The organism is Chromatocurvus halotolerans (genome assembly GCF_004340525.1).
Lineage (GTDB): Bacteria > Pseudomonadota > Gammaproteobacteria > Pseudomonadales > Halieaceae > Chromatocurvus > Chromatocurvus halotolerans.
Genome location: NZ_SLWX01000009.1, coordinates 1 through 55,512, shown reverse-complemented (window position 1 = coordinate 55,512; position 55,512 = coordinate 1). Strand labels below are relative to the sequence as shown.

The 55,512-nt window shown below is 63.1% G+C and carries 59 protein-coding genes and 1 pseudogene (1 of these 60 only partly in view); 31 read left to right on the top strand and 29 right to left on the bottom strand.

Annotation, left to right across the window (positions count from 1 at the left end):
- On the bottom strand, nt 1-137 hold the 5' portion of the coding sequence (locus EV688_RS17425) for a hypothetical protein (protein ID WP_162883924.1). Its footprint begins 7 nt before the window's first position; only the first 137 of its 144 coding nucleotides appear in the window; its start codon is at nt 135-137; its stop codon lies off the left edge, out of view.
- A 290-nt stretch (nt 138-427) separates the two neighbouring features.
- The gene (rpiA, locus tag EV688_RS11160; RefSeq protein WP_117318300.1) at nt 428-1,102 is read right to left on the bottom strand and encodes a ribose-5-phosphate isomerase RpiA; all 675 of its coding nucleotides are present in this window, start codon (nt 1,100-1,102) and stop codon (nt 428-430) included.
- Between the two features lie 162 nt (nt 1,103-1,264).
- Between rpiA and ilvA the strand changes: the two genes are divergently transcribed.
- The 3 genes from ilvA (at nt 1,265) to EV688_RS11145 (ending at nt 3,655) form a co-directional block, all read left to right on the top strand.
- A complete protein-coding gene (gene ilvA, locus EV688_RS11155) occupies nt 1,265-2,794 on the top strand; it encodes a threonine ammonia-lyase, biosynthetic (protein ID WP_117318302.1) in 1,530 nt (509 codons plus the stop codon).
- A gap of 277 nt (nt 2,795-3,071) precedes the next feature.
- Nucleotides 3,072-3,275 carry an AbrB/MazE/SpoVT family DNA-binding domain-containing protein gene (locus EV688_RS11150; RefSeq protein WP_117318304.1) on the top strand — a complete coding sequence of 68 codons (204 nt, stop codon included), beginning with the start codon at nt 3,072-3,074 and terminating at the stop codon, nt 3,273-3,275.
- Nucleotides 3,272-3,655 (top strand): type II toxin-antitoxin system VapC family toxin, encoded by a 384-nt coding sequence (locus EV688_RS11145; protein WP_117318305.1) that lies wholly within the window; start codon nt 3,272-3,274, stop codon nt 3,653-3,655. Before EV688_RS11150 ends, EV688_RS11145 begins: the two co-directional genes overlap by 4 nt.
- Before the next feature lie 204 nt (nt 3,656-3,859).
- Here EV688_RS11145 and EV688_RS11140 read toward each other — a convergent pair whose 3' ends face one another.
- Nucleotides 3,860-5,260, bottom strand: a complete 1,401-nt coding sequence (locus tag EV688_RS11140; RefSeq protein WP_207895406.1) for an FAD-binding oxidoreductase — start codon at nt 5,258-5,260, stop codon at nt 3,860-3,862.
- 106 nt (nt 5,261-5,366) lie between these two features.
- Between EV688_RS11140 and serA the strand changes: the two genes are divergently transcribed.
- Entirely contained in the window at nt 5,367-6,596 is a 1,230-nt protein-coding gene (gene serA, locus EV688_RS11135) for a phosphoglycerate dehydrogenase (protein ID WP_117318319.1), read from the top strand.
- 141 nt (nt 6,597-6,737) lie between these two features.
- Here serA and EV688_RS11130 read toward each other — a convergent pair whose 3' ends face one another.
- The 4 genes from EV688_RS11130 to EV688_RS11120 all read right to left on the bottom strand — a co-directional run bounded on the left by EV688_RS11130 (nt 6,738) and on the right by EV688_RS11120 (nt 11,682).
- On the bottom strand, nt 6,738-8,834 hold the full coding sequence (locus tag EV688_RS11130; protein WP_205686654.1) for a TonB-dependent receptor domain-containing protein: 2,097 nt from the start codon (nt 8,832-8,834) through the stop codon (nt 6,738-6,740).
- Nucleotides 8,835-8,954: 120 nt separating this feature from the next.
- Nucleotides 8,955-9,638 (bottom strand): TonB-dependent receptor plug domain-containing protein, encoded by a 684-nt coding sequence (locus tag EV688_RS17580; protein ID WP_205686655.1) that lies wholly within the window; start codon nt 9,636-9,638, stop codon nt 8,955-8,957.
- 350 nt (nt 9,639-9,988) lie between these two features.
- On the bottom strand, nt 9,989-10,492 hold the full coding sequence (locus EV688_RS11125) for a hypothetical protein (protein ID WP_117318321.1): 504 nt from the start codon (nt 10,490-10,492) through the stop codon (nt 9,989-9,991).
- A 44-nt stretch (nt 10,493-10,536) separates the two neighbouring features.
- Nucleotides 10,537-11,682: a transglutaminase domain-containing protein gene (locus tag EV688_RS11120; RefSeq protein ID WP_162883926.1), complete on the bottom strand. Its 1,146-nt coding sequence runs from the start codon at nt 11,680-11,682 to the stop codon at nt 10,537-10,539.
- A gap of 141 nt (nt 11,683-11,823) precedes the next feature.
- On the opposite strand from EV688_RS11120, the gene EV688_RS11115 reads away from it, so the two are divergent.
- On the top strand, nt 11,824-12,426 hold the full coding sequence (locus EV688_RS11115) for a YhgN family NAAT transporter (RefSeq protein WP_117318325.1): 603 nt from the start codon (nt 11,824-11,826) through the stop codon (nt 12,424-12,426).
- A 30-nt stretch (nt 12,427-12,456) separates the two neighbouring features.
- Here the strand turns inward: EV688_RS11115 and fba are convergent, their stop codons facing one another.
- Genes fba through tkt form a run of 4 tightly spaced genes read right to left on the bottom strand, consistent with a single transcriptional unit; the run spans nt 12,457 to nt 17,762 of the window.
- Nucleotides 12,457-13,521 carry a class II fructose-bisphosphate aldolase gene (fba, locus tag EV688_RS11110; RefSeq protein ID WP_117318327.1) on the bottom strand — a complete coding sequence of 355 codons (1,065 nt, stop codon included), beginning with the start codon at nt 13,519-13,521 and terminating at the stop codon, nt 12,457-12,459.
- Nucleotides 13,522-13,542: 21 nt separating this feature from the next.
- Nucleotides 13,543-14,733, bottom strand: coding sequence for a phosphoglycerate kinase (locus EV688_RS11105; RefSeq protein WP_117318329.1), 1,191 nt, complete (start codon nt 14,731-14,733; stop codon nt 13,543-13,545).
- On the bottom strand, nt 14,730-15,755 hold the full coding sequence (locus tag EV688_RS11100; protein ID WP_117318331.1) for a type I glyceraldehyde-3-phosphate dehydrogenase: 1,026 nt from the start codon (nt 15,753-15,755) through the stop codon (nt 14,730-14,732). Before EV688_RS11100 ends, EV688_RS11105 begins: the two co-directional genes overlap by 4 nt.
- Before the next feature lie 3 nt (nt 15,756-15,758).
- A complete protein-coding gene (gene tkt, locus EV688_RS11095; protein ID WP_117318333.1) occupies nt 15,759-17,762 on the bottom strand; it encodes a transketolase in 2,004 nt (667 codons plus the stop codon).
- Between the two features lie 142 nt (nt 17,763-17,904).
- On the opposite strand from tkt, the gene EV688_RS11090 reads away from it, so the two are divergent.
- From EV688_RS11090 to ruvX, 9 genes are all read left to right on the top strand, one after another.
- Nucleotides 17,905-18,912, top strand: coding sequence for an ArsR/SmtB family transcription factor (locus tag EV688_RS11090; RefSeq protein ID WP_117318335.1), 1,008 nt, complete (start codon nt 17,905-17,907; stop codon nt 18,910-18,912).
- 10 nt (nt 18,913-18,922) lie between these two features.
- Nucleotides 18,923-20,074 carry a methionine adenosyltransferase gene (metK, locus tag EV688_RS11085; RefSeq protein WP_117318337.1) on the top strand — a complete coding sequence of 384 codons (1,152 nt, stop codon included), beginning with the start codon at nt 18,923-18,925 and terminating at the stop codon, nt 20,072-20,074.
- A 523-nt stretch (nt 20,075-20,597) separates the two neighbouring features.
- Nucleotides 20,598-21,989 (top strand): adenosylhomocysteinase, encoded by a 1,392-nt coding sequence (gene ahcY, locus EV688_RS11080; RefSeq protein ID WP_117318339.1) that lies wholly within the window; start codon nt 20,598-20,600, stop codon nt 21,987-21,989.
- 9 nt (nt 21,990-21,998) lie between these two features.
- On the top strand, nt 21,999-22,832 hold the full coding sequence (metF, locus tag EV688_RS11075; protein WP_117318341.1) for a methylenetetrahydrofolate reductase [NAD(P)H]: 834 nt from the start codon (nt 21,999-22,001) through the stop codon (nt 22,830-22,832).
- Nucleotides 22,833-22,852: 20 nt separating this feature from the next.
- A complete protein-coding gene (locus tag EV688_RS11070; protein ID WP_117318343.1) occupies nt 22,853-23,578 on the top strand; it encodes a 16S rRNA (uracil(1498)-N(3))-methyltransferase in 726 nt (241 codons plus the stop codon).
- Nucleotides 23,579-23,651: 73 nt separating this feature from the next.
- Nucleotides 23,652-24,614, top strand: coding sequence for a glutathione synthase (gshB, locus tag EV688_RS11065; RefSeq protein WP_117318345.1), 963 nt, complete (start codon nt 23,652-23,654; stop codon nt 24,612-24,614).
- A 2-nt stretch (nt 24,615-24,616) separates the two neighbouring features.
- Complete coding sequence (locus tag EV688_RS11060; protein ID WP_117318347.1) at nt 24,617-25,477, top strand: energy transducer TonB; 861 nt, start codon at nt 24,617-24,619, stop codon at nt 25,475-25,477.
- Between the two features lie 37 nt (nt 25,478-25,514).
- On the top strand, nt 25,515-26,081 hold the full coding sequence (locus tag EV688_RS11055; protein ID WP_117318349.1) for a YqgE/AlgH family protein: 567 nt from the start codon (nt 25,515-25,517) through the stop codon (nt 26,079-26,081).
- 35 nt (nt 26,082-26,116) lie between these two features.
- Complete coding sequence (ruvX, locus tag EV688_RS11050; RefSeq protein WP_205686656.1) at nt 26,117-26,524, top strand: Holliday junction resolvase RuvX; 408 nt, start codon at nt 26,117-26,119, stop codon at nt 26,522-26,524.
- 34 nt (nt 26,525-26,558) lie between these two features.
- Here ruvX and EV688_RS11045 read toward each other — a convergent pair whose 3' ends face one another.
- Both EV688_RS11045 and EV688_RS11040 read right to left on the bottom strand, forming a co-directional pair.
- Nucleotides 26,559-27,677, bottom strand: coding sequence for a PilT/PilU family type 4a pilus ATPase (locus EV688_RS11045; protein WP_117318351.1), 1,119 nt, complete (start codon nt 27,675-27,677; stop codon nt 26,559-26,561).
- Between the two features lie 35 nt (nt 27,678-27,712).
- Entirely contained in the window at nt 27,713-28,747 is a 1,035-nt protein-coding gene (locus EV688_RS11040) for a type IV pilus twitching motility protein PilT (protein WP_117318353.1), read from the bottom strand.
- Between the two features lie 124 nt (nt 28,748-28,871).
- On the opposite strand from EV688_RS11040, the gene EV688_RS11035 reads away from it, so the two are divergent.
- Genes EV688_RS11035 through hemW form a run of 8 tightly spaced genes read left to right on the top strand, consistent with a single transcriptional unit; the run spans nt 28,872 to nt 35,016 of the window.
- The gene (locus tag EV688_RS11035; protein ID WP_117318355.1) at nt 28,872-29,564 is read left to right on the top strand and encodes a YggS family pyridoxal phosphate-dependent enzyme; all 693 of its coding nucleotides are present in this window, start codon (nt 28,872-28,874) and stop codon (nt 29,562-29,564) included.
- A gap of 57 nt (nt 29,565-29,621) precedes the next feature.
- Complete coding sequence (gene proC / locus EV688_RS11030; RefSeq protein ID WP_117318357.1) at nt 29,622-30,443, top strand: pyrroline-5-carboxylate reductase; 822 nt, start codon at nt 29,622-29,624, stop codon at nt 30,441-30,443.
- Nucleotides 30,444-30,473: 30 nt separating this feature from the next.
- The gene (locus EV688_RS11025) at nt 30,474-31,061 is read left to right on the top strand and encodes a YggT family protein (protein WP_117318359.1); all 588 of its coding nucleotides are present in this window, start codon (nt 30,474-30,476) and stop codon (nt 31,059-31,061) included.
- 10 nt (nt 31,062-31,071) lie between these two features.
- A complete protein-coding gene (metX, locus tag EV688_RS11020) occupies nt 31,072-32,220 on the top strand; it encodes a homoserine O-succinyltransferase MetX (protein WP_117318361.1) in 1,149 nt (382 codons plus the stop codon).
- Complete coding sequence (gene metW, locus EV688_RS11015) at nt 32,220-32,810, top strand: methionine biosynthesis protein MetW (protein ID WP_117318363.1); 591 nt, start codon at nt 32,220-32,222, stop codon at nt 32,808-32,810. Before metX ends, metW begins: the two co-directional genes overlap by 1 nt.
- A 1-nt stretch (nt 32,811) precedes the next feature.
- Complete coding sequence (locus tag EV688_RS11010) at nt 32,812-33,270, top strand: DUF4426 domain-containing protein (protein ID WP_117318365.1); 459 nt, start codon at nt 32,812-32,814, stop codon at nt 33,268-33,270.
- A 1-nt stretch (nt 33,271) separates the two neighbouring features.
- Entirely contained in the window at nt 33,272-33,877 is a 606-nt protein-coding gene (gene rdgB, locus EV688_RS11005) for an RdgB/HAM1 family non-canonical purine NTP pyrophosphatase (RefSeq protein ID WP_117318367.1), read from the top strand.
- Nucleotides 33,874-35,016 (top strand): radical SAM family heme chaperone HemW, encoded by a 1,143-nt coding sequence (gene hemW / locus EV688_RS11000; protein ID WP_117318369.1) that lies wholly within the window; start codon nt 33,874-33,876, stop codon nt 35,014-35,016. The genes rdgB and hemW overlap by 4 nt, the downstream gene beginning before the upstream one ends.
- Before the next feature lie 32 nt (nt 35,017-35,048).
- Here the strand turns inward: hemW and trmB are convergent, their stop codons facing one another.
- The 6 genes from trmB to ftsY all read right to left on the bottom strand — a co-directional run bounded on the left by trmB (nt 35,049) and on the right by ftsY (nt 39,855).
- On the bottom strand, nt 35,049-35,693 hold the full coding sequence (gene trmB, locus EV688_RS10995) for a tRNA (guanosine(46)-N7)-methyltransferase TrmB (RefSeq protein WP_243650299.1): 645 nt from the start codon (nt 35,691-35,693) through the stop codon (nt 35,049-35,051).
- A gap of 79 nt (nt 35,694-35,772) precedes the next feature.
- Nucleotides 35,773-36,150 carry a DUF423 domain-containing protein gene (locus EV688_RS10990; protein ID WP_117318373.1) on the bottom strand — a complete coding sequence of 126 codons (378 nt, stop codon included), beginning with the start codon at nt 36,148-36,150 and terminating at the stop codon, nt 35,773-35,775.
- 17 nt (nt 36,151-36,167) lie between these two features.
- Nucleotides 36,168-37,022, bottom strand: a complete 855-nt coding sequence (rpoH, locus tag EV688_RS10985) for an RNA polymerase sigma factor RpoH (protein WP_117318375.1) — start codon at nt 37,020-37,022, stop codon at nt 36,168-36,170.
- A 124-nt stretch (nt 37,023-37,146) separates the two neighbouring features.
- Nucleotides 37,147-38,124, bottom strand: coding sequence for a permease-like cell division protein FtsX (gene ftsX, locus EV688_RS10980; RefSeq protein WP_207895405.1), 978 nt, complete (start codon nt 38,122-38,124; stop codon nt 37,147-37,149).
- Nucleotide 38,125: 1 nt separating this feature from the next.
- Nucleotides 38,126-38,785: a cell division ATP-binding protein FtsE gene (gene ftsE, locus EV688_RS10975; RefSeq protein WP_117318377.1), complete on the bottom strand. Its 660-nt coding sequence runs from the start codon at nt 38,783-38,785 to the stop codon at nt 38,126-38,128.
- A 5-nt stretch (nt 38,786-38,790) separates the two neighbouring features.
- On the bottom strand, nt 38,791-39,855 hold the full coding sequence (ftsY, locus tag EV688_RS10970; RefSeq protein WP_117318379.1) for a signal recognition particle-docking protein FtsY: 1,065 nt from the start codon (nt 39,853-39,855) through the stop codon (nt 38,791-38,793).
- Between the two features lie 72 nt (nt 39,856-39,927).
- On the opposite strand from ftsY, the gene rsmD reads away from it, so the two are divergent.
- Nucleotides 39,928-40,530: a 16S rRNA (guanine(966)-N(2))-methyltransferase RsmD gene (gene rsmD, locus EV688_RS10965; RefSeq protein WP_117318381.1), complete on the top strand. Its 603-nt coding sequence runs from the start codon at nt 39,928-39,930 to the stop codon at nt 40,528-40,530.
- A gap of 76 nt (nt 40,531-40,606) precedes the next feature.
- Nucleotides 40,607-41,092, top strand: a complete 486-nt coding sequence (coaD, locus tag EV688_RS10960; protein WP_117318383.1) for a pantetheine-phosphate adenylyltransferase — start codon at nt 40,607-40,609, stop codon at nt 41,090-41,092.
- Nucleotides 41,093-41,095: 3 nt separating this feature from the next.
- Here the strand turns inward: coaD and EV688_RS10955 are convergent, their stop codons facing one another.
- The 6 genes from EV688_RS10955 to radC all read right to left on the bottom strand — a co-directional run bounded on the left by EV688_RS10955 (nt 41,096) and on the right by radC (nt 44,998).
- Complete coding sequence (locus EV688_RS10955; RefSeq protein WP_117318385.1) at nt 41,096-41,455, bottom strand: hypothetical protein; 360 nt, start codon at nt 41,453-41,455, stop codon at nt 41,096-41,098.
- A gap of 57 nt (nt 41,456-41,512) precedes the next feature.
- Entirely contained in the window at nt 41,513-42,328 is an 816-nt protein-coding gene (gene mutM / locus EV688_RS10950) for a bifunctional DNA-formamidopyrimidine glycosylase/DNA-(apurinic or apyrimidinic site) lyase (protein ID WP_117318387.1), read from the bottom strand.
- Between the two features lie 103 nt (nt 42,329-42,431).
- On the bottom strand, nt 42,432-42,587 hold the full coding sequence (gene rpmG / locus EV688_RS10945) for a 50S ribosomal protein L33 (protein ID WP_117318389.1): 156 nt from the start codon (nt 42,585-42,587) through the stop codon (nt 42,432-42,434).
- 26 nt (nt 42,588-42,613) lie between these two features.
- Nucleotides 42,614-42,850, bottom strand: coding sequence for a 50S ribosomal protein L28 (gene rpmB / locus EV688_RS10940; RefSeq protein WP_117318390.1), 237 nt, complete (start codon nt 42,848-42,850; stop codon nt 42,614-42,616).
- Between the two features lie 240 nt (nt 42,851-43,090).
- Nucleotides 43,091-44,194: a DUF2817 domain-containing protein gene (locus tag EV688_RS10935; RefSeq protein WP_205686657.1), complete on the bottom strand. Its 1,104-nt coding sequence runs from the start codon at nt 44,192-44,194 to the stop codon at nt 43,091-43,093.
- A gap of 129 nt (nt 44,195-44,323) precedes the next feature.
- Entirely contained in the window at nt 44,324-44,998 is a 675-nt protein-coding gene (gene radC, locus EV688_RS10930; protein ID WP_117318392.1) for a RadC family protein, read from the bottom strand.
- 104 nt (nt 44,999-45,102) lie between these two features.
- Here radC and coaBC point away from each other — a divergent pair, with 104 nt between their 5' ends.
- The 4 genes from coaBC (at nt 45,103) to slmA (ending at nt 50,545) form a co-directional block, all read left to right on the top strand.
- Nucleotides 45,103-46,341, top strand: a complete 1,239-nt coding sequence (gene coaBC / locus EV688_RS10925) for a bifunctional phosphopantothenoylcysteine decarboxylase/phosphopantothenate--cysteine ligase CoaBC (protein ID WP_117318394.1) — start codon at nt 45,103-45,105, stop codon at nt 46,339-46,341.
- Nucleotides 46,342-46,384: 43 nt separating this feature from the next.
- Complete coding sequence (locus EV688_RS10920) at nt 46,385-48,880, top strand: phosphomannomutase/phosphoglucomutase (protein ID WP_117318396.1); 2,496 nt, start codon at nt 46,385-46,387, stop codon at nt 48,878-48,880.
- A 33-nt stretch (nt 48,881-48,913) separates the two neighbouring features.
- A complete protein-coding gene (gene argB / locus EV688_RS10915) occupies nt 48,914-49,816 on the top strand; it encodes an acetylglutamate kinase (protein WP_117318398.1) in 903 nt (300 codons plus the stop codon).
- Between the two features lie 81 nt (nt 49,817-49,897).
- Entirely contained in the window at nt 49,898-50,545 is a 648-nt protein-coding gene (slmA, locus tag EV688_RS10910) for a nucleoid occlusion factor SlmA (RefSeq protein WP_117318400.1), read from the top strand.
- A gap of 81 nt (nt 50,546-50,626) precedes the next feature.
- Here slmA and EV688_RS10905 read toward each other — a convergent pair whose 3' ends face one another.
- Both EV688_RS10905 and pyrE read right to left on the bottom strand, forming a co-directional pair.
- Nucleotides 50,627-51,271 (bottom strand): HlyD family secretion protein, encoded by a 645-nt coding sequence (locus tag EV688_RS10905; RefSeq protein ID WP_240624377.1) that lies wholly within the window; start codon nt 51,269-51,271, stop codon nt 50,627-50,629.
- 50 nt (nt 51,272-51,321) lie between these two features.
- A complete protein-coding gene (gene pyrE, locus EV688_RS10900) occupies nt 51,322-51,981 on the bottom strand; it encodes an orotate phosphoribosyltransferase (RefSeq protein ID WP_117318402.1) in 660 nt (219 codons plus the stop codon).
- A 137-nt stretch (nt 51,982-52,118) separates the two neighbouring features.
- On the opposite strand from pyrE, the gene EV688_RS10895 reads away from it, so the two are divergent.
- A complete protein-coding gene (locus EV688_RS10895) occupies nt 52,119-52,886 on the top strand; it encodes an exodeoxyribonuclease III (protein WP_117318404.1) in 768 nt (255 codons plus the stop codon).
- Between the two features lie 27 nt (nt 52,887-52,913).
- Here the strand turns inward: EV688_RS10895 and rph are convergent, their stop codons facing one another.
- The gene (gene rph / locus EV688_RS10890; RefSeq protein ID WP_117318406.1) at nt 52,914-53,636 is read right to left on the bottom strand and encodes a ribonuclease PH; all 723 of its coding nucleotides are present in this window, start codon (nt 53,634-53,636) and stop codon (nt 52,914-52,916) included.
- Nucleotides 53,637-53,771: 135 nt separating this feature from the next.
- Here rph and EV688_RS10885 point away from each other — a divergent pair, with 135 nt between their 5' ends.
- The gene (locus EV688_RS10885) at nt 53,772-54,644 is read left to right on the top strand and encodes a YicC/YloC family endoribonuclease (RefSeq protein ID WP_240624378.1); all 873 of its coding nucleotides are present in this window, start codon (nt 53,772-53,774) and stop codon (nt 54,642-54,644) included.
- 179 nt (nt 54,645-54,823) lie between these two features.
- Nucleotides 54,824-55,351 carry an Arm DNA-binding domain-containing protein gene (locus EV688_RS10880; RefSeq protein ID WP_131917631.1) on the top strand — a complete coding sequence of 176 codons (528 nt, stop codon included), beginning with the start codon at nt 54,824-54,826 and terminating at the stop codon, nt 55,349-55,351.
- Nucleotides 55,352-55,445: 94 nt separating this feature from the next.
- On the opposite strand, the pseudogene EV688_RS17955 reads toward EV688_RS10880, so the two are convergent.
- Nucleotides 55,446-55,512: pseudogene (locus EV688_RS17955) on the bottom strand (ATP-binding protein); the annotation flags it as partial.

Genomic DNA, 55,512 nt, shown 5'->3' with positions numbered 1-55,512 from the left:
AGAATAATGCCTGCCTGCAAAGGCGACGCCGGAGCGGCGTTGGTCTGACTCGAGGTCATGGGCAGCAACAGCGTCGCAATCATCCCCACAGCGAATACGGCAATCAGCACAAACATGGTATCGGGTCGTCTATTCACGCAACACTCTCGTCATCAATGTGCAACTAAAAAAGATCTGCCAGGGCATCGTGACTTACCGGCAATGACACCTGGCCCTATCACAACATGCGCCCTACACAGAAGCCCGTCATTTTGAGTGAATCATGAGAGCCGGTTTTCTTGACAACTTTTCTTGTCCAGCTCTTGGCCCTGTCTTTTTTTGTCAATTTGTCACAGAGCTTACACGGAATATTCTGCCATGCAACCCGTCCATACCGGATATTTTGCCCGATATACCCCTCAAGGGGCACGGCCCCACACCGCGAATCTCAGCTCGCCCGCAGTTCCCTGACGCCGGCATCACCTGCCAGCAGCAGAACATCCGCCGGGCGATGTGCAAACAGGCCGTGGCACACGACGCCCGTGATATTGTTGATGGCTTCCTCAAGAGCGAGAGGCTGGGCGATGCTCAAGCGGTGTACGTCGAGAATGATGTTGCCGTTGTCGGTAACGAAGCCGTCCCGGTATACCGGCTCACCGCCCAGGCTGACCAGACATCGGGCCACATGACTACGCGCCATGGGAATCACCTCTACCGGCAAGGGAAATTCACCCAGGGTGTGTACCAGCTTGCTGTCATCCGCGATGCAGATAAACTCCCGAGCGACAGCGGCAACAATCTTTTCCCGGGTCAGGGCGCCGCCACCGCCCTTGATCAGCTGCAGCGCACTGTTGGCCTGGTCGGCACCATCCACGTAGAAATCGACACGATCGACGCTGGTCAGCGACTGCACGGGAATGCCGTGCGACTTCAGGCGCTCCGCCGACGCCTCTGAACTGGCCACGGTAACCGCAAAACGGCCCCGCACCGGCGCCAGCGCGTCGATAAAACAGTTGGCCGTCGACCCGGTGCCGATGCCGATAACGGTATCGTTCTCGAGATGTGGCTTGAGATAGTCCAGCGCGGCTGCGGCGACCGCCTGTTTCTTTGCATCACTGTTCATGTTGAATCCTGCGCGACTGGCGATTTGCGTGAGCACCGAGTGTACCGCGCAAGGCCGTCGCCCCCCAACCGGAACCAGCCCCCGCCGCGCCTGCACAGGGTACGGTGCTGCAAACGTGCACCTGCTGCTTTACCATGTTGACTTCGAAACGAGTGTAATCCCATGCCGCATAGCTATATCAAGCGCATCCTCGATGCCCGCGTGTACGACGTGGCACGCCAGACTCCGATAGACGAGGCCGCACTGCTGTCTGCCCGCCTGGGCAACAGAGTCTGGCTAAAGCGCGAGGATCTGCAGCCCGTGTTCTCCTTCAAGCTGCGCGGGGCCTACAACAAGATGTACCGGCTGAGCGAGGCGCAGCGCAGCCGCGGCGTGGTGGCGGCATCGGCCGGCAACCATGCCCAGGGTCTGGCCATGGCTGCTCAGCGCATGGGCGTCAGGGCCGTTATCGTCATGCCCCGCACCACACCCCAGATCAAGGTGGATGCAGTGCGCGCGCGGGGCGCCAGGGTCGTTCTGCACGGCGACGCGTTTGACGAGGCCTCCACTTATGCGAAGAAGCTGGTCGCAGAACAGGGCATGACTTACGTCCACCCCTTCGACGACCCGGACGTGATTGCCGGTCAGGGCACCGTGGGGATGGAAATCGTACGCCAGCACCAGGCGCCGCTGGACGCCCTGTTTGTGCCGGTCGGGGGCGGTGGACTGCTCGCGGGCGTCGCGGCCTTTGTGCACTACGTGTGGCCGCAGACGAAAATCATTGGCGTCGAGCCGGCGGATGCCGCCTGCCTCAAGCTGGCCCTGCAGCGCGGTCGCCGTGATCGCCTGTCCGAGGTCGGTCTGTTTGCCGATGGCTGCGCCGTGGCGCAGATTGGCAAGGAGCCATTCCGGGTGATCCGCGAAATTGTCGACGAGGTCATCACCGTATCCACCGACGAGATGTGCGCGGCAATCAAGGATATTTTTGAAGATACCCGCGGTATCGCCGAGCCGGCCGGCGCACTGGCACTGGCCGGCCTGAAGAAATATGTCGAGGAGACTGGCGCCCGCAATGAGGAATTGCTGGCCATACTCAGCGGGGCGAACACCAACTTCGACCGCCTGCGCTACATTTCCGAACGCACGGAGATCGGCGAGCGGCGCGAGGCCATCATCAGCGTCACCATCCCGGAGAAACCCGGCAGCTTTCGTGCCTTCTGCAGCGCCCTCGGGAAGCGCAACATCACCGAGTTCAATTATCGCTACGCCACTGACCGTTTTGCCCGTGTCTTCGTCGGCCTGTCGGTGGCGCCGGGCGGCAACGACCTGCAGCAGGTACTGAATGACCTGAAGCGCGAGGGCTATGACGCCGAGGATCTCACCGACAACGAGATGGCCAAACTGCACATCCGCTACATGGTAGGCGGCCGCGCCCCGGAAAATATGGATCCTGAGCGGATTTATCGGGTGGAGTTTCCCGAGCGGCCCGGCGCGCTGCTCAAATTCCTCGCGGCTCTCGGCCAGCGCTGGAATATCTCGATGTTCCACTACCGCAATCACGGCGCGGCCTATGGGCGCATTCTTGTCGGGATTCAGGTACCGGCGGGGCAGAAGGGCGCCATGCGGGAGGTGCTCGATGGCATTGGTTATCCGTACTGGGATGAGTCGGCGAATCCGGCGTATCAGCTGTATCTGGGGAATGGGGCGGACTAGCTGCGGCTCCGAATCCGGCCTGCAGGACGGTCAGGGCTTTCCCGGACACGCCAGTTCGCCATCCGTGGCGGCTCGGGCGCGACCATCCGTGGCCGCGCACGGTCCGGGAAAGCCCTGACCGTCCGGCAGACCTGGCCGTGGTGTATGCTGCAGGATTGGCGGCTCCCACCACGGAGGCCGAGGGGCATTTCACGCCTGGAGACAGCATCGTGAGCCTTGACCTCCCGGATCGATGGCTCTACCGTAATACCAACAGGCTATCGATAGGCGCTACGGGATGGAAGTTACTGTCTCTCCCAAGTTTCAGATTGTCATTCCCAAGGAAATTCGCGACTCCATGGGCATTGTGTCAGGGCAGAAAGTCCAGATCATGGCCTATTGTGGCCGCATCGAAGTGATTCCCCTGAGACCCATGCAAGAGCTGCGAGGCCTGCTAAGGAATATCGATACCGGCGTCGCGAGAGACGACGATCGCGTGTGAACGTCGTCGATTCGTCAGCGTGGCTATCCTACTTTGCCGGCGATCAGCATGCGGGGGCATTCGCCGAGCCAATCGAAAACGTGCCCGAGCTGCTGGTGCCCAGCATCACCCTCGCCGAAGTCTTCAGGGCCGTCCTGCACCAGCTGGGAGAAGAGACTGCCCTCGTCGTCACAGCCCACATGAAGCAGGGAAAGGTGGTTTCCCTGGATTCCGACCTGGCAAGCGACGCGGCCCGGCTTGGCGCGCTTCACAAACTCCCGCTTGCAGACAGCATCGTATTCGCCACGGCGCAGAAATATGCCGCCGTCGTCTGGACCATGGACAAAGACTTCAAGGGACTCCCGAACGTGCGCTACCTGTCAAGAAAGAAAGCCAAATAGCGTCGTATTGCACCACCTGCAAACCCTGAAGATCTTCAGGGTTCTCTGTGCGCACCGATGTCAGGCCCGGGAGTCGGGCGCGGTGCGGCTGGACCGTGTGCGGCCACGGATGGCCGCACCCGAGCCGCCATGGATGGCGAACTGGCGTGTCCAGCCGCACCGCGCCCGACTCCCGGGCCGGAACAGTGCTCCGAACAAGAGCCCCTAAAGATCAAAAATCTTCCCCGGATTCAGAATCCCCGCCGGGTCAAACACCCGCTTGATCTGCCGCATGATCTCTATCTCCGCCGCCGACCGGGTATACAACAGGTAGTCCTTCTTGAGCAGCCCCACGCCGTGTTCCGCCGATACGCTGCCGCCATAGCGCTGCACGATCTCGAACACCCAGCGGCTGACCTCGCCGCAGCGTGCCTGGAACTCCGCCATGGGCAGAGCATCGGGCTTGAGGATATTCAGATGCACGTTGCCGTCGCCGATGTGACCGAACCAGATGATTTCGAAATCCGGATAGTTGGCGTTCACTACCGACTCAACCTCCTGGAGAAAAGCGGGTACGTCGGATACCCGCGTCGAGATATCGTTCTTGTAGGGCGTCCAGCGTGAAATGGTTTCGGAGATATCCTCGCGCAGGCGCCACAGCGCCCGGGCCTGCGCCACGCTCTGGCTGATACTGCCATCCAGCACCCAGCCGCCCTCGACGCCGGACTCGAACAGCGCCATGGCACGCTCGAGGGTTGCATCGTCGCCGCCAGCGAATTCCAGCAGCGCATAATAGGGGCAGGATGTCTCGAAAGGACGCTGCAGGCCCTGGTGTTCAATGACGCGGGCAAGGGCGTCCTCCGAAAAGAACTCGAAAGCGTGCAGCTGCAGCTCCCCGCGAAAGGCGTCGAGCACCCTCATGATCGATGGCATGTCCGGTGCACCCAGCACCATCACCGCCAAATCTCCCGGCGGCTCGCGCAGGCTGATGGTTGCCTCGACGATCAGGCCGAGCGTACCTTCCGAGCCAATCATCAGATGGCGCAGATCGTAGCCGGCGTTATTCTTGATCAGGCCACGGTTGAGATCCAGCAGTTCGCCGGTGCCGGTAACCACCTTCAGACCGGCCACCCAGTCGCGGGTCATGCCGTGGCGGATGACCTTGATGCCGCCCGCGTTGGTGGCGATATTGCCGCCAATCTGGCTGGACCCGCTGGAGGCGAAATCGACGGGATAAAACAGGCCCTGCTCCTCGGCGAAGGCCTGCAGCCGAGCGGTCACGACGCCAGCACCGCAGCGTACTGTTCGATCCACGGCTGAAAAATCGCCGATATGGTCCAGGCGATCAAGGGCCACCACCAGCTCACCCTGTGCCGCCACCGCGCCTGCAGACAGGCCGGTGCGCCCGCCGGAGGGAACAATAGCCAGGCCTGTATCGACGGCAAGTCGGACAATCGCCTGCACTTCCCCGATGCTGCCGGGCAGGACAGCAGCCACCGGTGCAGGCTCGATGGCACGCGTCCAGTCGCGTCCGTAATGCGCAAGGGTTTCTGCATCCCGGTGGACGTGCGCCGGACCGACAATGTCCTCCAGTGACTGCTGTAATGCATTGTCCAGCCGGTCCAAGGGCACCTCCTGTCTCTGTCCAATTCACAGCGGCTCGTATGCTACCATGCCGTCACGGAATTACCGCTGCATACGCCCGGCCGGGCGACGAGGTTCATCGAGACGTATGCCCAAGAACTCCCTGGACAAGAAAAAAATCCGCTTTCTGCTGCTCGAGGGCGTTCACCCGTCGGCGGTGGAGTCACTGCACAAAAGCGGCTATCAGGTGATTGAGCAGCATAAGCAGGCGCTGCCGCCGGAGGATCTGAAGGCAGCCCTCAAGGGTGTGCATTTTCTCGGCATTCGCTCGCGCACCCAACTCACCGACGATGTGCTCGAGCATGCCGACAAGCTCACTGCGGTGGGCTGTTTCTGCATCGGCACCAATCAGGTGGATCTGGACGCCGCAACCCGCCGCGGTATAGCGGTTTTCAACGCGCCGTTCTCCAATACCCGCAGCGTCGCCGAACTGGTCATCGCCGAGGCGATCCTGCTGCTGCGGGGCATACCGGCGAAAAATGCCGCGGCGCACCGGGGCGAGTGGCAGAAGACAGCACTGAATGCCTATGAAATCCGCGGCAAGCGGCTGGGAATCATCGGCTACGGGAACATCGGCACCCAGCTGGGCGTGATTGCGGAAGGCCTGGGCATGCAGGTGCAGTTCTACGACGTGGTGAACAAGCTGCCCATGGGTAACGCGAGGCAGGTTGCCAGCCTGTCACAGCTGCTCAGCAGCTCCGATGTCGTGACGCTGCACGTGCCCGAAACGGCCACCACACACCGCATGATCGGTGCGCAGCAGCTGGCGCAGATGCGGCCCGGTGCCATTCTGATGAATGCGTCGCGGGGCACGGTAGTCGACATCGACGCCCTCGCTGCCCGTCTGGAAGGGGGCTATCTGGCCGGTGCCGCCATTGACGTCTTCCCGGTAGAGCCGCGCTCGAATAATGACGAGTTCGTGTCACCGCTGCGTCGCTTTGACAACGTCATTCTCACGCCGCATATCGGCGGCAGCACGGTCGAGGCCCAGGTGAACATCGGCAGGGAGGTCGCCGAGAAGCTGGCGCTTTACAGCGATAACGGCACCACGACGTCGTCGGTAAACTTCCCGGAGGTGGCCCTGCCCGCCCACGAGGGCAGCCACCGCATTCTGCATATCCACCAGAACGTCCCGGGTGTGATGAGCGCCATCAACCGCGTGTTTTCCGAGATCAATCTCAACGTCAGTGCCCAGTTTCTGCAGACAAATGAACAGATCGGTTACGTGGTCATGGATGTGGACAGCGCCTCTTCCGATGTGGCCGTGGAAATGCTCAGCGCCATCGACACCACGATTCGCTGTCGGGTGCTGTACTGACTGCAGCCGCATCGGGCGCAGAGCTGACGCCGCAGGTCTTCGCCAGCGTGAAATCGTGACGCCCTGACCTCCCGACTGAACACAAAAAAAGCCCGGGCAGGATCACTCCGGCCCGGGCTCGTCGAAAGACCCGACGATCCGTTACATACGATAGTTGAGCGTCACTGAGAAGCGACGGCCCAGCGGATCGTAGGATGACGGGAAGACGTTACCCGAGTTGAAGGCCGTCGAACCGATGTTCGATCCCACGACCTTCGGCTCCTCGTTCATCATGTTGATGACCGCGGCAGTGAACTGCAGCTGATCCGTCACGCTTGCGCGCACCGAGAGATCAAAGTAGTGCTCAGGGCTGATTTCACGGAACTGCGGCAGGAACGCTGAGGCAACCTCGGGCTCCACTTCCATTTCATCAATGTAGCGCCACAGCAGGGACACATCCACCGGACGACCCGCCATGGACGTCGACAGGGTCGCGCGCTGGCTGATCATGTATTCCGGCTGCGGAGAGCCGCAGTTGATGCTGTAGAAGCCGACGCACTCGCGATTTACCGATGTCGGGCTGGCCTGGAAGGTGCTGGAGTTGGTCCAGTTACCGTTCAGGTTGTAGACCAGGGAACCGATGCCGAGCTCGTGCGAGTAATTCACCGTCAGGTCGATACCGTCCGTCTCCAGGATACCCTGGTTGCTGAGCACCAGCGGCAGGCCCGGCGTCGTGGAGACATCGCCGAACAGGTTGCCGGTAGCCGGGTTCCGGCGGATCGACGTACAGGCCGGATCGGACGCGGAGCTTCCATCGATAGCCAGATTGCCTGACTCGAAAGCGGGTCCGAAACAGCCGGCGAACACATCGCCCGCGGTCGGCGTGGTGATCGCGTCTTCTACCTTGATGCTGTAGTAGTCGATGGTCATGGACAGCTGGGGCAGCGCCTGCGGCTGGATGATCGCACCGATCGTGTAGGTATCCGCGGTCTCGGCGTTGAGATCCAGGTTGCCGCCTTCGGTCACGTTCACCTGACCGGCCGGGTCGACAATAATATTGCCGATGGTCGGTGCCGGAGCGCCCTGGGCCACGCAGACTGCTGTCAGGGCCGCATTGCCAACCGGCGTGTTACCCGCGCAGGGATCCGTGGAGAAGTTATCCAGACCGGTCACCGTAGGTGAGAACAGCTCATCGATGTTCGGTGCACGGGTGACACGCTGGGCGTTACCGCGGAACTGCACGCCGCTGACCGGTGTCCAGGTACCACCGATTTTCCAGGTGGATTCCTGCCCGGTGGTGGAATAATCCGACAGACGGCCACCCAGCTGAACCGTCAGCTCTTCAGCGAAGGGCTGATCCTGCAGGACGGGGACGTTGAGCTCAACAAACACCTCTGACACGTCGTAGTCACCGGTAACGTTCGGTGCTGCCGCGCCATTACCCAATACCTCGCCTGGCGTCTGCGTCAGGAGGTCATTGGAGAAACCAGCGCCGTAATCACGATACTCGCCACCCAGCACGAAGCTGACGGGGGCATCGACCGTTGGCAGGGACAGGCCGGTGTCGCCGTTGATAAAGGCCTGGAACTGCTCCAGCGAGGTGAAGGTATTTGACGTGTTACCCACGTCCAGGAACTCCTGCACCTGCGGCGTCAGCGAGCCCTCGGGACCGAACAGGTCGATCGGCACACAGCCGCCCGTGGGGTCCAGACAGGCATTCGGGTCCGTAGCCATCAGTGACTGGCGCAGGCGCGTACGCGTGCCGTTGCCGGACTGGCGACCCCGCAGATCGCTCTCGCCACAGGCGTAGAAGGCATCGTAGGAGATGCTGTCAGTCAGGTCGCCACGGGCGCCGATCTTGAACTGCCATACGCGGGTCTGACGCTGGTTGTCACGGGTACCGAATTCGACAAAGCGCCGACCGTAATCGATATCCACCGTCTGGAAGGCGGGATCGTTGGGGTCGGTGGCAAGTGCCGCCGCACCACAGGCGCCAGCGTCGATACCAGCGAAACCACAGATCTGGTCACGAATGCCAGCAGGCAGGAAGGGGTTGGACAGCGGCGTCTCCAGCACGTTGCGGAAGGTGCCAGAAGGCGCAATCCGTGTCGTGTTGGTGCTCTGCGTGAAGAATGCCTCAGAGTAAACCTCAACCTTGTCGTTCAGCTCATAGCGCGCGGAACCGAAAGTCCGATACTGCTCAAGCGGCAGCTGGAAGATGTTGAAAGGGTTGAAGTTGAACGGATCGTAAAAGGGCACCAGTGAGTTGCCATCGGGTGCAACCTGCAGTGTGCCGCTGTTGCTGCCGGGAACCGTAATAACGCTTGGAATGGTTGTCGACGAACCGCCAGCGTTGCCGGTTATCGACGACAGGTTTTCCTAACTGAAACTGCGGTCGCCCTGTGTGACAACAGCACGGTCGGTGTAGCCGACGCTCAGCACCGCATTACCTCGACCGTTATCGAAGTTGGCACCGGTAGTGAAATCCCAGCGCAGCGTCTCGCCGTCACCTTCCGCCGTCTGGTTGCCGGTAACACGGATATCGACGCCTTCGAAATCCTGACGGGTGACGAAGTTGATAACCCCCGCGATGGCGTCGGCACCGTAAGTGGAGCCAGCACCGCCGGTCAGAACGTCAGTGCGCTCAACCAGGGCAATCGGGATGATGTCGAGGTTGGTGCGACCCAGCAGATCCGCAGGAACCACGCGGGTACCGTTCAGCAGGGTGATGTTCCGGTTGGAACCCAGACCGCGCAGGTTGACGAAGGTGGAGCCGCCGTTACCGTTGTTTACCTGTGCGCCAATGCTGGGAACCACACCGGGAATCTCCCGCAGGAACTCCTCGGCGAAGTTGGCCTGGCGCAGTTCTACGGTTTCCGAGGAAATCGAGGCGACCGGGCTGGACTGGGTAAGGTTGGGATCGCTGATACGAGTACCGGTAACGAATACCTCCTCGATAATCTGCTGTGATTGCTGTGCGAGCGCGAGATTCGGTGCGGCGGCTGCGAACCCCACCGCTGCCGATACCGCCAGCGTAAGCTGGTGCTTCTTGAACTTGACCATGATAAACCCCTTGTTTCTTTCGTGTTGTCGGTAAGAGTTCGAGACCCTTCCCAGGCAATGTCTACTGCTGCAGTCTTTGCTGTGTGGGGCAAACGCTACACCAAAGGCCTGCCAGTGCCCGGCGCCTAGCACATCTTTGTGACATTTTTACTGAATATCAGGGGGTTATTGAGGGAACTGCATCAGGTCAAGCGGCATTTTTCACATGTCCGCTGTGCAGTGCTGCACACTTTGCAGCGACGGGGGAAGCCGGGAGTCACGCCTTGCGGTGGTCAGTGCTGACGCCCTGGAGCCAGGCGCCAGCGGGACTCACTGCACGTTAAGTACCGCTCAGTCGCAGCATTCGCTCACTATCGGACTCGCGATACGCCGACATTCCGACCGCTCGCGACATGCGTGAGGCGATGAAAGCCCAGGGAATTACTCTCGATGACCACATCGCGCTCGTCACCCCGGTAGCGAAAGCGTCCCGACAGGCGCTGACGCCAGACCTGGCCGTTGTCCAGATAGAACAGGGTCTTGCCACTCCAGCCTTCGAAGTCTCCGGTCACGGCAGCCTCGACGCGCGAATTCTGCATGGCTTCGCGCACGGTATCGCTGGTGCGCTTCAGGACATCGGCCTCACCCGCAGTGTAGCGCAGCAGCCAAGCATTCAGCGCGGCGCGCTCCTCGTCCGTCAGACGGTGAACGCCGCTCTCGCGCAGTTCCGTGTCGTTCATCAATTGTTCCACGCCGGGGAAGTCACCCTCGGCGGCGGCCATACCGGCCACGCCTCCCAGAAGCAGCGCTCCGACCCGCATCACAAGCGCTCTGGCTGATCGCCTGCCTTCCCTTTCCCGACAGCGTTCCTGCATGACCTTCTCCTCACTTGCCGATGTGAAAACCGACCCGATAGCGTTCAGCGACCTGTCAGCTGCTCAAGCTTGTCCCTGTAGGACTCGCGCTGCGGTGCCTCTGCAAGCGCCAGAGCGCGCTGCAGAGAGAGCCTCGCGGCGGACGCATTACCCAGCTCCAGTTCCGCCATCGCCAGCAGATCATGAAAACGACGATCGCCGCCGTGCCTGCGAATGGCGTCCGTAACATGCGCCTTTGCGGAACGCACATCGCCCGCAGCGTACGACTCCCTGGCCAGATGATACAGGTAGTAGGGATTCTTGCGTCGGAAGGTCCGCACCTGCTCTTCATACCAGGCCGCCAGCTCGGGGCGGTCATAGCGCACATAAAGTTTCGCCAGATTGCTCATCGCCACCGCTTCGCCATCGCGGCGCACGCCATTGCGCAGCGCCGCCTCGGCATGCGCAATGTGCCCCTCGCGTCGGAAGAGGGTGCCGAGATTGGTCCAGAAATGCCCCGTATCCGGCGCCAGCTCAATAGCCCGACGAAAATGCAGGAAAGAACGGCGCGGCTCCTCCCGTGTCATCCAGTAAACGCCCATGTTGCTGTGGTAGCGCGCCTCGGCGGCGATGTCCGGAAGGAGGCGACGTGGGTAGTTGTTGTCGTAATCCTCAAGGTTGAAATCGACGACCTGGCTGGCATTGCCAGGCAGGTCCACCAAGGCATTTACATGCAGGTTGTAGAGCCAGGTTGTCTCTTCGTCGGTCCAGCTCGGCGGCAGCATGACTTCCTGATAACGCACCCGCAGGCCCGCTTCCCGCGCCAGGGCAATGAACAGGTTGGTGAAGCTCATGCAGTTGCCGGCGCGGGCCGCAAAGGCCTCGGGGGCCGACAGGGTCTGCAGGTTCTCGTACTCCATGCGCAGGCCATCGTCGAGGATGCCGCGCAGGATGAGCTGGATTTTCTCGAGTGGTGTGGCCTCGGGGTCAACGCGCGATGCCAGAAAATCGTGCATCTCGCCATCGACTTCCAGCAGCTCCGGTACCGGTGGCTGCTCGCCATCCGCGATATCGAACACAGAACCGTCGAGCAGTGCCCGCGTTGACATTCCCCCGGAGAAAGCCGGCTCGGGCTGGGACGCACACCCCTGCAGGACCGCCAGTAGCACGGCCAGCAATAACGGCTGAATACCTCTTACTGTCAGCGGCATCGCTCTCCCTTGGCGCCTCATGATGGCCGTTATTCTAGCAGGATTGCCAGCTCTGACCGCTGGCCGACACGTGGTCTGGTCGCTATACTCCGCGGCCCCCGGGGCAGCCCCCGCAACATCGACACTTTCGGGACAGCCGTCATGGAAACCCTTTTCAGCGCCTTTATTACCCTGCTGCTGGTCATGGACCCGCTGGGCAACGTGCCGGTGTTTATTTCCGTGCTCAAGGACGTGGACCCGAAGCGCCGGCAATGGGTGCTGGCGCGGGAACTGCTGATCGCCCTCGTGGTGCTGCTAATTTTCCTGTTTGCGGGCAGCACCGCGCTGGAGATGATGGGCCTGCGTCAGGAGTCCATCAGCATCGCCGGGGCGATCATCCTCTTTCTTATCGCGCTGCGCATGATTTTCCCGTCGCCCTACGGACTGATGGGCGACACGCCGGACGGCGAACCCTTCATTGTACCCCTGGCAATTCCGCTGGTCGCCGGCCCCTCGTCACTGGCGATCGCCATGCTGCTGGTCAACACCAACCCCGGACGCATGTTCGAATGGACGGTGGCGCTGGTGGGTGCCTGGGCCGTATCCGCCGCGCTGCTGATGGCCTCACCTTTGCTACTGAAAGCGCTCGGTCACCGCGGACTGATTGCCGTGGAGAGACTGATGGGCATGATCCTGGTGATCATTGCCGTACAGATGTTTTTCGACGGCGTCAGTATTGTGCTGCACCTGCAGGCCGGCGGCTGATGCTACCGGCGGCAGGCGCCATGCTGTCCGTCAGTTGACCTTCGGATCCAGTTCGCCGGCGTCGTAGGCAAGCTGCATGGCTTCCAGACTGCGCACCTTGATCCTGTGAGCATTGCCGGCGCTGCCAAAGGCCTCGTAGCGCGCCACACAGATGGCCTTCATCGCCCGGGTACTCTCCGCGAGCCACTTGCGGGGATCGAACTCTGACGGGTTCTGGGCGAGGAAGCGTCGCACGGCGCCGGTTGAGGCGAGACGGAGGTCGGTATCCACGTTGATCTTGCGCACACCGTGACGGATGCCTTCCTGTATCTGCTCCACCGGCACACCGTAGGTTTCCGGAATGTCACCGCCAAACTCATTGATGATTTCCAGCCACTCCTGGGGCACCGAAGACGAGCCATGCATCACCAGGTGGGTATCGGGAATGCGCGCGTGGATCTCGCGGATACGGTCCATGGCGAGGATGTCACCCGTGGGCGGCCGGGTGAACTTGTACGCGCCGTGGCTGGTACCGCAGGCAATGGCCAGGGCATCCACGCCGGTGGCCTTGACGAAGGCAGCCGCTTCCTCGGGATCCGTGAGCATCTGGTCATGCGTCAGCGTTCCCGAGGCACCGATACCATCTTCCTCGCCGGCCTGGCCGCTTTCCAGTGATCCGAGACAACCCAGCTCGCCCTCCACGGATACGCCGCAGGCATGCGCCATCTCTACCGCGGTTCGCGTTACGCGGACATTGTAGTCGTAGTCCATGGGGGTCTTGCCGTCGTCGCCCAGAGAGCCATCCATCATCACCGAGCTGAAGCCGAGCTGGATGGAGCGCTGACACACGGCCGGGGAGACACCGTGGTCCTGGTGGACCACCACCGGGATATGCGGAAACTCCCGCATTGCGGCCTCCATCAGGGCACGCAGAAAGGGCGCGCCGGCGTATTTCCTCGCGCCGGCGCTGGCCTGCATGATCACCGGGGAACCCGTCTCATCCGCCGCCTCCATGATGGCGCGGGTCTGCTCGAGATTGTTGACGTTGAAGGCGGGCACACCGTAGCCATGTTCGGCGGCGTGATCGAGTAACTGGCGCAAACTGATCAGGGCCATGCTGGATTCCTCTGCGGGCTGTTAAGGTGCAATTGCGGATCCGCCTTCCCGGGCACGCTGCTCGAGAATGGCGACTGCCGGCAGTGTCTTGCCCTCGACATACTCGAGGAAGGCACCGCCGCCGGTGGATATGTAGGAGACCTTATCGGCGATGCCGAATTTGTCAATCGCCGCCAGTGTGTCACCCCCGCCTGCGAGTGAGAAGGCCTCGCTGTCGGCAATGGCGCGGGCCAGCGTTCCGGTGCCGGCGGAAAATGCCTCGAATTCGAAAACGCCCACGGGCCCATTCCAGAGGATGGTGCCGGCTTCCGCGATCAGGCGGGCGATAGCGTCGGCCGACTGCGGACCAATGTCCAGGATCATGTCCTCCGCGGTGACCTCATCGATGCCCTTCAGCCGGGCCTCGGCGTTCTCGTCAAAAACCGTGGCAGTGACCACGTCCACCGGCAGGGGAACATGCGTGCGCTGCGACAGTGCCTTCGCGGCATCCAGCAGGTCATGCTCACACAGGGACTTGCCCACCGGATGACCCGCCGCCGCCAGAAAGGTATTGGCAATGCCGCCACCGACTACCAGCTGATCACATTTTTCCGACAGCGCCTCGAGTACGGACAGCTTGGTGGAAACCTTCGAGCCGCCGACGATCGCCAGCATGGGTCGCCGCGGCTCTTTCAGTGCACGGGCCAGCGCCCCGAGCTCGCCGGCCAGCAGCGGGCCGGCGCAGGCGGTCTTCGCATGGCGGGCGACACCGTGGGTCGACGCCTGGGCGCGATGCGCCGTGCCGAAGGCATCCATGACAAAGATATCGCAGAGCCCGGCATAGGCTTTTGCCAATGCATCATCGTTGGCTTTTTCACCGGGGTTGAAACGCACGTTCTCCAGCAGCGCCACGGCGCCGCGTGCGAGCGTCACGCCGCTGCGCCAATCGTCGATCAGCGGCACGTCGCGCTCCAGCAGCGTCGACAGATGCTCGGCCACCGGCCGCAGTGACGCCGCCGGGTCGAACTCGCCTTCCACGGGACGCCCCAGATGCGACATCAGCAGCACGCTGGCCCCGGCATCCAAGGCGGCGCGTATCGTTGGCAGCGCGGCACGAATGCGCGCATCGCTCGTGACCCGCCCCTCCTTCACCGGGACATTCAGATCTTCGCGAATCAGCAGGGTCTTGCCGTCGAGGTCGAGATCCTGCATCAGGATGACAGTTTCGCTCATTGCCCGTTCTCCTCTAACGCGCACCAGTAATGCGCAACATCCAGCATGCGGTTGGCGTAGCCCCACTCATTATCGAACCAGGTCAGCACCTTTACCAGATGACCACCGCTGACGCGGGTCTGGCTGGCATCGACAATACTCGAGCGCGGATCGTGGTTGAAGTCACAGGACGCCAGCGGCTCCTCGGTATAGCCCAGCACGCCGGAGAAACCCGATGCCGCCGCGCTGTGCAGCAGGCGATTGACCGCGCGCTCGTCCGTAGCGCTGCGCACCTGCACGGTCAGGTCCAGCGCCGAGACGTTGAGGGTAGGCACACGCAGCGCCTGCGCCGTGAAGCGCCCGGCCAGGGCCGGCAGAATACGTTCAATACCGCGGGCCAGGCCCGTATCCACGGGAATGATGGACTGGGAAGACGCGCGTGTCTTGCGCAGGTCGGTGTGGTGATAGGCGTCCAGCACCGGCTGATCATTCATGGCGGAGTGAATGGTGGTGATGGTCCCCGCCTCGACGCCCAGGGCGTCATCCAGCGCGCGAATGACCGGGACGATGGCGTTGGTGGTACAGGACGCGTTGGATACCACGCGATGATCGCCGCGCAGCACATCGTGGTTGATACCGAACACCACCGTGGCGTCAACGTCGGCCTGGGCGGGCTGTGAGAAAAGCACCCGTCGCGCGCCCTGGGCCAGGTGTTTCTCCGCGGTTGCGCGATCGGTGAAGGACCCCGTGCACTCCAGCACCACGTCGATGTCATGGGAGGACCAGTCGATATCGTCGATATTGCCACGGCGCAGCAGGCTGATCGGCTCGCCGTCCACCGTGAAGCCGTCCGGAGCAGACTCCACCGGTGCCGGGAACCGCCCGTGCGTGGAGTCATAGCGCGTCAGGTGAATTGCCGTCGCGGCATCTGCCAGCTCATTCACCGCCACCACGCGCAGCGCGTCGCGCAGCGGGCTTTCCATGAGCGCACGCAGGACGCAGCGCCCGATGCGACCGTAACCGTTGATGGCGAGTCGGCGCACGGATCAGATCTGCTGACACACCTCATCGACGGCGGCCACCACGTTGTCCACGGTGAAGCCGAAGGCCTTCATCAACTCGCCAGCGGGCGCGGATTCACCGAAGGTGGTCATGCCGACGACCCGGCCATCCAGGCCGACAAACTTGTACCAGTAATCGGCATGCGCCGCTTCCACGGCAACACGGGCAAGCACGTTGCTCGGCAGTACGGTCTCGCGATAGGCCGCGTCCTGCCGCGCAAACACCTCGGCACTGGGCATGGAGACCACGCGCACCGCGCGACCACTCTGCGCCAGCTGCTGCGCCGCCTCCATGGCCAGCTGCACCTCCGACCCGGTGGCAATCAGGATGGCATCGGGCTCGCCCTCAGCGTCGTGCAGAACATAGGCACCGCGCGCTGCCGCAGTCACCTGCGACTCTGTGCGCTGCTGGTGCGCCAGGGACTGGCGCGAAAACACCAGGGCACTGGGGCCGTCGCGGCGCTCAATGGCCGCCTTCCAGGCAATCGCGGATTCCACGGCGTCACAGGGACGCCAGGTATCCAGGCCCGGCGTTGCGCGCAGGGTGGTCAGCTGCTCTACCGGCTGATGCGTGGGTCCATCCTCGCCCAGGCCGATCGAATCGTGGGTATAAACAAATATGCTGCGCTGCTTCATCAGGGCCGCCATGCGCACCGCATTGCGGGCATACTCCATGAAGATCAGGAAGGTCGCACCGTAGGGCACGAAACCGCCGTGCAGGGCAATGCCGTTCATCATGGCGGACATGCCGAACTCGCGCACGCCGTAGTACAGATAGTTGCCCGCCGCATCGTCAGCGGTGATCGCCTTGCTGCCTCCCCACAGCGTCAGGTTGGAACCGGCAAGATCCGCCGACCCACCGAGGAGCTCTGGCAGCAGTTCGCCGTAGGCATTCAGGCAGTTCTGGGATGCCTTGCGCGAAGCAATGCTGCTGCCCTCGCGCTGGCAGCGGGCGATATAGTCTGCCGCCTGCACCGAAAAATCCACCGGCAGATCACCGGCGAGGCGGCGCCTCAGCTCTGCCGCCAGGCCGGGATGCTCGCCGGCATAGGCCTCCATGGCACTTTTCCAGGCCTGTTCGCGTCGGGCGCCGGCCTCGCGGGCATCCCATCCGGCATAGATGTCATCCGGAATGGTGAACGGGGCATGCGACCAGCCCAGCGCCTCCCGGGTCGCTGCAATCTCATCGTCACCCAGCGGCGCCCCATGGCAGGACTCGCTGCCCTGCTTGTTCGGCGCGCCCTTGCCGATCACCGTTTTGCAGCACAGCAGGCTGGGCCGACCGGTCTCTGCACGCGCAGCGTCAATGGCCGCACGCACCGCTTCCGGGTCATGTCCGTCGACATCGGCAACCACATGCCAGTTGTAGGCGGCAAAGCGCGCCGGCGTGTCATCCGTGAACCAGCCGTCTACCTCGCCATCGATGGAAATGCCGTTATCGTCATAGAACGCGATCAGCTTGCCGAGGCCCAGCGTGCCGGCCAGCGAGGACGCCTCATGGGAAATGCCCTCCATCAGACAGCCATCGCCGAGGAATACGTAGGTATGATGGTCGATCACGTCATGGCCGTCGCGGTTGAACTGCGCCGCGAGCACCTTCTCCGCAATCGCCATCCCCACCGCGTTGGTCAGACCCTGCCCGAGAGGGCCGGTGGTCGTTTCCACGCCCGGGGCGTAGCCGTACTCCGGATGGCCCGGGGTCAGGCTGTGCAATTGGCGGAAATTGCGCAGTTCGCCCATGGGCAGATCGTAGCCGGTCAGATGAAGCAAGGAGTACACAAGCATGGAACCATGGCCATTCGACATGACGAAGCGATCGCGATTGGGCCACGCGGGATTGGCGGGGTTGTGCACGAGGTAATCATTCCAGAGGACCTCGGCAATGTCCGCCATCCCCATGGGTGCGCCGGGGTGGCCGCTCTTGGCCTGCTGAACAGCATCCATACTCAGTGCACGTATGGCGTTGGCGAGCTCGGTTCGGGACGACATGCATAACTCCTGATGCTGAGGCGGGGGCATCCACCTCTTTTTGAGAGGCGCGTATTCTCGCGTAAGGGAAGCCTCACGGCAAACAGGGTTTTATATATCAAATTATTTTGATATATCTCAGAACGCTGCTAGACTGCGCGCCATGACTTTACTGCAGGCCATTCAGCCCCCCTTGCACGACGCGGCTCCAGCGGACATCAGCCACGCACTCGCCGGCCTGTGCAAGGCCTGCGCCGATCCGCTAAGGCTGAATATTCTGCGCGCCCTGCACAACGATTCGCTCGGTGTTTCCGAACTCTGCGCCCTGTTCGATATGCGCCAGCCGGCGCTGAGTCACCACCTGAAAGTGCTTGCAAACGCGGGCCTCGTTGCTACGCGACGCGAAGGCACAACCATTTTCTACCGCCGCAGCGAGCCACTGGTCGCTCAGGCCGGGGCATCGCTCGTTCACGCCCTGCTCACAGAACTGGACAATGAACCGGTACCACCCGCCATGCGAAGCGGCCTGGAAACATTGCAGCGGGTGCGTGAAGAAAATTCACGGCACTTTTTCCGCAACAATGCGCACAAATTCCGCGAGCAGCAGGATCTGATCGCCAGCTATGAGCAGTACGCCGACACCGTCGCGGGTCTGCTGACGCAGGCACCGCTGCCAAACCAGGCGGTAGCGCTAGAGGTCGGTCCGGGAGATGGACGCTTTCTCGGCGTGCTCGGCGCCCGCTTCGATCGCGTGATTGCGCTGGACAATGCCCGCGAGATGCTGGACACGAGCCGACGCTTCGCAGAGCAGCACGCACTGGACAACATCGAATTCGTTCTCGGCGACACCGCCAGCTCCGCCATCGCCGGCCTGCGGGCCGACTGCGTTGTCATCAACATGGTGCTGCACCACACACCCAGACCTGCGGACACCCTGGCGGAAGCGGCAGACTGCCTGGCCCGGGATGGCGTCCTGGTGGTTACAGACCTCTGCCGGCATGACCAGGGCTGGGCACGGGAAAACTGCGGCGACCTGTGGCTTGGCTTTGAGCCGGAACAACTGACCGCCTGGGCGGAAGACGCCGGTCTCGCAGACCTGACCAGCACCTTTCTCGCCCAGCGAAATGGCTTTCAGATCCAGGTGCGCCTGTTCGGCCACCGACACACCTAGGAAACTATCCATGAGCGATTACAGTATCTTCACCTCCGAATCCGTGTCCGAGGGACACCCGGACAAGATGGCCGACCAGATTTCCGATGCCGTCCTCGACGCCATTCTCAAGGATGACAGGGACGCCCGGGTCGCCGTGGAGACCCTGGTCAAGACCGGCATGGTCATCATTGCGGGAGAAGTGACTACCAACACCTACGTCGACCTCGAGGACGTAGTGCGTGAAGTGGTGAAGGATATCGGCTATACCAGCTCCGACGTGGGCTTCGACGGTGCCTCATGTGCCGTTCTCAACGCCATCGGCAAGCAGTCCCGCGACATTGCCCAGGGCGTCGACGAGGGCGAGAACAAGGAGCAGGGTGCCGGTGACCAGGGTCTGATGTTCGGCTATGCCACCAACGAGACAGACGTGTTGATGCCGGCACCCATCTATTACGCCCACCGGCTGGTGGAGCGACAGGCCGCCTTGCGCAAGAACGGCGATCTGCCGTGGCTGCGCCCGGACGCGAAAAGCCAGGTGACGCTGCGTTACGACAACGGCCGACCCGTGGCCATTGATGCCGTGGTGCTGTCCACCCAGCACGATGCGGACATCTCCCAGGCAGATATTCGCGAGGCCGTGATGGAGCAGGTCATTCGCGACGTGTTGCCGGCCGAGTGGCTGCACGCGGATACCCGCTACCACATCAACCCTACCGGCCAGTTCATCATCGGCGGCCCGGTGGGTGACTGCGGCCTCACCGGCCGCAAGATCATCGTCGACACCTATGGCGGCATGGCCCGCCACGGCGGCGGCGCCTTCTCCGGCAAGGACCCGTCCAAGGTGGACCGCTCCGCGGCCTATGCCGGCCGCTATGTGGCCAAAAACATCGTCGCAGCCGGCCTTGCCGACCGCTGCGAGATCCAGGTGTCCTATGCCATCGGCGTGGCCGAGCCGACGTCGATCTCGATCAATACCTTCGGCACGGGCAAGCGCAGCGACGCGGAAATTGCCGCGCTGGTGCGCGAGCATTTCGACCTTCGGCCCAAGGGGCTGATCGAGATGCTGGACCTGAAGCGGCCGATCTATCGGAAGACGGCCGCATATGGGCACTTTGGGCGGGAGGATGCTGACTTTACCTGGGAGCGCACAGACAAGGCTGACTTGCTCAGGGCTGGCTGACGTTTGATGCCATTGTCGGTTGGTGCCATCGATCCGGCCCGGCTGTCGCTGTCGCCCTTCCCGGACACGCCAGTTCGCCATCCATGGCGGCTCGGGCGCGGCCATCCATGGCCGCGCACGGTCCGGGAAGGGCGACAGCGACAGCCGGGCCTGACGGGGGTTCAAGCGGCCGGCGCAGAGGCGGCAGTAGAAAGTTGTGGCAGCCAGACGTCGAAGCATGTGCAGCGTCAGAAAATGGGCATGAGGAATTCAGCACCATGCACGGACGTAAGCTCGCGATTCGCCGGACAAGCGATACCGGATAGGGAGCAGCAGCCAAGGAGTGGCACAGGATCGAGGCCGCTGGGGTGGCGGTGGGGCTGGCGCGACCATGCGAGCCATGGATGGCGAGCCTGAGCCCCCACGGATGGGTTCACGGCGTGTCGCGCCAGCCTCACCGCCGCCCCAGCGGCCGGTGCCAGCGCTCCAACGAAAACAGACACTAGTAACGAACCGAACACCAACGACAGACTGGAGAACAGACATGACCACAGCGGAAAAGATCGACATTGCACAGGACTACAAGGTCGCTGACATCAACCTCGCCGGATGGGGCCGAATGGAGCTGCAGGTCGCCGAGAGCGAGATGCCGGCACTGATGTCCCTGCGCGAAAAGTATCGCGGCAAGAAGCCCCTCGACGGTGCGCGGATTCTCGGCTGCATTCACATGACCATCCAGACCGGCGTGCTTATCGAGACGCTGGTCGAGCTGGGCGCAGAAGTGCGCTGGTCATCCTGCAATATCTTTTCCACGCAGGACCACGCAGCGGCGGCCGTTGCGGCGGCGGGCGTTCCCGTTTTCGCCTGGAAGGGCGAGACCGAGGAAGAGTACGAGTGGTGCATCGAGCAGACCATCCTCAAGGACGGCGAGCCGTGGGATGCCAACATGGTGCTGGATGACGGCGGCGACCTGACGGCCATGCTGCACGAGAAGTACCCGCAGATGCTGGATCGCATCCACGGCATCACCGAGGAGACCACCACCGGTGTGCACCGCCTGTATGAAATGCTTGAGGCGGGCACGCTGAAGGTGCCGGCAATCAATGTCAACGACTCGGTGACCAAGTCCAAGAACGACAACAAGTACGGCTGCCGCCACAGCCTGAACGACGCTATCAAGCGCGCCACCGACCATCTGCTGTCGGGCAAGAAGGCCCTGGTCATCGGCTACGGCGACGTCGGCAAGGGCTCGGCCCAGTCGCTGCGCCAGGAAGGCATGATCGTGCGCGTCACCGAGGTCGACCCCATCTGCGCGATGCAGGCCTGCATGGACGGCTACGAGGTTGTCTCGCCCTTCATCGATGGCATCAACGACGGTACCGACGCCTGTATCAACCGAGACGTGCTCGGCAATATCGACCTGCTGGTGACCAGCACCGGCAACTACGACGTCTGCGACGAGCGCATGCTGCGCGCGCTGAAGTCCACCGCGCTGGTGTGCAACATCGGCCACTTCGACAACGAGATCGATACCGCCTACATGCGCCGTACCTGGGAGTGGGAGGAGATCAAGCCACAGGTACATCGCATCTGGCGCGACCGTGCCGCCAATGATTACCTGCTGCTCCTTTCCGAAGGCCGACTGGTGAATCTTGGCAATGCCACGGGTCACCCCTCGCGCATCATGGATGGCTCATTCGCCAACCAGGTTCTGGCACAGGTCTATCTGTACGAGCGTCGGTTCGCAGACCTCGAGGACGACCTCAAGTCGGCCGCATTGAAGGTAGAGGTCCTGCCGAAGAAGCTCGACGAGGAAGTCGCGGCGCACATGGTCGCGGGCTTTGGCGGCGTTCTGACGCGTCTCACCCCTGAGCAGGCGAAGTACATTCACGTTGCCGTGGACGGCCCGTTCAAGACCGAGAGCTACAAGTACTAGGAGCGCCTCATGGCAAGCAGCAGCCCGATCAGCTTTGAGTTCTTTCCGCCGAAAACCGAGGAGGGTCGCGAGCGGCTGCTTGAGAAAACCACACCCCGGCTGCAGGCGCTGCAGCCGGAATATTTCTCTGTCACCTATGGTGCCGGCGGCTCGACCCGTGACAACACGCTGGATGTCGTCACGGCGCTGACCAAAGGCGGCTACAGCGTGGCGCCGCACCTCAGTTTTGGTACGGATGACAACGACGCCATCACGGCCCTGCTGGACCACTATCGCGATCTCGGCGTGAAGCGGGTTGTCGCCCTGCGCGGTGACATGCCTTCAGGCGTCGGTGGTGGACGGCTGGTGTACGCCAGCGAACTGGTGTCATTCATCCGCAAGCACAGCGGTGACCACTTCCACATCGAGGTGGCCGCCTATCCCGAGATCCACCCTCAGGCAGAGAGCTACGACAAGGATATAGAACACCTCAAGCACAAGCTGGATGCGGGCGCCGACAGCGCCATCACCCAGTACTTCTACAACGTGGAGTCGTATTTCTACTTTCTCGACCGCTGCGCCGCCATCGGTATTGACAAGCCGATCGTCGCCGGCATCATGCCGATCACGAATTATGAAAACCTCGCGCGTTTCTCACGCAACTGTGGCGCTGACATTCCGCGCTGGATCAGCAAGCGTCTCGAAGGCTTTGCCGGCTGTAAGGAAAGCGTCACCAGCTTCGGTATCGAGGTGGTAACACAGCTTTGCCAGACCCTGCTCGATAACGGTGCGCCGGGCATCCATTTCTACAGCATGAACCAGGTCGAGCCGACCCGACAGATCTGCAGAAACCTGGGCCTCTAGGCGAGGCGCCGGCACACGCCATGGAGCGTCCCCGTTTCTTCACCCGCCAGGTCCTGGCCGAGGGCAGCGAGATTGAGCTGGAGGCCGAGCCTGCCCGGCACATTGCCCGCACCCTGCGCATGCAGCCCGGCGACAGGCTGGTGCTCTTCGACGGCAGCGGCGACGAGTACCCCGGCGAGCTGGTGACAGCCGACAAGCGTCACGTCACCCTGCGCTGTGGACCGGCCAGGACCATTGATCGCGAATCCCCCCTCGCCGTGGAGCTCGGCATCGCCATCTCCCGTGGCGACCGGGTGGACTGGGTGGTGCAGAAGGCCACGGAACTCGGCGTCGCGCGCATCGCCCCCCTGCTGACGACCCGTGGCCTCAACCTGCCTGCGGACCGGCGCGAGAAAAAGCGCGGGCACTGGCAGCGCATTGCCGAGAGCGCCTGCGAGCAGTGCGGACGCAATTGCGTCCCGGAGATCGGCTTTCCACAGCCGCTGGACAGCTGGCTGGACACCGTCGACGCCCCGCTGCGCCTCATTCTCGACCCCCGCGCAAAGCCAGGCGACCTGCCGGCCCAGGTGGGCACCATCGCCCTTCTCTGCGGACCGGAAGGTGGGCTGGAAGACGAGGAAGTCAAGCGCGCCCGGGCCGCGGGCTTCGGCACTCTGCAGCTGGGGCCGCGCATTCTGCGCACGGAAACGGCACCGCTGGCGGCGCTGGCGGTTCTGCAGGCAAGGTGGGGAGATCTGCGGTTCTAATGCGCCCTGCGTCTCTTGCGCCCGAACGCTGCAGCACGTAGCTTATCGACAACTCACAACGGCAGGCCCCCGCATGACAATCCGCATAGGCGTGGTGATGGACCCTATCGCCGATATCACCTACAAAAAAGACAGCACCCTGGCTATGCTCTGGGCGGTCCAGGATCGGGACTGGGAGCTCTGGTATATGGAGCCTCGGCACCTGTCGCTGGTGCAGGGCGTTCCACGGGCCTTCATGACGCCACTGGAGGTGCACCGGGACTCGCATCACTGGTTCGACCTCGGCACGGGCGAGGACCGCAATCTCGCCGACCTGGACGTGATCCTCATGCGCCGGGACCCGCCCTTCGACAACGAGTATGTCTACAATACCTACATCCTCGAAGCCGCGGAGCGCCTTGGCACACTGGTGGTGAACCGCTGTCAGTCCCTGCGCGACTGCAACGAGAAGATGTTCGCCAACCAGTTCCCCCAGTGCTGCCCCCCTGTGCTGGTAAGCGGCGACATGGCGCGGCTGCGGACCTTCTACCACGAGCACGACGACGTCATCTACAAACCCCTGGACGGCATGGGCGGCGCCTCGATCTTCCGTGTCAGGCCGGGTGATCCCAACCTCTCGGTGATTCTGGAAACGCTCACCGAGCACGGGTCGCGCACTATCATGGCCCAGCGCTATATCCCCGAGATCAGTGAGGGCGACAAGCGCATCCTCATGATCAAGGGCGAGCCCGTGCCCTGGTGCCTGGCCCGGCTGCCATCCCAGGGCGAGACCCGCGGCAATCTCGCCGCGGGGGGCACCGGTCGGGCACAGCCGCTGACCGACCGCGACCGCTGGATTGCCGCACAGGTAGCCCCGACGCTGGTAGAAAAGGGGCTGCTCTTCGTGGGCCTGGACGTCATCGGTGACTACCTCACCGAGATCAACGTGACCAGCCCCACCTGCATTCGCGAGCTCGACAGCGCCCAGGACCTCAACATCGGCAGCCAGCTCATGGATTGCCTGGAAGAGGAGCTGCGGGAGAGAGGCCGCTGCTGAGGATGCCCGCACCGTCTGCAGCGGACGCCACCCGCGACCGCCTCGGGCTGGCACTGCTGGCCGCGGCCGCACTGCACGCACTGATCATCTTCGGCATCACCTTCCAGTCGCTGGCCACAAGCGAGGCGGGCACGGTGATGGAAGTCACGCTGGTGCAGGCGGTGTCGAGCCGGCCCATCGAGGCAACTCACATCGCGCAGGAGGATCAGCAGGCCTCAGGCAACCAGGGCGAACGCGAACAGGCGCCGCGAGCCGCCCCGTCGCTGGCGCCAGACCTTCCCGCGCCACAGGACCAGCAGGCGGCATCGGCGGGCTCCGCGCAGCAGGCGACGGCGCCGCAGATGCTGAGCGCATCGCGTAACAGCCGCTATCGCGCAGAACAGTCAGACAATGCGCGGGGCGAGGCAGCACCCTCGCCATCCGAGGATCGCCTGCAGCAACTGCAGGAACGGCTGGCAGCCCTTGAAGCCTCCCTGCATAATCGCGATGAGGCCTCATCCCGGGCGCCGCGGGTGCGCCGCTTGACCTCGGTTGCCGCGCAGAGCGCCGCCGATGCGGCCTACCTCCAGGACTGGCGCCGTCGCCTGGAGGCGGTGGGAAACACCTATTATCCGGAAGCCTCCGTGCGTTACGGCATGTACGGAAGTCTGCGTCTGCTGGTGGTGATTCGCAGTGATGGCAGCCTTGAGGATGTGAAGCTGCTCGCGTCCTCCGGCTACGCCGTCCTCGACGAGGCCGCGATCCGCATCGTCCGTATGGCGGCGCCCTACGCACCGTTTCCGCCCGAGCTTGCGGCCACGGCAGACAAGCTGGAGATCCTGCGGACGTGGAAATTCGAGCGAAACGCGCTAAGCTCAGGTTAAGCCCTCAAAGACGGTAACAATGCCTGCAAGACACGTCATGAATCACAGCAGCCACTGCCTGCGCGACCACTTTCTCCTGGCCATGCCGGGTCTGGATGAAGGTATTTTCGCGCACAGTGTCACCTACATCTGCGAGCACGGCGAAGCGGGCGCCATGGGTATTGTGATCAATCACGAACTGGATCTGAACCTGGCGGAAATCCTCGAGCATCTTGATATCGACGCGGACGCGCGCTTCCGCGACGTGCCCATAATGGCTGGCGGGCCGGTACAAACAGACCACGGCTTCATTCTTCACCGGCCCTCTGCCAACGAATGGGATGCCACGCTTCGAGTCACCCCGGAAATGCTGCTGACCACCTCCCAGGATATCCTGCGCGCCATCGCCGTCGGCGAGGGACCGGGCGAGTACCTGATTGCCCTCGGTTACGCCGGCTGGTCCGCGGGGCAGCTGGAGGAGGAGATCAGCCGCAACAGCTGGCTGACCCTGCCCGCGGACCACGGTATCCTGTTTCACACACCGCCGGAGCAGCGCCTGCAGGCCGCGGCGGCCGCGCTTGGCATCGACATGAACCTGATCAGCGCCCAGGCCGGGCACGCCTGACGGTCATCAAACCCCTGAAAGCCCCCCGCAGCGTCATGGCCTTTGACTTCGGGCTGCGCCAGATCGGCGTCGCGGTGGGTAACTGTCTCCTGTTCACGACGCAGCCGCTCATGGTCCTGCGCGCCAGGGAAGGGCAGCCCCAGTGGGACAGCGTCGCCGGCCTGCTCGGCGAATGGCGGCCAGACCTGCTGCTGGTAGGCGAACCGCTGAACATGGACGGCAGCAGCAGCGACATGGCCGAGCGTGCCGGACGCTTTGCGAGGAGACTGCACGGGCGCTTTGGCCTGCCGATAGAGATGGTGGATGAGCGCCTGACCAGCTTTGCGGTCAAGCAGGAACAGCGCGAGCTGGGCCACCGCGGCGATTACCATCGCCAGCCCGTGGACAGCCTGGCTGCCGAACTCATACTTCAGGGCTGGATGGCCGCCCGACAACAGGACTGACGGGGCGCGCCGACCGTCGGGCCCCGATCGACCCTCAGCTGTCGTCGACGCGAAGATCCACACTGGACACGCTGGCCAGGCTGCGACTGCCCTTGTCGTGCATCTTGATGCCGAGGCGTACATCGTTGGCGGAGTCAGCCGAGCGCTCGGCCTCCTCGGCGGTGATGAGCCCGTCCCGGTAGGCCGCGAGCAGCGACTGATCCAGGGTCTGCATACCCTGCCCGGTGGACTTGGTCATCACTTCCTTGATCAGGTGAACCTTGCCGTTGCGAATGTGGTCGGCGATCAGCGGCGAATTCAGCATGACCTCCATCACCGGCACACGACCCTCACCGACTTTGCGCGGCAGGAGCTGCTGCGCCACCATCGCTTTTAGGTTGAGGGACAGGTCCATCCAGACCTGGCTGTGCATCTGCGCGGGGAAAAAGCTCATGATCCGGTCAAGCGCCTGGTTGGCGTTATTGGCGTGCAGCGTGCACAGACAGAGATGGCCAGTCTCGGCGAACGTGATCGCGTGCTGCATGGTTTTGGCGGAGCGCACCTCGCCGATCATGATGACGTCGGGGGCCTGACGCAGGGCGTTCTGCAGGCCGACCTCAAAGGACTCGGTATCCAGGCCGACCTCGCGCTGGGTGATCAGACAACCCGCGTGGTCGTGCAGGAACTCGATGGGATCCTCGACGCTGAGAATGTGCCCCCGGGAATGCCGGTTGCGATGCCCCACCATGGCCGCCAGCGAGGTGGACTTGCCGGTACCGGTGCCGCCGACAAAGATCACCAGCCCGCGCTTGAGCATGGACAGGTCCTCAACAATAGGCGGCAGGCCCAGCTCTTCGATTCGCGGGATACGGGTCTGGATACGGCGCACCACAAGGCCGACACGGCCGCGCTGCACGAAGGCGCTAAGTCGAAAGCGTCCGTGTTTCTCGGACTGCACCGCGTAGTTGCACTCGTTGTGCCGGAGGAACTCGGTTCGCTGCGCGTCGGTCATGGTGGCAAGGACGAGGTCGCGAACTGCCTGCTCGTCCAGCGCCTCTGACTGCAGCGCAAAAATCTCGCCATCTACCTTGATGGAAGGCGCGGCGCGCGCGGTAATGAACCCGTCCGACGCACGCCGTTCTATCATTTCCGCCAGCAGGTTATCGAAGGTCATGGCCGTGCCTCATATCGATCACATCCCCAGGGCGATCAGAAATCCTCAGGGATACGCGCCTTCTCTTTGGCGATATCGCGACTGATCACCCGCTTGTTGACCAGCTCCCTGAGACACTGGTCCATGGTCTGCATGCCCACCGCCTGGCCGGTCTGGATGGCCGAGTACATCTGCGCCACCTTGTCCTCGCGGATAAGATTGCGGATAGCCGACGTTGCCCGCATGATTTCGTGCGCGGCCACGCGACCGCCGGTCGCCCGCTTGAGCAGTGTCTGGGATACCACCGCCTGCAGCGATTCCGACAGCATCGAGCGCACCATGGATTTCTCCGCGGCAGGAAAGACATCGATAACCCGGTCAATGGTTTTTGCCGCCGAGGTGGTGTGCAGCGTGCCGAACACCAGGTGGCCGGTCTCTGCGGCTGTCAGCGCCAGACGGATAGTCTCGAGGTCGCGCATCTCGCCCACCAGGATGATGTCCGGGTCCTCGCGCAGCGCCGAGCGCAGCGCTTCGGCGAAGCCGAGGGTATCGCGGTGCACCTCACGCTGGTTCATCAGGCACTTGCGGCTCTCATGCACGAATTCGATCGGGTCCTCGATGGTGAGGATGTGTTCGTACTTGTTGTCGTTGATGTAGTCTATCATCGCCGCCAGCGTGGTCGACTTGCCCGAACCGGTGGGCCCGGTGACCAGCACCAGCCCCCGCGGCATCATGCAGATATCGCGGAACACCTGACCCATGCCGAGGTCCTCCATGGACAGCACCTTGGAGGGAATGGTGCGGAAAACGCCGCCGGCGCCGCGGTTCTGGTTGAAGACATTGACCCGGAAGCGGGCCACACCAGGAACTTCGAAGGAAAAGTCGGTCTCGAGGAACTCCTCAAAATCCTTGCGCTGCTTGTCGTTCATGATGTCGTAAATGAGGTCGTGCACCTGCTTGTGCTCGAGCGGCGGCAGGTTGATACGGCGCACGTCGCCATCGACGCGGATCATGGGTGGCAGGCCGGCGGAAAGGTGCAGGTCTGATGCGCCCTGTTTCGCGCTGAAGGCAAGCAGTTCGGTGATATCCATTTCCGTTGTTTTCCCCTTTTCAGACAAGGTCAGGCGACGCGGTGGCTGCGAAGACAGCGCAAAACGACACGCTCAATGGGCGGGAGGCGTCGCCCCCTGTGCCGCTATCCGCTATTATTCCGGCATGGACGCAGAACGCATTCGCCTCAATATAGCAAACGTGCACCAAAGGGTAAGCACCGCCGCGGAAAAAGTTGGTCGCCGCGCCGATGACGTCACCGTGATGGCCGTGAGCAAGACCCGCAGCAGCGATGAGGTGCGCACCGCCGTTGCCGCGGGTCTGCGTGACCTCGGCGAAAACTACCTTCAGGAAGCGCTGGAAAAACGACAGGCCACCGCCGACCTCGACGCCCGCTGGCACTTCATCGGCCCGATCCAGTCCAACAAGACCCGCGCCATCGCCGAACATTTCGACTGGGTGCACAGCGTCGACCGGGAAAAGATCGCCCGCCGGCTGAATGAGCAGCGCCCCGACAGCCTGCCGCCGCTGGATATCTGCCTGCAGGTCAATGTCTCCCTCGAGGACAGCAAATCCGGCGTCGCCCCCGAAGACCTCGCGCCGCTGGCTCGCGCGATACTCCAGCTGCCGCGCCTTCGCCTGCGCGGACTGATGGCCATTCCGGCACCGACTGACGACGTGGCTGCCCAGCGCGCGGCCTTCGCGCGCGTCGCGGAGCTGTTCCGGGACCTGCAGGAAACGGTGCCCACAATGGACACTCTGTCCATGGGCATGTCGGCCGACCTCGAAAGCGCCATTGCCGAAGGCGCCACACTGGTGCGCATCGGCACCGATATCTTCGGCCCGCGCAGCGGATGATTTAACCGGCAACGCCCGTGTATACTCGCGGGCTTTCCCGGCCTTTGGGAGCACCTCGTGTCCGATTTCAGCATTGCCTTCATCGGTGCCGGCAACATGGCATCGAGCATTATTGGCGGGCTCACCGCCAGCGGCCACCGGGCGGCGTCGATTCACGCCGCCGACGTCTCCACAGAGAGTCTTGAACATCTGACCCGCGTGGCGCCGGTAACAACAGGTACCGACAATGCCGCGGCCGCGTCGGGAGCCGATGTCATCATCCTCGCGGTCAAGCCGCAGGTAATGGCGGAAGTCTGCGCCAGCATCGCGCCGGTTGTTGCCGAAAGCGACGCGCTGATCCTGACAATCGCGGCAGGCGTACCTATCGCCAGCTATCAACGATGGCTACATACGGCGGCGCCTGTTGTGCGTTGCATGCCCAACACACCATCGCTGCTCGGCAGTGGCGCCAGCGGGCTGTTCGCCAGCCCCGAGGTTTCCAGCCTGCAGCGCGAGCGCGCCCAGGCCATCATGGACGCGGTCGGCACCAGCGTGTGGGTCGAAGAGGAGCAGCAGCTGCACGCGGTGACGGCGGTCTCCGGCAGCGGACCGGCGTACTTTTTCCTGTTCATGGAAAGCATGGTGAATGCCGGTGAGCGGCTCGGGCTGGATCGCGACACCGCGACGGCGCTGGTTCAGCAGACCTGCCTCGGCGCCGCACGCATGGCGCTCGAGAGTGGTGTGCCACTGGACGAGCTGCGCCAGCGGGTGACCAGCCCGAAGGGCACCACCGAGCGCGCCATCGCCAGTTTCGAGGCACAGGGACTGCGCGAGCTCGTGCACAACGCACTGACTGCCTGCAGCGCGCGGTCAGAGGAGCTGAGCAATGAACTGGGCTGATTATTCACTACACAAGAGACCCCCGACGGCATGAGTGCACTGAACGAAATACTCGGCTATCTGATCCAGACCGCGCTGAGCCTGTACCTGCTGGTGATGCTGCTGCGCTTCCTGCTGCACGCATCGCAGGCCGACTTCTACAACCCGGTCAGCCAGTTCGTGGTCAAGGTCACCAATCCTGCGCTGGCGCCATTGCGGCGTCTGCTGCCTCCCGTGGGGCGCTTCGATCTCGCCGCGCTGGTCGAGTCGGTCCTGCTGCAGGCCCTGGGCATTGTGTTGCTGCTGCTTCTGAATGGCGTCGGACTGCCCAACATCACGCTCATCATCGCCTGGTCGGCGGTGGGCGTCATCGCACTGCTGGTGAATATCTATTTCTTTGCGCTGCTGGCCATGATCATCCTGAGCTGGGTGGCGGGAGGCAGCCGTCATCCGGCAATCCTGCTTATCTATCAGATTACCGAGCCGGTCATGGCGCCGGTGCGTCGCCTGCTGCCGCCGATGGGCGGCATCGACTTTTCACCCATCCTGGTATTTATTCTGATCAACGTCCTGCAGATTGCGCTGCGACACGTCGCCGCTGGAATTGGCCTGCACCCGGCGCTGGTGATGGGTCTCTGACCGGAGCCGCATGACCACCACGGCAACAGCGGGCTCGGTCGGGCTAGTCACCGCTCAGACGCTGCATTTCGACGAGCCGCTGGCGCTGGCCTGTGGCCGCAGCCTCGACAGCTACGACATCGTCTATGAAACCTATGGCGAACTGAACGCAGACCGCAGCAATGCGGTACTGATCTGTCATGCGCTCAGCGGCCATCACCACGCCGCCGGTCGCTATCGCACCGATGACCGCAAGCCGGGATGGTGGGAAGAATGCATCGGCCCAGGCAAGCCCATCGACACCCGCCGCTTTTTTGTCGTCAGCCTGAACAACATCGGTGGCTGCCACGGCTCCACCGGACCGGCGAGCATCAACCCGGGAACGGGCCAGCCCTGGGGGCCGGATTTTCCGGACCTGCGCGTGCGCGACTGGGTGCACAGCCAGGCACGCCTCGCCGACCGCCTCGGCATCGACTGCTGGGCCGCGGTCATCGGCGGCAGCCTGGGCGGCATGCAGGCAATGCGCTGGGCGCTGCTGTACCCCGACCGGCTGCGCCACTGCGTGGTGATTGCCGCCGCCCTGCGTCTCAGCGCACAGAATCTCGCCTTCAACGAAATCGCCCGCCACGCCATCGAAGCCGACCCGGACTTCGATAATGGCCACTACCTGCGCAACGGCAAGGTCCCGGTACGTGGACTCAGCCTGGCGCGCATGATCGGGCATATCACCTATCTGTCGGACGACGCCATGGCGGACAAGTTCGGGCGCGAACTGCGCTCGGGCAGCCTCGAACAGGGCGCGACGGAGGCCGCGGAATTCCAGGTGCAGAGCTACCTGCGTTACCAGGGCAGTCAGTTCTCCGAGAGCTTTGACGCCAACACCTACATTCTCATGACGCGGGCGCTGGACTACTTCGACCTGGCGCGGGAATACGGCGATGACCCGGTTGCCGCGCTGGAAAACAGCCGCTGTCGCTTCCTGGTGGTGTCTTTCAGCACGGACTGGCGCTTCTCGCCGGCGCGCTCGCGGGAGATCGTGGACGCACTGATTGCCGCCAGGCGGGATGTCACCTACGTGAATATTGATGCCAGCGAGGGCCACGACGCTTTCCTGATGCCGATACCGCGCTACCTCGACGTGTTCAGCGCCTATATGCAGCGCGTGGAGGCAGACCGCTGATGCGTCAGGACCTGGCCCACATCCTGCGCTGGATCAGGCCCGGCGCCCGCGTGCTCGACCTGGGGTGCGGCAACGGCGAGTTTCTGGAGCTGCTGCGCGACCGCCGGCAGGTGTCGGGCACCGGCATCGAGATCGACAGCGACAACATCACCGCGGCAGTGGCGCGTGGCCTCAGCATCCTGCAGCAGGATCTCGACGCCGGTCTGGACAACTTCCCGGACCAGAGCTTCGATACCGTGGTCATGGCCCACGCCCTGCAGGCCGTGCACTACCCGGACCGGGTACTCGACGAGATGCTGCGCATCGGCCGCGAGGGCATCGTCACCTTTCCCAATTTCGGCCACTGGCAGTGCCGTCTGCACCTGGCCTCCCGGGGCCGTATGCCAGTATCGCGCTTCATGCCCTATACTTGGTACGACACGCCGAATATCCACTTCTGTACCGTGCGCGACTTCGAGACCCTCTGTGCGCAAAAGGGCATACGCATTCTGGCGCGGGACATGGTGGGCAATTCGGCATCCCATGCACTGCTTGCCAACAGCTGGCCGAATCTGTTCGCGCTGACGGCGATCTACCACATAACGCGCTGATATGTATCGTTTATTCAAAAACACCACCGTCCTCGCCTGCCTGCTGCTGCCGCTGGTGGCCGTCACTGCGCAGGCCCAGCAGTCCAAGCGCTTCGACAACTACGAGCTGCACTTCAGCGTGGTCAACACGACCTTCCTCGATCCCGAGGTGGCGGCGCAGTACGGCATTGTCCGCGGCAAGCGGCGCGGTATCGTCAATATCGCCGTGCGCGAGCACCTGGAGGGCAAGGGGGATGCGGAGGCCACCACGGTGCCCATGGCGCTGAAAGGCCGGTCCTGGGACCTGATTGCCGAGCAGCCGATGGACTTTATCGAGATCAATGAAGACTCCGCGGTGTATTACATCGGCGAGTTCAAGTTCATCAATCGCGAGTGGCGCTGGTTCGAGCTGACCTTCCGCCCACAGGGCGCCGACCGCACCTATACCCACAAATTCAAGCACCAGCTCTACATCCACTGATATGGCAGCGCTCGCGGGAAGGGTGGTTGTCGCCAGCGGCAATGCGGGCAAGGTGGCCGAGCTGTCGCGCACGCTCGCACCCCTGTCGCTGGAACTGGTCACGCAGGACAGCCTGGGCGTAGCGGAGGTCGCCGAAACCGGCGCCACCTTTGTGGAGAACGCGCTGATCAAGGCACGGAACGCGGCTCGCCATACCGGCCTGCCGGCAATCGCCGACGATTCGGGCCTTGAAGTCGCGGCGCTGTCCGGCGCCCCCGGTGTTCACTCGGCGCGCTATTCCGGGGAGGGCGACGCCGGCAACAACGCCAAGCTGCTGCGCGCCCTCGCAACTGTCAAGCAGACGGAACGCCATGCGCGCTTTTACTGTGCCCTGGTACTGCTGCGCCACGCGGAGGATCCCACGCCCGTGATTGCGCTGGGCAGCTGGCGCGGCCGCATCCTGCACGTGGCCCGCGGCGAGGGCGGCTTCGGCTACGACCCCCTGTTCTGGGTCGACTCCCATCAGTGCAGTGCCGCGGAGCTGCCGCGGGACGAGAAAAACCGTATCAGTCATCGCGGCAGGGCCAGCATCGCGCTGCTCGACGCGCTGCGTTACGAAGACGGGTGAACCCCGCAGCGGATGCCCTGGGGCTGTATATCCACCTTCCCTGGTGCGAGAAAAAGTGCCCCTATTGTGATTTCAACTCCCACGAGCGCCGGCACCTGCCCGAAGATCGCTATGTGACCGCGCTGCTGCAGGACCTGGATCACGATATCGCGCTGGCCGGCAAGCGACAGGTCACCAGCATTTTCATCGGCGGCGGCACGCCCAGCCTGTTTTCCGCCGGCGCCATCGACCGGCTTCTGCAGGGCGTGAACGCGCGTCTGCAGCTGGCCGGGGATATCGAGATAACGCTGGAAAGCAATCCCGGCAGCGCCGAAGCGGGCAAATTCGCCGGTTTCCGTGCCGCCGGCGTCAACCGCCTGTCACTGGGCATACAGAGCTTTCACGATGCCTCGCTGCAGGCTCTGGGACGGGTTCACAGTGCGACGCAGGCGCTGCGGGCCGTCGACGCGGCCCGCGCGGCCGGCTTTGACAACCTGAACCTGGACCTGATGCACGGCCTGCCGGACCAGAGTGTGAAGGCGGGTATGGCCGACCTGCAGCAGGCCATGCGGCTCGCCCCGGAGCACCTGTCCTGGTATCAGCTCACCATCGAACCCAATACGCGTTTCTACAGCGCGCCACCACTGCTGCCCGTGGAGGACAGCCTCGCCAGGCTGGAGGAGGAGGGCGGCGCGGCACTCGCGGCCGGGGGCTTCATGCGCTACGAAGTCTCTGCCTACGCCCGCGGCGCCCGCTGTCGGCACAACCTCACCTACTGGCAGTTCGGGGACTACCTGGCGCTCGGCGCCGGCGCGCATGGCAAGATCACGCGGCCGGACGGCAGTGTCTGGCGCTATGCAAAAACCCGGCAGCCGGACGCCTATCTGACCGCGACGCCCGGACAGCACACCAGCCAGCAGCGCCTGCTGAGCGCCCAGGACCTTGTCGGAGAATTCATGCTCAATGCACTGCGGCTGGATGCGGGCGTGCCCGTGCAGCGGTTCAGCGAAGCGACGGGACTGCCATTCGACGCCATACAGGCGACGGTGGCGAGCCTTGTCGAGGAGGATCTTCTTGAGACTTCCCCCGATGTCCTTTGCACGACGCGCCTGGGGCGGCGTTTTCTGGACAACGTTGTAGCGCGTTTCTTTGCCGATTGACCCACGCGCCGGTGCCGGAAATACACCGGGCGCTAACTGGCCATGCCCTGGCGACGGGTGAATACCAGATCGCGAACGCCGTGACCCAGTCGCGTCCCGCGCTGCTCGAAGCGGGTCAGGGGTCGACTCTCCGGGCGAGGCACGAAGCCTCCGTTTTCTGCGGTGTTCTGTAGCAGGGGATTGTCCGATAGCACCTCGAGCATCTGCTCTGCATATGGCTCCCAATCCGTTGCCAGGTGCAGACGACCGCCCGGCCGCAGTCGACTCGCTACCAGATCGACAAAATCCGGCTGAATCAGTCGGCGCTTGTGATGGCGCTTTTTATGCCAGGGGTCCGGGAAGAATATCTGCACCGCATCCAGCGCTTCTGCGGCAATACAGTCGCGCAGAACCTCTACCGCATCGTGGCAGAACACCCGGACATTGCCGAGACCCTGCTCTGCCAGCAGATGCAGCAGTCGGCCAACGCCGGGGCGGTGTACCTCGATACCGATAAAGCCCGTTTCCGGACTCGCAGCAGCCATGTCGGCAAGTGACTGCCCCATGCCAAATCCGATTTCCAGCACGCGTGGCGTGTCCGCGCCAAAGGTGGCGTCGAGATCGAGTGCTTCCGCAGCGTAATCCAGCCCCCAGCGACGCCACTCACGATCAAAGGCACGCTGCTGGGCGTCGGTCATGCGGCCGGCTCGCAGCACGAAACTGCGTATGGGCCGCCGCGGGCGCGTATCGCTCATAGAGGGTCAGGAACAACCGGTATCAGGGCAGTAGCTTCCAGCCGACGGCCGCCAGGCAGCCCCAGCCGGCAATAAAGGCGAGGCCACCCAGCGGGGTGATGGCACCGAGCCACTTCACCCCGGTGAGACTGAGTGCATAGAGGCTGCCGGAAAACAGGAACAGCCCGATAACAAACAGCCAGCCGCTCGACCTGAGGAGACTGGAATCGGGCGCACTGACCGCGAGAAGTCCCACTGCCAGCAGGGCCAGGCTATGATAGAAGTGGTATTGCACGGCCGTCTCGAAGATATCGCGGGCATAGTCATCGAGTCGCCCACGCAGGGCGTGGGCGCCGAAAGCGCCAACCGTCACGGCGAGCAGACCGGCGAACGCGCCGAGGGTAATGAACAACCTTGCCATGGCGCTGGTGGACTCCGTCAGGCGGCGATAGTGGCGCGCAGCTTTTTCATCGCTGCCTGTTCAAGCTGGCGAATCCGCTCTGCAGATACGCCATACTCGGCTGCCAGCTCATGCAGCGTGGCCTTGTTTTCCGCGAGCCAGCGGCGGGCCAGAATGTCACGACTACGCGCGTCGAGCTCTTCCAGCGCGAGATACAGGCCGTCTTCACTGCTTTGCTGCCAGTTCTCGGACTCGACCGCCTGCGCCGGATCACCGGAATGATCTTCCAGGTAGTACTGCGGCGACTGCCAGACATTATCATCGTCGCTGTCCGCAGGCGCATCAAACGCCAGATCGCGGTTGCTCAGGCGACCCTCCATGCGCTGCACTTCCTGTACGTTGACACCGAGATCCGCGGCGACCGCCTGCGCCTCGTCGGCACTCAGCCACGCCAGACCCTTTTTGGCGCTGCGCAGGTTGAAGAACAGCTTGCGCTGTGCCTTGGTGGTTGCCACCTTGACGATGCGCCAGTTGCGCAGGATGAATTCGTGAATCTCTGCCTTTATCCAGTGCACCGCGAAGGACACCAGCCGCACACCCTTGTCCGGGTTGAAGCGCTTCACCGCCTTCATCAGGCCGACATTGCCCTCCTGAATGAGGTCGGCCTCGGCCAGGCCATAACCGCGGTAGCTGCGGGCGATGTGCACAACGAAACGCAGGTGCGACATCACGAGTTCGCGGGCGGCCTGCACGTCGTTGTCAAAGTACAGCTGCCGTGCCAGCTCCTGCTCACGATCGACGGTGAGTATGGGTATACGCCCGATGGCCTGCACGTAGGCCGCCAGGTTGGCTCCCGGTACCAGCTGATCTATCGGCTGAATGGTCATTGTCATGGTTGTCCCCTCCACAGCGGAGCCAAGTTTAGCACTCCAGCCATTAGAGTGCTAACACCCGGAAAGTTCCCGCCCACCGGCCCCAGCGAGCGCGTTTTCACAGGAGCGACATCAACCTGGGCCATCATGCCGGCTCGACCGCCCGCAGGTGTCGGGACACAGCGACCCAGGCGCCGACAAGCCCCAGCACGCCACCTGCAAGCACCAGCTGGCAGCTGCCGACAATTCCGAGCCCGCTGAGGCTCCACTCGGCATCATAGGCGGCGGCCAGTGCCGATACCGGCCCGCCCAGCGACCAGAGCCCCAGTGCAGTGAGCATCGCGGCGGCGACACCGCCGCCAACGCCGTACCACAACCCGGTATAAAGAAAAGGTCGGCGCACGAAGGCGTTGCTGCCGCCAACCAGCCGGACCACCCGGATCTCCTCACGGCGATTTTCTATCGCGAGGCGAATGGTATTGCCGAGGATCAGCACCACCCCCATGCTCAGCAGCAGCGCCAGCGTCAACACAATACGTTCGCCCACGGCGAGCAGCCCCTGCAGTCGCCGCAGCCACGCACTATCCACGACCACCTCCGCCACCGCTGGCAGTCCCGACAGCGCTGCAGCGAGATCTTCGCTCGCCGCCACGGACGTCCGGTCCCGGGGGGTAACCAGAAGCAGGTGCGGCAGGGGATTGCTCCCAAGACCGTCGATAATGTCGGCAAAACCCGACTGTTCCCGAAATTCTTCCAGCGCCTTGTCACGCGAATGGTAGCGCACGCCGGCCACGTCATCCCGCTCGCTGATGGTCTGCGCCAGCGCGCGGGCGGCGGCAGTATCGACCGACTCCGCGAGAAACAGCGAGAGGCTCGCCTCATCCGCCACACTACCCTCGAGGCCACGAAGATTATCCAGGGTCAGCATCAGGCTGACCGGGAGGGCCATGGCGATGCCGACGACCAGCCAGGTCAGCATGCTGGACACGGGATGATCGAGTATCTTCAGCAGGGAGTCTGCGGCGGATGCACGGTGATGCCGCACCCAGGCCCGATAGCGGGTAACGACACCGCGGCGCGCAACACGCGCACCTTCGGGAGGCCGTTTTTTCGCACGAGGCACGTTAGTGAGTACCCACAAGCCTGCCCTCGCGCAAGGTGACAATGCGATGCCGCAGGCGGGAGATCAGGGACAGGTCGTGGCTGGCAATCAGCACCGTGAGACCGACGCGGGCAAAGTCGGCGAACAACTGCATGATTTCCGCCGACAGCGCCGGGTCCAGGTTGCCGGTGGGTTCGTCCGCCAGCAATACCGGTGGCCGGCCGACGACCGCCCGGGCGATGCCCACCCGCTGTTGCTCGCCGCCGGACAGCGTGACCGGCATGGCGCGCTCGTGATCCAGCAGGCCGACCTTGTCCAGCGCCGCACGCACCCGGCGCCCGACCTCGCGATCGTCGTAGCCGGCAATCGTGAGCGGCAGCGCGACATTATCGAACACCGGGCGATCAAACAGCAGCCGGTGATTCTGGAACACCACACCGATACCGCGCCGGTGTGCCGGCACACCGCGGCGGCCAATGCGCGACAGATCGTTGCCGTTGACCACGACCCGACCCCGCGTCGGCTGCTCCATAAGCATGATGAGGCGCAGCAGCGTGCTCTTGCCGGCACCGGAGTGTCCGGTGAGAAACACCAGCTCGTCGCGATTGACGTCAAAGGACACTTCACGCAGCGCGTCGTGACCGTTGTCGTAGCGCTTGCTGACCCGCTCGAAGGAGATCACCCGCGCTACTCGCGATCAAACAGGGCGTCAATGAACTCGCGGGCGGCAAAGGGCCGCAGGTCCTCGGCCGTTTCACCGACGCCGATATAGCGAATCGGCAGTCCGAGCTTCTGTGCGATGGCAAAGATGATGCCGCCCTTGGCCGTGCCGTCGAGCTTGGTCAGCGTGATGCCGGTCACGCCCACGGCATCGGTGAAATGACTCGCCTGCGCCAGCGCGTTCTGCCCGGTGCCCGCATCCAGAACCAGCATCACCTCGTGCGGGGCCTGAGGGTCCTGCTTGCGCAGCACGCGCACCACCTTGCGCAGCTCCTCCATCAGGTTGTCCTTGTTGTGCAGACGTCCGGCGGTATCCGCGATCAGCACGTCGACCTCCCGCGCCTTTGCCGACGCCAGAGCATCAAACAGCACAGAGGCGCTGTCGGCGCCGGTATGCTGGGCAACCACCGGGACCTGGTTGCGCTCACCCCACACCTGAAGCTGTTCGACGGCGGCGGCGCGAAAGGTATCGCCCGCCGCCAGCATGACCGACAGACCCTGGTCGCGATAGCGGTTCGCCAGCTTGCCGATAGTCGTGGTCTTGCCGACACCGTTCACGCCGACCATCAGAATGACATAGGGCTTGTGCCCGGTGACCTCCAGCGGCTTTTCACAGGGCTCGAGAATGGCAAACAGTTCATCGCGCAGGGCATCACCCAGTGCTTCGGGCTGCGTCAGCTCCTTGCGGGACACGCGCTGGGTCAGGCGTTCGATGGTCTGCATCGTCGCCTCGACGCCCAGGTCGGCCATCAGCAGCCGCGATTCCAGTTCCTCGAGCAGTTCGGCGTCGATTTCCTTGCGGCCAAGGAACAGGTTGCCCACGCCGGCGACCAGGTTATCGCTGGTGCGCCCCAGCCCGCGCCGAAGACGGGCGAAGAACCCGTCGCCATCCGCCTCCTGTGGCTTCGGCCGCTCCGCCGGCACGGGCTGGGGCGCAGGGCTCGATACAGCCTCATCAGACCCCTCGGGTGGAGTTACGACGGCGGCATCATCGGGCGCGGATTCGGGTTTCTTGCGTTTGAAGAACTTCATAATGACCGTGATAAAGTAAAGGCTGGCGCCCGGGACAGCGTCTATCCTACCATCGCGGCAAAGAGTGAAGAAATGGCGACAGGTCGCAGGCAGCCCGCAGCACGGCATCCGGCAGGCGGACAGATCCGGATTATTGGGGGTCGCTGGCGCGGCCGCCGACTGCCGGTGGCCGATGCACAGGGCCTGCGTCCCACCGCCGACCGCATTCGTGAAACCCTGTTCAACTGGCTACAGCCCGATATTGCGGGTGCCCGCTGCCTCGACCTGTTTGCGGGCAGCGGTGCCCTGGGAATCGAAGCGCTCTCGCGCGGCGCCGCTCACTGCACCTTTGTCGACAGCAACACGGATGTGCTGCGCGCTGTGGCAACAGCCCTGGCAACACTGGAAGCCGGCGGTAAGGCCGACTGCCATGCGATGCAGGCCTCGGACTTCGTCGCCAGCTGTCAACGTCACTACGACGTGATTTTTCTCGATCCACCCTTCGCACAGAATCTGCTGCCGGGTATCTGCCAGCAGCTTCAGGCCAGTGCTGTGCCGGGCAAAGACAGCCTGATCTACATCGAAAGCGGGCAGGCGCCTGAAGCGTGGTTCCCCGGCGGACAGTGGGAGGCATTGCGACAGAAACGTGCCGGGGCGGTCCATTACGGGCTGTACCGCTGCGCGCCTCGGCACTGATCGGTCCCGGCGCCGAATTGTGGGACGGCGGTGAATTGTTTACCATCGCGGCTCGCAGCGGCAGGGGGATGTGGCCATGAGTCGCGAGACGGTTATCTATCCGGGCACCTTCGATCCGATCACCAACGGACACGTGGACCTGGCGGAGCGCGCGGCACGCCTGTTTGATCGTGTTGTTGTGGCTATCGCCTACAGTGAAAAAAAGACGCCGCTGTTTGATCTCGAGCAGCGGGTTGATCTCTGCCGCACCTCGCTGTCACACCTCGACAACATAGAGGTCGTGGGCTTTGCCAACCTGCTGACGGATTTTGCCAAGAGCCAGAACGCCCGCTGCGTGCTGCGTGGCCTTCGCGCTGTCGCGGATTTCGAGTACGAGTTTCAGCTGGCAAACATGAACCGGGCGATCTACCCGGAATTCGAAAGCATCTTCCTGACACCCTCGGAACACCTGTCCTACATCTCTTCGTCCCTGGTGCGCGAAATTGCAGCGCTGCACGGCGATGTCACGCCATTTGTGCCGGCGGTGGTGGCCAGGGCCCTGGCAGAAAAATTCGACCGGTAAGCCTCACTCCCGGTTCTTGCGCGCGTCCCTGAGCTCTTTGTCCTTGTAGCTGTAGCCGGTGTTGCGGCAACCGAGGCAGCGCACGAAGGTGGTTTCCGCGGGGCCGAGAACGAGGGTTTCCGCCGACTCGCTGACATGACCCGCCATTGCGGTAAACGGCAGACTGACGACAAAAGCCGCCGCACCTACCGCCGTCATTACCAGACCTATCGGTCGCGCGACAACAAGATCTCCGACCATGGCAAAGGGGTCGGGGGTTTCATCAACCGCCTGCGCAAACGCGCGGGGCACTGCCAATGACGTGACCATGAGCGCACCCAGGGCAGCGGCGCCCAGAACGTTTCGCAATCGCCGGTGTTGCATGCCAGTCTCCTGTGGAACCGATCCACCTGTGTTATTTATCGGGTTAGTGTAGCCCCTTCAACGCTGGCAGGCTACGCAGTAGACAGTGCTGCGCTGCCCCAGGCGCTTCTCACGCAACAGCGCACCACAGCGCTTGCAGGGCTGTCCGTCCCGCCCATAGACCCAGAGCTGCTGGGCGAAGTAGCCCGGCTTGCCGTCGCCACCGACAAAATCGCGCAGTGTCGTGCCACCCTGCGCGATCGCGGCGCCAAGCACCTGCCTGATGCAGCTGGCCAATCGCTCGTAGCGCGCCAGCGAGACGCGGCCGGCGGGGCGCGATGGCGAGATACCGGCGAGGAAAAGGGCTTCGGAAGCATAGATGTTGCCGACTCCCACCACAACGCGGCCATCCATAATGAAGGGCTTCACCCCCGCGCGACGCCCGCGCGAAAGGCGGTACAGATAACGCCCGTCAAAGGCGTCACCCAGGGGCTCGGGGCCAAGGTGAGTCAGCAGCGGATGGGGCGTCTCGCCGGCGGGCAGCCAGTGAAAGCTGCCGAAGCGGCGAGGATCGTTGTAGCGCAGCCAGAGATCGTTCTCCAGCCTGAGGTCGATATGGTCATGCAGCAGCAGTGGCGTGGACGGGTGCACCATGCGCAGCGAACCGGACATGCCCAGGTGCACCATGAGCTCACCGCGCGCGGTCTGGAAAAGAAGATACTTGGCCCGACGCCGGACATCGTTGATGGTGCTGCCCACCAGGCAGGTCGCCAGATTCGACGGCACAGGCCAGCGCAACCGCGACTCGCGCACCACCACCGAGTCTATGCGACGGCCAGCGACATGTGGCGAAAGGCCGCGACGCGTCGTCTCCACTTCAGGCAGCTCAGGCATTGCCCGCGCCTGTCGCAGTGACGCGCCCCGGCCATCGACGCGGCAGGCAGGCAAAAAAAACCCCGGCGCAGGCCAGGGCTTCTCGACGCCAGTACACGACGGCTTACTTGATCTTGCCTTCCTTGTACATGACGTGCTTGCGCGCCTTCGGATCGTATTTTTTCATTTCCAGCTTGTCCGGCGTGGTGCGCTTGTTCTTGTCCGTGGTATAGAAATGCCCTGTTCCAGCGGACGAAATCATGCGAATCTTTTCTCTCATGCTAATGCTCCCAGGCGCTGCTAGCGCTAGAATTTCTCGCCACGGGCACGCAGTTCGCCCAGGACCTGATCAATACCCTTCTTGTCGATGATGCGCATGCCCTTGCCCGATACGCGCAGGGTAACGAAGCGCTTCTCGGTCTCCACCCAGAAACGGTGGTGGTGCAGATTGGGCAGAAACCGACGGCGCGTGCGGTTCTTCGCGTGCGATACATTGTTACCGGTGACCGGACGCTTGCCGGTGACCTGACAGACTCTTGCCATTGCTCTCTCCTTGGAGGGACGACGCACCGGTTGTGGCCGTGCCCTGGCTCCCCGTGCCCCACTGCAGCGGGTGATTCGGGAAGACACTGTTTGTTCTGGGCGGTTTGCGCCTTTCTAAGGACGCCAGGCAGTCCGAAAAGGGAGTGCCCGCCGCGCGGAGCGCGACTTTATACCAGAACACCCGGGGCTGCGCAAGCCACTTTTCGCCGCGAACACGGTCTGACCGCCGTCGCCTGCGGTCTATCCTGGCCGCCCCGCCTGTGCGTCAGCGCCCAGCCCGGCCAGCGCCTGTCGCAGGACCTGCTGTCCACGCCACAGCACCATCTCCCGCCAGCTCCGGTCATCGGGGCAGAAATGCTGGCGAATCGGCGCGCGCCCTGACACGCCGCGATCACCCGCCATCCAGCGACGATGATCGTCAATGATCACGGCGAGCAGTTCCTGCATCGCGTAGCTGCCAAACTCGAGGGTGATAAAGCAACCATCCTCCCGCATGAAAGGATGGAAAGCGAAGTCGATCAAGCCCAGCTTGGGTACGGAGAACGAGGTTCCCGCCAGCGGCAAGGCCACACCGCCACCGTACCAGCGCCGGGCGGCAACGGTACCGGGACTGTCGGGTTCATGATCACAGATCAGTTCACCGTGGCCGAAGGGTCCGAGTCCCGTGTGGATGTCGATCACCGCCAGACGCCTGCCGGCGAGACCGCGCTCCGCAATCAGGTGCTCGAGCAGCCTGCGGGCGTGGCTCGGTTGGGTGCCACCATAGAAAGGGCCCGCGGGATCGGCGTATTGCCCACCACTGACCGCGAACTCGAGGGCCGATTGGCCGTGTCTCTGTGCGTACGCCGCCAGCGCCATGCGGCATTCCGTCGGGCCCGCAAACAGCGCATCGCGAAGCTCGGTATACCCCCCGTTCTGTGGCAGCGGGGCGGTGAAGTCCACCACGTTGCGATTGAGGTCGACACCCTCATGGTCACAGCGGCGCAGCCAGGCTGCACCCCAGGGATTCAGCAGATGCACCATGAGAATGGCCGTGTTCTCCGGCAGCGGCGGCAACGCCTGCAGAAACGCCGACTGCACGGCGCTACCGGCGAATCCCTCGACGCCGTGGGTCCCGGATATCACGAGCAGCACGTTACCGGCGGTGGCATCCCCCAGCCAGGCAACGTCTGTCTGCAGAGCCTCGCCACGGGGCCCCGAAGCCGGACAGCTGACCGCGCGCAGCGCAATATCCGGAAGGCCCTCACAGGCGGTATAAAAGCGCTCGCGTGCCCCCGGATAATCGTCGGCAAACAGGCGGATATCCACCGGCAGGCGGTCGGCGCCGGATAACGCTGCCATCATGCGGCTCTCTGCAGGGGCGCGTGCAGCCAGGGTGGCTGCCGCCATGCGGTTACTCTAGGCCAGCCGCAGCCTGCAAACAATGGTTGTTGCGGTGAACAGCGACCGACCGGGCAGCCAGGGCCACGCAGCTCAGAGGAGGCCAGACTCGGCGAAGGAATAGGCCTGCCCCCGACCGATGATGATGTGGTCGAGTACGCGAATATCCAGCAGCCCCAGTCCCGCCTGCAGCCGCTCGGTAATGCGGCGATCCGCGGCGCTGGGCTCGGCGATTCCCGAGGGATGATTGTGCGCGAAAATCACCGCGGCGGCGCGATACTGCAGGGCGCGAACCGCCACCTCCCGCGGATAGACCGCGGCACCGTCCAGCGTACCGAAAAACAGGTCTTCGCAACGCAGCAGGCGGTGCTGACTGTCGAGGAACAGGCAGGAAAAGATTTCCCGCTCCCTCGCGGCCAGGTGATGCTGCAGGAACTGTCGCGTGCGCCGGGGGCTGGACATGACGTCCGCCTGTTTGAGGTGCTGCTCCACCGAGCGTCGCGCCAACTCCATGGCGGCCTGCAACATGGCGTACTTGCCCGGGCCAACGCCGGGTTCATCGGCCAGTGCATTGGCATCCATCGCCAGCAGCGTGGCCAGGTCACCGGCGCGATGCAGCAGGGCCATCGCAAGATCCAGGGCAGAGCAGCCGGCACGACCGGTGCGCAGCAGAACGGCCAGCAACTCAGCGTCAGACAGGGCGGCCGCGCCGCGCTGCAGGAGCTTGTCCCGCGGACCTTCGCCGCGCGGCCAGTCACAGATCGCCATGATGAGCTCCTCCCTGAGCCTCTCCGGGGACAGTGTGAAAACCGGGTTCAGAATGCTATCTTCGCTTTCTGGTACCGCCCCATTGTCCCAGCCCGAAGGCGCAAATGGCACATCTTTTCAATCGCAATGTCCTGTTGGGCGTGTGTGGTGGCATCGCCGCCTACAAATCTGCCCAGCTGGTCCGTGAGCTGCAGGCGCTGGGCGCCAACGTCCGTGTGATCATGACGCGCGGGGCAGAAGCCTTTATTACCCCGCTGACGCTGCAGGCGCTGTCCGGCAACCCGGTGCACCGGGAACTGCTGGATGAGCAGGCCGAGCGCGGCATGGGGCACATCGAGCTCGCGCGCTGGGCTGACCTTCTGCTGATTGCGCCGGCCACCGCCGATCTGATGGCGCGCCTGGCAGGTGGTCGCGCCGATGACCTACTGAGCACCGTGGCGCTGGCAACGCCTGCACCGAAGATGCTGGCACCGGCGATGAACCAGCAGATGTGGCGGGACCCTGCCACGGCTGCCAACACCGAAACCCTGGCCGCCCGCGGCATTTTGCTGGTAGGGCCCGATGCCGGCGATCAGGCCTGTGGCGATATTGGCCCCGGACGCATGAGCGAGCCGTCGGCCATCGCCGGCCGTGCTGCTGCGCTATTCACCTCCGGTGCGCTCGCCGGCCTGCGCGTGGTCATTACCGCCGGTCCGACCCGGGAGGCACTCGACCCGGTTCGCTACCTGAGCAATCACAGCTCCGGCAAGATGGGATTCGCACTGGCTGAGGCCGCGGTCGACGCCGGTGCTGTCACGCAGCTGATCAGCGGCCCGGTCACTCTGGATACACCGGCCCACGTCAGTCGCCGCAACGTCGTGAGCGCCCGGGACATGCTGGCTGCCAGCGAGGAGCTGGCCCCACACTGCGACATCTTTATCGCCTGTGCGGCGGTGGCGGATTACCGGCCGCTTCAGGCGGCGGCCACGAAAATAAAGAAGATCCATGCAGACAGCATGGAACTGGCGCTGGTGCGCAACCCGGACATCGTGGCCACTATTGCTGCCCTTCATCCGCGGCCTTTCACCGTGGGCTTTGCCGCGGAAACCGGCGACCCCGTGGATTACGCGCGGGACAAGCTGCAGCGCAAGAATCTCGATCTGATCGTCGCCAACGATGTCTCACGCAGCGACATTGGCTTCAACAGTGACAGCAATGCCGTGACCCTGGTCTGGCCCGCCGGCAGCAGGGTCCTCGACATGGCGTCGAAGAACACCATCGCCCGCGGGATCATTACCGCCATCGCTGACCTGTATACCCACCGGGGCCAGGAAGGGGCCGTTCCACAAAGCCCGCCACCGTAATACACTGGCGGACCAGGCCACCAGCGCCGGAAACCAGGGCACTATGCTGAAAAAAGAAGCCAAAAAACACCAGGCAGCGCGTGATGCCCACGGTATTACCGCGCAGGGCAATGGCCTGCACACAATTACGCTGCACAGTCTTGCGCTGGTGGCCGTTACCCTGGCTGGCGTCGTGGCGTTCCTGCTGATGGTGCGCCAGCCAATGATGGAACGCGAGATCGTGAGCCGTGTCACCGGCGGCTTCGCGGAGCAGCGGGCGCAGGCCATCGCGGGCACTCTTGCATCATTGCGCGAGCGGGCGATCCGCGCATCGCGGGGTGCCCTGGTGAGTCAGGCACTGGCGGAGGGTTCCATAGCGGCCATCACCGATGCCGAAGCGTACCTGCGGGAAGCTTTCCCGGAGGCTGTCAGCCTGCGGCTGCTGCCGCTCTCTGAAATGGGTACCGCCGAGCAGTCAAGTAGCGGGCTGGGGCTGCGCAATCATATCGAAATCGACCTGGTGCGGCGCGCAAGCAACGGTGAGCAAGCGGGGCCCGAGGCTTATCAGGTCGACGATCAGTGGTTGATTTCCATCGCCGTTTCCGGAGCACAGTCCCGCGCTGCGGAAGCCGACCGTCAGGCCGTGCTGTTGCTGACCCTGTCACAGTCGTTTTTCGACGCCGCGCTCGCTATCGGAGACGGCAGACAGGGCGAGCTGGCGATTGAACAGCGCTACGTCGGCGCGCGGAGCAATAACAGCACCGTCATTGCCGGAAGCCAGCCGACGGGGCAGGATACGGCGCGCGGGCCGATCGCGGGCACCTCCTGGACGCTACTTTTCACGCCCTCCACATCACTGCTGGAGGATCTGCGCAGCGGCGTCAGCGCTCCTCTCGCCAGCCTCGGACTGTTGGGACTCGCCGGTATTGCGGCGCTGCTGCTGGTCATGCTGCGCTATCCCACCCTCCTGAGAGCAGAGGTCGCACGCACCGTATCCGCCGCCGAGCACCGCACGCCCTTTACGCTGCGCGCGCCGGAGCTACTGCCGCTGGCGCGCGAGCTGCGCAAGCTCACGCTGCGGCGGGCACGGCTGGACGCCGCTGGCAGCGTCCCCCGTGTTGCGCCCGCCATCACCAGCGGCGATACCCCACGCAGTGCCCCGGTCACCAGCGTCAGCGGCCCGGCGACATCGCTTCCCGGGCACATTTTCAGGGCCTATGACATCCGCGGACTGGCCGAGCAGGAGCTGGATGACGAAACCGTCTACCGGATCGGTGCCGCGATAGGAACCCTCGCCGGCAGCATGGACGAGCAGACGCTGGTGCTTGGCTACGATGGCCGGGCAAGCAGCGGACGCATCAAGGCGGCGCTGGAAAAAGCGCTGCTGCAATCCGGCCGGGATGTCATCGACATTGGCCTGGTGCCAACCCCGTTGATGTATTTCGCCACGCACCACACGAACACCCCATCCGGCGTCATGGTTACCGGCAGCCACAACCCGGCAGACTACAACGGCCTGAAAATCGTCCTGCAGAAGCAGACGCTGGCAGAAGGCAGCATCGAAAAAATCCGCAGCCTGGCCCTGTCAGGCAAATTCAGCCGCGGCAATGGCCACATGATCCAGCAGGACATCATCCCCGATTACCTTGATGAGGTGATTGGCGACATCGCCATCGCCATGCCGCTGAAGGTCGTTATCGACGCCGGCAATGGAGCAACCGGCCACATCGCACCGATGCTGTTCGAGGAACTGGGCTGCGAAGTGGTGCCGCTCTATTGCGAGGTGGATGGTCGCTTTCCCAATCATCCGCCGGACACCGGCAACGAAGAGAACCTGCGCGACCTCGCCGCCGCGGTCACCCGCGAATCCGCCGATTTCGGCATTGCCTTTGATGGCGATGGCGATCGCGTGGCCGCCGTGACCGGCACGGGTCGCATCGTGCGCGCCGATTCACTGCTGATGCTGTTTGCGCAGGATGTAGTAGCGCGCAATCCGGGGGCCGACGTCGTGTACGACGTCAAGTGCAGCAACCATCTGGGCCAGCTCATCACCCGCCTTGGTGGCCGCGGTGTTCTGTGGAAAACCGGACACGCGCTGATGAAGCAGAAGATGGTCGAAACCAATGCGATTCTCGGCGGCGAATTCTCGGGCCATCTGTTTTTTGCAGACCGCTGGTTCGGGTTTGACGATGGCATGTACGCAGCCGGGCGGCTGGCAGAGATTCTCAGCGGCGGCGACGGCACGCTGGACGAGCTGGTCAGCGCTTTACCGTCTGCCTCCAGCACTCCGGAATTCATACTGCCGGTGGATGAGGAGAAAAAATTTGCCCTGGTCGATCACTTCCGGGAGCAGGCGCGCTTCCCCCATGGTCGGGTGAACGATCTGGACGGGGTTCGCGTTGACTTTAGCCACGGCTGGGGACTGCTGCGCGCCTCCAATACATCCGCCGCGCTGACCGCCCGCTTCGAGGGCAACGATGACAGCGCGCTGGAAGATGTCATGAGCGTCTTCCGGGAGCAGCTCGGCATTGTCCACCCGGACCTCGAGATCAACTTCTAGGAGACCCAGGCGCCATCTGAGCGCCGCACTGCCATGTCACTATCCCCCGACGCCGCAATGAACGTCGCCAAGGTTCTTACCGAGGCACTTCCCTACATACAGCGCTTCACCGGCAAGACCATTGTGGTCAAGTTCGGCGGCAACGCCATGGTCGATCCACTGCTTCACGAAAGTTTCGCCCGCGATATCGTTCTGATGAAGCTGGTTGGCATGAACCCGGTTGTCGTTCACGGTGGCGGTCCGCAGATTGGCGCGCTGCTGGAAAAGCTGAGCATTCCCAGCGAATTCGTCGACGGCATGCGGGTAACCGATACGCAGACGATGGACGTGGTGGAGATGGTGCTTGGGGGCCGCGTCAACAAGGAGATCGTTACCTCGATCAACCGCGCCGGCGGCAAAGCGATCGGGGTTACCGGCAAGGACGGCGGTCTGATCCGCGCTGAGCGCCTGCAGATTACCCGGCAGGGCCCGGAACTGTCGGCACCGGAAATCATCGATATCGGTCACGTCGGCGACGTCCGGCAGATCGATACCGAAATGCTCAACGTCATCCTCGACAGCAATTTCATTCCGGTCATCGCACCGATTGGTGCCGACAACGTGGGCAACACCTATAACATCAATGCCGACCTGGTAGCCGGCAAGATAGCCCAGGTCATGCAGGCGGAGAAACTCATGCTGCTGACCAACGTTGCCGGACTGATGGACCGCCAGCAGAAGGTGCTGACCGGTCTCAGCACGGCGGAGGTGGATGCGCTCATTGCAGACGGAACCGTGCACGGCGGGATGCTCCCCAAGATCAGCTGCGCCCTCGAGGCGGTGAAGTCGGGAGTTGGCAGCGCGCATATCGTCGACGGCCGGGTCGCACATGCCGTGCTGCTGGAAATCTTCACTGACGAGGGTCTGGGCACGAAGATCACCCGACGCGGCGCCTGAGCGCCGCTGACATATGGCTGCCGAGTTGCGGCGGCATCACTCCGTGGCTACGATGTAGCTTCAGCAAAGCGAGCCTTTTTCATGGTGCAGAAAAAATCCCAGCGTCGCCAGGACATCCTTGAGGCGCTGGCAGAGATGCTGGAGTCCAGCCCCGGTGAAAAAATCACCACGGCGAAGCTGGCGGCGCGGGTGGGCGTCTCGGAAGCTGCGCTGTACCGGCACTTTCCCAGCAAGGCCAAGATGTTCGAAGGGCTGATCGAGTTCATCGAGGACAGCCTGTTCCAGCGCGTCGCCCTTATCCTGCGCGAGGAAAACACGGCGGCGGAACGCTGCGGCAACATGCTGATACTGCTTCTCAGCTTTGCCGAGCGCAATCCCGGAATGTCACGCATCATGAACGGGGATGCCCTGGCCGGAGAAACCGAGCGCCTGCATCAAAGAGTGCTGCAGCTTTACGAGCGTTTTGAGACCCAGATAAAGCAGGTGCTGCGCGAGGCCGAACTGCGCGAGGGACTGCGTCCGGTGCTGCCCCTCCCGGCGGCGGCAAACCTGCTGGTGGCGGCAGCCGAGGGCCGCATCACCCAGTTTGTACGCAGCAATTTCCGACGATCACCGACGGAAGACTGGTCGCTGCAGTATCAGTATCTGATGCAGAATTTTTTCCGCGAGGCCGTGGCGGCCGCGCCGGGCCCTGGCGCAACGTCAGCACTAAAGGAATCCACCGGATAGGTGCTGCGGCCGGCGAGGTGCGGCCGGCGAGGTGCGGCCGGCAAGGTGCGCTCCCTTCTCGACGGGATTGCAGACGCTGCGTCACTGCGCGTTCATTGCGCGGCGTATTTCAACCAGTTCGAGCAGCGTTGCGAAGCGATCGATATCGCGCTGGTAATCTGCCTCGACCGCCGCGATTTCCCGCTGACGGTCGGCAATACTGCGTTCGGTGGCACTGATTTCTGCCTGCACGTCGTCGATTGCCTTCAGATGCGACTCATCGACGGTGCCGCCGCGGCGTTCCTGATCGGCAGCCTCGGCCTGGTAGTTTTCGACCTGCTGCTTTAACGAGCGCTGTTTGCCCTTGAGGATGCTGACCCGGATTCGCAGATCCCGCAGCGCACGGTCACGCGCCGCTTCGATGTCCTCTATCGTGCTGTAGCGCAGAAGCAGTGACTCATCCCACTTTTGCAGTCGCTTGCGCTCGGCTTCTGCCTCGCTGTCCCTGCGCTGCTGCGCGTCCATGTCGGCGCGGGCTTCGTCATCGAGGATGGGCGGTACAACGTCAATCAGAACGCCTTTCTCGTTGAGGACCTCATAACCCAGCGCAACCTGCTCAGGGGGTACCTGATAGCCAATGACATGGTTACCGTCCTGGTTGACATAGCGATACATCTCGCGGGATTCTGCCGGAAGCGGCAGCACAAGAAGCGCGCACAGAACAAGAAGCGGAATCGCTGTCTTCATACCTGTCCAATATAGGGGCAACGCGACCCTCTACACAAGCCAGCGGCCCATTAGTTGGTACACTGGACACCGTATTTCGTGCGGTAGTTCCGCATTGCTGCAAGAACACCATCCTGGGCGAGATCACCGTCCTGCTCCACGTATTCGATGATATCCGACATGCCTATGAGGCTGATGACCGGCGCGCCGTGTGTCAACTCAATCTCCTGCACTGCCGAAAGGACTCCCTGACCGCGCTCCTGCCGGTCCAGGCCTATCACGACGCCCGCAAAGCGCGCTCCCGACTGCTCAATCAGGCCGATGACTTCCGTCACGGCCGTACCGGCGGTCATCACATCGTCGATCACCAGCACGCGCCCGTCCAGCGGCGCACCCACCAGTACGCCGCCCTCACCGTGCGCCTTGGCTTCCTTGCGGTTGTAGGCAAAAGGCACATCGCGACCATGATGATCAGACAGCGCGATCGCCGTTGCCGTCGCCAGGGGGATTCCCTTGTAGGCCGGACCCAACAGCACATCGAATTCGACACCCGCCTCAACGATACACTGCGCGTAATATCGGCCCAGTGCGGCGAGAGCGGCGCCGGTGGCAAAAGCGCCCGCATTGAAGAAGTAGGGGCTTGTGCGCCCTGACTTCAGGGTGAACTCACCGAATTTGAGCACATTGTGCTCGCGCGCCAGCGCAATGAAATCTTCCTGATAGCGTTTCATTGGGAACGTCCCCGGGGTGTCTGGCAGGCGCCAGGCCTGCAGCAGGCGATGGTGGCAACTGCGGCCAAATGAGCGAAGCGAGTATTCTGACACGCCGGGATTCGGTATCATAGTCACCGCGAGGCGGGGGATTACCAATGAGAATCATCAGTTTCAGTGCCGATGGCTTGAAGCAGGCGGCGAAACGAGGTCTTTACGACTGGATAGCGGAGCAGGATGCGGACTTCATCTGCATTCAGGATATCCGCTGTTCGGAATACGACCTGCGCAGCCAGAAATACTTCCCGCCCGAGTATAACGCCTATTTTTTTGACGACATTGATGGCAAGAAGAATGGCGTGGCGCTGTACTGCCGCAAGCTGCCGAAAGCCATCATGACCGGACTCGGTTTCGCCGATTTTGATATGCAGGGGCGCTACATACAGGCGGACTACGAGCGGCTCAGCGTCGGCTGCCTGCTTGCGCCCAGCGCCAGCGCTGACGATGCCGACGCACTGGCACGCAAATCCGAGTTCTTCGAGCTGCTAGGCAACCACCTGCAGAAAGTGCGCAACAAGCGCCGCGAATTCATTATCTGCGGCAACTGGCACATCGCACATACCGCCGCCGATCTGCAGAATGCCGTTGAAAATGGCAACAAGCCCGGATTCCTCGGGGAAGAACGCCAGTGGATGGACGAGCTGTTCAGCAGCGGCTATGTGGACGCTTTTCGCGAGGTAAACACCGATCGTGATGAATTCACCTGGTGGCCCGACGATGACAGCCGCGAGAACAACGGCTGGCGCACGGACATGCAGGTGGTTTCACAGAGCCTGAAATACCAGATTGAATACGGCGCCATCTACAAGGTACAGGCGTTCTCCAGCCACGCGCCGGTCATCATGGATTACGATATCGAACCCTGACGCCACACGCGGCGGTGCGCCCGGCGGCTAACCTCCCGCCAGCGCCGCCCGCTGCAGCGCGAACAGTTCCTGTATGCCATCGGTGGCGAGGTCGATCATGGCGTTGAGGGCTTCGCGCCCGAACAGCGCGCCTTCTGCCGTGCCCTGTACCTCGATAAAGCCCCCTGCATCGGACATGACGACATTCATGTCAGTCTCTGCGCGCGAATCCTCGTCATAGTCGAGATCGAGCACCGGCACGCCTTGGTAGACGCCTACGGAGACCGCAGCCACCATGTTCTTCAGGGGGTCGGACAACAGCGCCTTGCTGCGCTGCAGGCCATTCAGTGCGTCCACCAGCGCCACGCAGGCACCGGTGACAGAGGCCGTGCGCGTGCCGCCATCGGCCTGAATGACGTCGCAATCAACGGTGATGGTGTTCTCACCGAGCTTCTTCATATCCAGCGCCGCGCGCAGCGAACGGCCGATAAGCCTCTGGATTTCGAGCGTGCGCCCACCCTGACGTCCACGGCTGGCCTCGCGCGCCATGCGACTGCCTGTGGATCGCGGCAGCATGCCATACTCTGCCGTCACCCAGCCCTGGCCGGTGCCGCGAAGGAAACGAGGCACGCCGGGCTCGACGGAAGCGGTACAGATAACGCGGGTACCACCAAAAGAAACCAGCACGGAACCCTCGGCGTGCCGGGTGTAGCCGCGCTCCAGCGTCACGGTGCGCAGGGCGTCGGGCTGTCGTCCACTGGGTCGTTGCATGCCGGGGTCTCTCCGTTGACGAAAACGCGGCAGTATACAGAAGCACCCCGCCGGCGTCCGCACTAGGTCACCGCGCAGCTGCAGGAGGGAATCGCTTGCTGATACTATCGGCGCTGCAGATTTGGGGAGGTGGCAATGTCCAGCATCAGCAGCATGACGGCATTTGCCCGCGGCGAGAACGCGGGCGCGGGGGGAACCGTCATTGTTGAAGTGCGCAGCGTCAATCATCGCTACCTCGACAACCACTTCAGGCTTCCCGAGGAACTGCGTTCCCTGGAACCGCGGCTGCGCGAGAGCCTCGCAAGACAGCTGAACCGCGGCAAGGTGGATTGCTCGATTAAGGTCCTGGAGGAATCCGCGGGGGCAGCGGCCCTCGTGCTGGACGAGCCGCTGCTCACCCGCCTGCTTGACGCCGGTGCCATCGTCGCGGCCCGCCTGGGCCACAGCGCGCCCATGGACCCCTTCGCGGTTCTGCAGTTTCCCGGCGTGATGCGCACACCGCCGACAGACAACGACGCCTTGCAGACAGGCGCGCTGCAGGCATTCGATGCCGCGCTTGCCGCACTCGTGACAACCCGCGCTGTCGAGGGCAGACAGCTCGCGAGACTTCTGGAGCAACGCCTGGATGCCATGCTCGTCGAGACGAAAAGCCTGCGCCACCAGCTCCCGCTGCTGCAGGCGAGGCTGCGGGAGCGCCTGCAGCAGCGACTCGACGCGCTCGACATCGACGTCGACAGCGGGCGACTTGAGCAGGAGCTGGTCTACCTGGCCCAGAAATCCGATGTGGAAGAGGAGCTGGACCGCCTGGAGACCCATGTCGATGCCGTGCGACAGGCGCTGAAGGCCGGCGGCCCCTGCGGCCGCCGCCTCGATTTCCTGATGCAGGAGCTCAATCGCGAAGCAAATACGCTGTCGTCAAAGTCTACAGATGCCGGTTTGACGGCCAGCGCGGTCGAGCTGAAGGTCCTGATAGAGCAGATGCGCGAGCAGGTGCAGAATATTGAATGATATTCCATGAATGCTCATGAAATAAAAATATATATAAATATTAATGGTTTAAGTAGAATTAACATTTCATAAGCTTTCAAAAGTGTTCGTATGATTGCACCATAACGGTGACAGGAATGGTGGCATAAAGCATGCTCTTATGCCATATTTAGCCTCCCTGTCACCACATTAGCAATCCAATGAATGACGCTCAGATAAAAGCAAAACTCAAAGCTGCCTCCCCAGGTAAATTTACCGTTGATAGGGGCTTATACTTTCGCGTTACGGTAGAAGGCAGCGGTTTCTGGATTCTCCGCTACACCACTCACGGCAAACGCAGGGAATTCACCCTCGGCCGCTACGGCAAGCCCCCTGAAGGCATGCCCCTAGCAGAGGCGAAATTAGCAGCAGCGCAAACCAGGGCAGAGATCAAAAAGGGCATTGACCCCATTGCTGAAAAGAAACGATCAGAACTCACCAAAATCAAAACCATCAATGACGTGGCGGCTGACTGGCTTGCAGACTGCAAAAACCGGTTGGAGAATCCTCAAATCCCTGAGCGGGTTTACCGAAAAGATATTAAGCCTAAGATCGGCGAGCTTGCCGTAGATAGAGCAAACGCAGGAGATATTCTGAGCATTATTCGCTCAATTGTTGGTTGCCGTTTAAAACTGACCCAGGATTTCCATCCAATTCTGACCCGGGTTACGGGTGCCCAGTATATCTAGGCGTCTGTGGATAAGTCTGTTTTTTCGGGTTCGTTCTCTCCTTCATCGGGCTGGGTCGTTGCCGGCTTTCTCCGCTTGCTGTTGCCGCTTGCCAGGCTGTGACGGAACCGCCAGGACTCGTTGCCGGTTTCCACAATGTGGCAGTGGTGGGTGAGACGGTC

Bases quoted from the DNA above. Each gene is read 5' to 3' on its own strand.
- coaD (WP_117318383.1), top strand. From the start codon at position 40,607: ATGAGTCGCGAGACGGTTATCTATCCGGGCACCTTCGATCCGATCACC.
- EV688_RS11025 (WP_117318359.1), top strand. From the start codon at position 30,474: ATGAGTGCACTGAACGAAATACTCGGCTATCTGATCCAGACCGCGCTG.
- gshB (WP_117318345.1), top strand. From the start codon at position 23,652: ATGACAATCCGCATAGGCGTGGTGATGGACCCTATCGCCGATATCACC.
- rpiA (WP_117318300.1), bottom strand. From the start codon at position 1,102: ATGAACAGTGATGCAAAGAAACAGGCGGTCGCCGCAGCCGCGCTGGAC.
- EV688_RS10895 (WP_117318404.1), top strand. From the start codon at position 52,119: ATGAGAATCATCAGTTTCAGTGCCGATGGCTTGAAGCAGGCGGCGAAA.
- rdgB (WP_117318367.1), top strand. From the start codon at position 33,272: ATGGCAGCGCTCGCGGGAAGGGTGGTTGTCGCCAGCGGCAATGCGGGC.
- fba (WP_117318327.1), bottom strand. From the start codon at position 13,521: ATGGCCCTGATCAGTTTGCGCCAGTTACTCGATCACGCCGCCGAACAT.
- EV688_RS11120 (WP_162883926.1), bottom strand. From the start codon at position 11,682: ATGCCGCTGACAGTAAGAGGTATTCAGCCGTTATTGCTGGCCGTGCTA.
- EV688_RS17580 (WP_205686655.1), bottom strand. From the start codon at position 9,638: ATGGTCAAGTTCAAGAAGCACCAGCTTACGCTGGCGGTATCGGCAGCG.
- rph (WP_117318406.1), bottom strand. From the start codon at position 53,636: ATGCAACGACCCAGTGGACGACAGCCCGACGCCCTGCGCACCGTGACG.
- EV688_RS11150 (WP_117318304.1), top strand. From the start codon at position 3,072: ATGGAAGTTACTGTCTCTCCCAAGTTTCAGATTGTCATTCCCAAGGAA.
- rsmD (WP_117318381.1), top strand. From the start codon at position 39,928: ATGGCGACAGGTCGCAGGCAGCCCGCAGCACGGCATCCGGCAGGCGGA.
- EV688_RS11035 (WP_117318355.1), top strand. From the start codon at position 28,872: ATGGACGCAGAACGCATTCGCCTCAATATAGCAAACGTGCACCAAAGG.
- argB (WP_117318398.1), top strand. From the start codon at position 48,914: ATGTCACTATCCCCCGACGCCGCAATGAACGTCGCCAAGGTTCTTACC.
- EV688_RS11090 (WP_117318335.1), top strand. From the start codon at position 17,905: ATGACTTTACTGCAGGCCATTCAGCCCCCCTTGCACGACGCGGCTCCA.
- metW (WP_117318363.1), top strand. From the start codon at position 32,220: ATGCGTCAGGACCTGGCCCACATCCTGCGCTGGATCAGGCCCGGCGCC.
- ahcY (WP_117318339.1), top strand. From the start codon at position 20,598: ATGACCACAGCGGAAAAGATCGACATTGCACAGGACTACAAGGTCGCT.
- EV688_RS10880 (WP_131917631.1), top strand. From the start codon at position 54,824: ATGAATGACGCTCAGATAAAAGCAAAACTCAAAGCTGCCTCCCCAGGT.
- EV688_RS10920 (WP_117318396.1), top strand. From the start codon at position 46,385: ATGCTGAAAAAAGAAGCCAAAAAACACCAGGCAGCGCGTGATGCCCAC.
- ftsY (WP_117318379.1), bottom strand. From the start codon at position 39,855: ATGAAGTTCTTCAAACGCAAGAAACCCGAATCCGCGCCCGATGATGCC.
- EV688_RS10885 (WP_240624378.1), top strand. From the start codon at position 53,772: ATGTCCAGCATCAGCAGCATGACGGCATTTGCCCGCGGCGAGAACGCG.
- EV688_RS11045 (WP_117318351.1), bottom strand. From the start codon at position 27,677: ATGACCTTCGATAACCTGCTGGCGGAAATGATAGAACGGCGTGCGTCG.
- slmA (WP_117318400.1), top strand. From the start codon at position 49,898: ATGGTGCAGAAAAAATCCCAGCGTCGCCAGGACATCCTTGAGGCGCTG.
- pyrE (WP_117318402.1), bottom strand. From the start codon at position 51,981: ATGAAACGCTATCAGGAAGATTTCATTGCGCTGGCGCGCGAGCACAAT.
- EV688_RS11055 (WP_117318349.1), top strand. From the start codon at position 25,515: ATGAATCACAGCAGCCACTGCCTGCGCGACCACTTTCTCCTGGCCATG.
- ilvA (WP_117318302.1), top strand. From the start codon at position 1,265: ATGCCGCATAGCTATATCAAGCGCATCCTCGATGCCCGCGTGTACGAC.
- EV688_RS11010 (WP_117318365.1), top strand. From the start codon at position 32,812: ATGTATCGTTTATTCAAAAACACCACCGTCCTCGCCTGCCTGCTGCTG.
- rpmG (WP_117318389.1), bottom strand. From the start codon at position 42,587: ATGAGAGAAAAGATTCGCATGATTTCGTCCGCTGGAACAGGGCATTTC.
- EV688_RS11125 (WP_117318321.1), bottom strand. From the start codon at position 10,492: ATGCAGGAACGCTGTCGGGAAAGGGAAGGCAGGCGATCAGCCAGAGCG.
- mutM (WP_117318387.1), bottom strand. From the start codon at position 42,328: ATGCCTGAGCTGCCTGAAGTGGAGACGACGCGTCGCGGCCTTTCGCCA.
- metF (WP_117318341.1), top strand. From the start codon at position 21,999: ATGGCAAGCAGCAGCCCGATCAGCTTTGAGTTCTTTCCGCCGAAAACC.
- trmB (WP_243650299.1), bottom strand. From the start codon at position 35,693: ATGACCGACGCCCAGCAGCGTGCCTTTGATCGTGAGTGGCGTCGCTGG.
- tkt (WP_117318333.1), bottom strand. From the start codon at position 17,762: ATGTCGTCCCGAACCGAGCTCGCCAACGCCATACGTGCACTGAGTATG.
- coaBC (WP_117318394.1), top strand. From the start codon at position 45,103: ATGGCACATCTTTTCAATCGCAATGTCCTGTTGGGCGTGTGTGGTGGC.
- ruvX (WP_205686656.1), top strand. From the start codon at position 26,117: ATGGCCTTTGACTTCGGGCTGCGCCAGATCGGCGTCGCGGTGGGTAAC.
- EV688_RS10905 (WP_240624377.1), bottom strand. From the start codon at position 51,271: ATGAAGACAGCGATTCCGCTTCTTGTTCTGTGCGCGCTTCTTGTGCTG.
- serA (WP_117318319.1), top strand. From the start codon at position 5,367: ATGCCCAAGAACTCCCTGGACAAGAAAAAAATCCGCTTTCTGCTGCTC.
- EV688_RS11115 (WP_117318325.1), top strand. From the start codon at position 11,824: ATGGAAACCCTTTTCAGCGCCTTTATTACCCTGCTGCTGGTCATGGAC.
- EV688_RS11040 (WP_117318353.1), bottom strand. From the start codon at position 28,747: ATGGATATCACCGAACTGCTTGCCTTCAGCGCGAAACAGGGCGCATCA.
- EV688_RS10990 (WP_117318373.1), bottom strand. From the start codon at position 36,150: ATGGCAAGGTTGTTCATTACCCTCGGCGCGTTCGCCGGTCTGCTCGCC.
- EV688_RS10955 (WP_117318385.1), bottom strand. From the start codon at position 41,455: ATGCAACACCGGCGATTGCGAAACGTTCTGGGCGCCGCTGCCCTGGGT.
- rpoH (WP_117318375.1), bottom strand. From the start codon at position 37,022: ATGACAATGACCATTCAGCCGATAGATCAGCTGGTACCGGGAGCCAAC.
- rpmB (WP_117318390.1), bottom strand. From the start codon at position 42,850: ATGGCAAGAGTCTGTCAGGTCACCGGCAAGCGTCCGGTCACCGGTAAC.
- EV688_RS11105 (WP_117318329.1), bottom strand. From the start codon at position 14,733: ATGAGCGAAACTGTCATCCTGATGCAGGATCTCGACCTCGACGGCAAG.
- EV688_RS11070 (WP_117318343.1), top strand. From the start codon at position 22,853: ATGGAGCGTCCCCGTTTCTTCACCCGCCAGGTCCTGGCCGAGGGCAGC.
- EV688_RS10935 (WP_205686657.1), bottom strand. From the start codon at position 44,194: ATGATGGCAGCGTTATCCGGCGCCGACCGCCTGCCGGTGGATATCCGC.
- metX (WP_117318361.1), top strand. From the start codon at position 31,072: ATGACCACCACGGCAACAGCGGGCTCGGTCGGGCTAGTCACCGCTCAG.
- metK (WP_117318337.1), top strand. From the start codon at position 18,923: ATGAGCGATTACAGTATCTTCACCTCCGAATCCGTGTCCGAGGGACAC.
- radC (WP_117318392.1), bottom strand. From the start codon at position 44,998: ATGGCGATCTGTGACTGGCCGCGCGGCGAAGGTCCGCGGGACAAGCTC.
- EV688_RS11060 (WP_117318347.1), top strand. From the start codon at position 24,617: ATGCCCGCACCGTCTGCAGCGGACGCCACCCGCGACCGCCTCGGGCTG.